This window comes from Variovorax sp. AC194 (assembly GCF_979257995.1).
Map to the genome: position 1 here is coordinate 3,648,660 of NZ_OZ409823.1, position 56,487 is coordinate 3,705,146.

49 protein-coding genes (2 of these 49 running past the window's edge) are annotated in these 56,487 nt (G+C 68.8%); 30 read left to right on the forward strand and 19 right to left on the reverse strand.

Annotated elements, in window-relative coordinates:
* On the reverse strand, positions 1-688 hold the 5' portion of the coding sequence (locus ACZYRS_RS17440) for an iron-containing alcohol dehydrogenase (protein ID WP_198783769.1). Its footprint begins 449 nt before the window's first position; the window shows 688 of its 1,137 coding nt (coding positions 1-688); it begins with the start codon at positions 686-688; its stop codon lies beyond the left edge, outside the window.
* Between the two features lie 104 nt (positions 689-792).
* On the opposite strand from ACZYRS_RS17440, the gene ACZYRS_RS17445 reads away from it, so the two are divergent.
* Positions 793-1,758: an alpha/beta hydrolase gene (locus ACZYRS_RS17445; protein ID WP_463420247.1), complete on the forward strand. Its 966-nt coding sequence runs from the start codon at positions 793-795 to the stop codon at positions 1,756-1,758.
* Positions 1,755-2,642, forward strand: a complete 888-nt coding sequence (locus ACZYRS_RS17450; protein WP_463420248.1) for a YbgC/FadM family acyl-CoA thioesterase — start codon at positions 1,755-1,757, stop codon at positions 2,640-2,642. Before ACZYRS_RS17445 ends, ACZYRS_RS17450 begins: the two co-directional genes overlap by 4 nt.
* Positions 2,643-2,652: 10 nt before the next feature.
* On the opposite strand, the gene ACZYRS_RS17455 is transcribed toward ACZYRS_RS17450, so the two are convergent.
* Both ACZYRS_RS17455 and ygfZ read right to left on the reverse strand, forming a co-directional pair.
* On the reverse strand, positions 2,653-3,570 hold the full coding sequence (locus ACZYRS_RS17455; protein ID WP_463420249.1) for a hypothetical protein: 918 nt from the start codon (positions 3,568-3,570) through the stop codon (positions 2,653-2,655).
* Positions 3,571-3,715: 145 nt separating this feature from the next.
* Entirely contained in the window at positions 3,716-4,645 is a 930-nt protein-coding gene (gene ygfZ, locus ACZYRS_RS17460) for a CAF17-like 4Fe-4S cluster assembly/insertion protein YgfZ (protein ID WP_463420250.1), read from the reverse strand.
* 94 nt (positions 4,646-4,739) lie between these two features.
* On the opposite strand from ygfZ, the gene mltG reads away from it, so the two are divergent.
* From mltG to ACZYRS_RS17500, 8 genes are all read left to right on the forward strand, one after another.
* Positions 4,740-5,762 carry an endolytic transglycosylase MltG gene (mltG, locus tag ACZYRS_RS17465; RefSeq protein WP_463420251.1) on the forward strand — a complete coding sequence of 341 codons (1,023 nt, stop codon included), beginning with the start codon at positions 4,740-4,742 and terminating at the stop codon, positions 5,760-5,762.
* The gene (tmk, locus tag ACZYRS_RS17470) at positions 5,759-6,418 is read left to right on the forward strand and encodes a dTMP kinase (protein WP_463420252.1); all 660 of its coding nucleotides are present in this window, start codon (positions 5,759-5,761) and stop codon (positions 6,416-6,418) included. Before mltG ends, tmk begins: the two co-directional genes overlap by 4 nt.
* Complete coding sequence (locus ACZYRS_RS17475; RefSeq protein WP_463420253.1) at positions 6,415-7,431, forward strand: DNA polymerase III subunit delta'; 1,017 nt, start codon at positions 6,415-6,417, stop codon at positions 7,429-7,431. Before tmk ends, ACZYRS_RS17475 begins: the two co-directional genes overlap by 4 nt.
* The gene (locus ACZYRS_RS17480; protein WP_463420254.1) at positions 7,428-7,817 is read left to right on the forward strand and encodes a PilZ domain-containing protein; all 390 of its coding nucleotides are present in this window, start codon (positions 7,428-7,430) and stop codon (positions 7,815-7,817) included. The genes ACZYRS_RS17475 and ACZYRS_RS17480 overlap by 4 nt, the downstream gene beginning before the upstream one ends.
* An 87-nt stretch (positions 7,818-7,904) precedes the next feature.
* The gene (locus tag ACZYRS_RS17485; RefSeq protein WP_463420255.1) at positions 7,905-8,711 is read left to right on the forward strand and encodes a TatD family hydrolase; all 807 of its coding nucleotides are present in this window, start codon (positions 7,905-7,907) and stop codon (positions 8,709-8,711) included.
* Entirely contained in the window at positions 8,708-9,385 is a 678-nt protein-coding gene (locus tag ACZYRS_RS17490; protein WP_463420256.1) for an ankyrin repeat domain-containing protein, read from the forward strand. Before ACZYRS_RS17485 ends, ACZYRS_RS17490 begins: the two co-directional genes overlap by 4 nt.
* The gene (locus tag ACZYRS_RS17495) at positions 9,379-9,591 is read left to right on the forward strand and encodes a DUF4124 domain-containing protein (RefSeq protein ID WP_463420257.1); all 213 of its coding nucleotides are present in this window, start codon (positions 9,379-9,381) and stop codon (positions 9,589-9,591) included. Before ACZYRS_RS17490 ends, ACZYRS_RS17495 begins: the two co-directional genes overlap by 7 nt.
* A 104-nt stretch (positions 9,592-9,695) precedes the next feature.
* Entirely contained in the window at positions 9,696-10,178 is a 483-nt protein-coding gene (locus ACZYRS_RS17500) for a DUF2726 domain-containing protein (RefSeq protein WP_198783781.1), read from the forward strand.
* 168 nt (positions 10,179-10,346) lie between these two features.
* Here the strand turns inward: ACZYRS_RS17500 and ACZYRS_RS17505 are convergent, their stop codons facing one another.
* Together ACZYRS_RS17505 and ACZYRS_RS17510 are read right to left on the reverse strand one after the other, a co-directional pair.
* Positions 10,347-11,138 (reverse strand): ABC transporter permease, encoded by a 792-nt coding sequence (locus tag ACZYRS_RS17505; protein ID WP_463420258.1) that lies wholly within the window; start codon positions 11,136-11,138, stop codon positions 10,347-10,349.
* A complete protein-coding gene (locus ACZYRS_RS17510; protein ID WP_463420259.1) occupies positions 11,135-11,761 on the reverse strand; it encodes an ABC transporter ATP-binding protein in 627 nt (208 codons plus the stop codon). Before ACZYRS_RS17510 ends, ACZYRS_RS17505 begins: the two co-directional genes overlap by 4 nt.
* A gap of 313 nt (positions 11,762-12,074) precedes the next feature.
* Between ACZYRS_RS17510 and ACZYRS_RS17515 the strand changes: the two genes are divergently transcribed.
* Genes ACZYRS_RS17515 through ACZYRS_RS17535 form a run of 5 tightly spaced genes read left to right on the forward strand, consistent with a single transcriptional unit; the run spans position 12,075 to position 16,807 of the window.
* Positions 12,075-12,464, forward strand: a complete 390-nt coding sequence (locus ACZYRS_RS17515) for a hypothetical protein (protein WP_463420260.1) — start codon at positions 12,075-12,077, stop codon at positions 12,462-12,464.
* A 39-nt stretch (positions 12,465-12,503) separates the two neighbouring features.
* Positions 12,504-13,241, forward strand: coding sequence for a phosphatase PAP2 family protein (locus tag ACZYRS_RS17520; protein ID WP_463420261.1), 738 nt, complete (start codon positions 12,504-12,506; stop codon positions 13,239-13,241).
* Complete coding sequence (locus ACZYRS_RS17525; RefSeq protein WP_463420262.1) at positions 13,238-14,353, forward strand: glycosyltransferase family 2 protein; 1,116 nt, start codon at positions 13,238-13,240, stop codon at positions 14,351-14,353. Before ACZYRS_RS17520 ends, ACZYRS_RS17525 begins: the two co-directional genes overlap by 4 nt.
* Positions 14,350-15,951: an ArnT family glycosyltransferase gene (locus tag ACZYRS_RS17530; protein WP_463420263.1), complete on the forward strand. Its 1,602-nt coding sequence runs from the start codon at positions 14,350-14,352 to the stop codon at positions 15,949-15,951. The genes ACZYRS_RS17525 and ACZYRS_RS17530 overlap by 4 nt, the downstream gene beginning before the upstream one ends.
* Positions 15,944-16,807, forward strand: a complete 864-nt coding sequence (locus ACZYRS_RS17535; protein ID WP_463420264.1) for a ChbG/HpnK family deacetylase — start codon at positions 15,944-15,946, stop codon at positions 16,805-16,807. The genes ACZYRS_RS17530 and ACZYRS_RS17535 overlap by 8 nt, the downstream gene beginning before the upstream one ends.
* Before the next feature lie 48 nt (positions 16,808-16,855).
* Here ACZYRS_RS17535 and ACZYRS_RS17540 read toward each other — a convergent pair whose 3' ends face one another.
* Positions 16,856-17,635 carry a metallophosphoesterase family protein gene (locus ACZYRS_RS17540; protein ID WP_463420265.1) on the reverse strand — a complete coding sequence of 260 codons (780 nt, stop codon included), beginning with the start codon at positions 17,633-17,635 and terminating at the stop codon, positions 16,856-16,858.
* Between the two features lie 135 nt (positions 17,636-17,770).
* Here ACZYRS_RS17540 and ACZYRS_RS17545 point away from each other — a divergent pair, with 135 nt between their 5' ends.
* Positions 17,771-18,676, forward strand: a complete 906-nt coding sequence (locus tag ACZYRS_RS17545; protein ID WP_463420266.1) for a nucleotidyltransferase — start codon at positions 17,771-17,773, stop codon at positions 18,674-18,676.
* Between the two features lie 338 nt (positions 18,677-19,014).
* Here the strand turns inward: ACZYRS_RS17545 and ligD are convergent, their stop codons facing one another.
* Together ligD and ACZYRS_RS17555 are read right to left on the reverse strand one after the other, a co-directional pair.
* Positions 19,015-21,579, reverse strand: coding sequence for a DNA ligase D (ligD, locus tag ACZYRS_RS17550; protein ID WP_463420267.1), 2,565 nt, complete (start codon positions 21,577-21,579; stop codon positions 19,015-19,017).
* Positions 21,580-21,688: 109 nt separating this feature from the next.
* Entirely contained in the window at positions 21,689-21,850 is a 162-nt protein-coding gene (locus ACZYRS_RS17555) for a DUF4142 domain-containing protein (RefSeq protein WP_463420268.1), read from the reverse strand.
* Between the two features lie 201 nt (positions 21,851-22,051).
* Here ACZYRS_RS17555 and ACZYRS_RS17560 point away from each other — a divergent pair, with 201 nt between their 5' ends.
* Positions 22,052-22,354 carry a DUF2934 domain-containing protein gene (locus ACZYRS_RS17560; protein ID WP_463420269.1) on the forward strand — a complete coding sequence of 101 codons (303 nt, stop codon included), beginning with the start codon at positions 22,052-22,054 and terminating at the stop codon, positions 22,352-22,354.
* A 30-nt stretch (positions 22,355-22,384) separates the two neighbouring features.
* Here ACZYRS_RS17560 and ACZYRS_RS17565 read toward each other — a convergent pair whose 3' ends face one another.
* The gene (locus tag ACZYRS_RS17565) at positions 22,385-22,561 is read right to left on the reverse strand and encodes a hypothetical protein (protein ID WP_463420270.1); all 177 of its coding nucleotides are present in this window, start codon (positions 22,559-22,561) and stop codon (positions 22,385-22,387) included.
* 205 nt (positions 22,562-22,766) lie between these two features.
* On the opposite strand from ACZYRS_RS17565, the gene ACZYRS_RS17570 reads away from it, so the two are divergent.
* Both ACZYRS_RS17570 and ACZYRS_RS17575 read left to right on the forward strand, forming a co-directional pair.
* Positions 22,767-23,084, forward strand: coding sequence for a hypothetical protein (locus tag ACZYRS_RS17570; RefSeq protein ID WP_463420271.1), 318 nt, complete (start codon positions 22,767-22,769; stop codon positions 23,082-23,084).
* On the forward strand, positions 23,081-23,356 hold the full coding sequence (locus ACZYRS_RS17575) for a hypothetical protein (protein WP_463420272.1): 276 nt from the start codon (positions 23,081-23,083) through the stop codon (positions 23,354-23,356). Before ACZYRS_RS17570 ends, ACZYRS_RS17575 begins: the two co-directional genes overlap by 4 nt.
* Positions 23,357-23,417: 61 nt before the next feature.
* On the opposite strand, the gene ACZYRS_RS17580 is transcribed toward ACZYRS_RS17575, so the two are convergent.
* Entirely contained in the window at positions 23,418-27,581 is a 4,164-nt protein-coding gene (locus ACZYRS_RS17580; protein ID WP_463420273.1) for a chemotaxis protein CheB, read from the reverse strand.
* A 278-nt stretch (positions 27,582-27,859) separates the two neighbouring features.
* Between ACZYRS_RS17580 and ACZYRS_RS17585 the strand changes: the two genes are divergently transcribed.
* Genes ACZYRS_RS17585 through ACZYRS_RS17595 form a run of 3 tightly spaced genes read left to right on the forward strand, consistent with a single transcriptional unit; the run spans position 27,860 to position 30,084 of the window.
* On the forward strand, positions 27,860-28,930 hold the full coding sequence (locus tag ACZYRS_RS17585; RefSeq protein ID WP_463420274.1) for an SDR family oxidoreductase: 1,071 nt from the start codon (positions 27,860-27,862) through the stop codon (positions 28,928-28,930).
* Complete coding sequence (locus tag ACZYRS_RS17590; RefSeq protein ID WP_463420275.1) at positions 28,927-29,172, forward strand: hypothetical protein; 246 nt, start codon at positions 28,927-28,929, stop codon at positions 29,170-29,172. The genes ACZYRS_RS17585 and ACZYRS_RS17590 overlap by 4 nt, the downstream gene beginning before the upstream one ends.
* Positions 29,173-29,211: 39 nt before the next feature.
* Positions 29,212-30,084 carry an SDR family oxidoreductase gene (locus ACZYRS_RS17595; RefSeq protein ID WP_463420276.1) on the forward strand — a complete coding sequence of 291 codons (873 nt, stop codon included), beginning with the start codon at positions 29,212-29,214 and terminating at the stop codon, positions 30,082-30,084.
* Between the two features lie 36 nt (positions 30,085-30,120).
* Here the strand turns inward: ACZYRS_RS17595 and ACZYRS_RS17600 are convergent, their stop codons facing one another.
* Positions 30,121-30,357 carry a hypothetical protein gene (locus tag ACZYRS_RS17600; protein WP_463420277.1) on the reverse strand — a complete coding sequence of 79 codons (237 nt, stop codon included), beginning with the start codon at positions 30,355-30,357 and terminating at the stop codon, positions 30,121-30,123.
* Positions 30,358-30,569: 212 nt separating this feature from the next.
* Here ACZYRS_RS17600 and ACZYRS_RS17605 point away from each other — a divergent pair, with 212 nt between their 5' ends.
* A complete protein-coding gene (locus ACZYRS_RS17605) occupies positions 30,570-31,100 on the forward strand; it encodes a response regulator transcription factor (RefSeq protein ID WP_463420278.1) in 531 nt (176 codons plus the stop codon).
* A gap of 44 nt (positions 31,101-31,144) precedes the next feature.
* On the opposite strand, the gene ACZYRS_RS17610 is transcribed toward ACZYRS_RS17605, so the two are convergent.
* The 4 genes from ACZYRS_RS17610 to ACZYRS_RS17625 form a co-directional block, all read right to left on the reverse strand.
* On the reverse strand, positions 31,145-32,230 hold the full coding sequence (locus ACZYRS_RS17610; protein WP_463420279.1) for a chemotaxis protein CheB: 1,086 nt from the start codon (positions 32,228-32,230) through the stop codon (positions 31,145-31,147).
* Positions 32,231-32,277: 47 nt separating this feature from the next.
* Positions 32,278-36,201, reverse strand: coding sequence for a CheR family methyltransferase (locus ACZYRS_RS17615; protein WP_463420280.1), 3,924 nt, complete (start codon positions 36,199-36,201; stop codon positions 32,278-32,280).
* A 40-nt stretch (positions 36,202-36,241) separates the two neighbouring features.
* A complete protein-coding gene (locus tag ACZYRS_RS17620) occupies positions 36,242-37,696 on the reverse strand; it encodes a sigma-54-dependent transcriptional regulator (RefSeq protein WP_463420281.1) in 1,455 nt (484 codons plus the stop codon).
* A gap of 102 nt (positions 37,697-37,798) precedes the next feature.
* Positions 37,799-38,182 (reverse strand): histidine kinase dimerization/phospho-acceptor domain-containing protein, encoded by a 384-nt coding sequence (locus ACZYRS_RS17625; RefSeq protein WP_463420282.1) that lies wholly within the window; start codon positions 38,180-38,182, stop codon positions 37,799-37,801.
* 174 nt (positions 38,183-38,356) lie between these two features.
* Here ACZYRS_RS17625 and rpoN point away from each other — a divergent pair, with 174 nt between their 5' ends.
* The 4 genes from rpoN (at position 38,357) to ACZYRS_RS17645 (ending at position 41,110) form a co-directional block, all read left to right on the forward strand.
* Positions 38,357-39,823, forward strand: coding sequence for an RNA polymerase factor sigma-54 (gene rpoN / locus ACZYRS_RS17630; RefSeq protein ID WP_463420283.1), 1,467 nt, complete (start codon positions 38,357-38,359; stop codon positions 39,821-39,823).
* Positions 39,824-39,849: 26 nt separating this feature from the next.
* Positions 39,850-40,092, forward strand: a complete 243-nt coding sequence (locus ACZYRS_RS17635; RefSeq protein ID WP_463420284.1) for a hypothetical protein — start codon at positions 39,850-39,852, stop codon at positions 40,090-40,092.
* A 350-nt stretch (positions 40,093-40,442) separates the two neighbouring features.
* A complete protein-coding gene (locus ACZYRS_RS17640; protein ID WP_463420285.1) occupies positions 40,443-40,718 on the forward strand; it encodes a hypothetical protein in 276 nt (91 codons plus the stop codon).
* Positions 40,719-40,909: 191 nt separating this feature from the next.
* Complete coding sequence (locus ACZYRS_RS17645; protein WP_198783792.1) at positions 40,910-41,110, forward strand: hypothetical protein; 201 nt, start codon at positions 40,910-40,912, stop codon at positions 41,108-41,110.
* Between the two features lie 70 nt (positions 41,111-41,180).
* Here the strand turns inward: ACZYRS_RS17645 and ACZYRS_RS17650 are convergent, their stop codons facing one another.
* A complete protein-coding gene (locus ACZYRS_RS17650) occupies positions 41,181-42,536 on the reverse strand; it encodes a PQQ-dependent sugar dehydrogenase (protein WP_463420286.1) in 1,356 nt (451 codons plus the stop codon).
* Positions 42,537-43,059: 523 nt separating this feature from the next.
* Here ACZYRS_RS17650 and ACZYRS_RS17655 point away from each other — a divergent pair.
* On the forward strand, positions 43,060-43,737 hold the full coding sequence (locus tag ACZYRS_RS17655) for a response regulator (protein ID WP_463420287.1): 678 nt from the start codon (positions 43,060-43,062) through the stop codon (positions 43,735-43,737).
* Complete coding sequence (locus ACZYRS_RS17660; protein WP_463420288.1) at positions 43,730-45,187, forward strand: ATP-binding protein; 1,458 nt, start codon at positions 43,730-43,732, stop codon at positions 45,185-45,187. Before ACZYRS_RS17655 ends, ACZYRS_RS17660 begins: the two co-directional genes overlap by 8 nt.
* Here ACZYRS_RS17660 and ACZYRS_RS17665 read toward each other — a convergent pair.
* The 3 genes from ACZYRS_RS17665 to ACZYRS_RS17675 form a co-directional block, all read right to left on the reverse strand.
* A complete protein-coding gene (locus tag ACZYRS_RS17665) occupies positions 45,150-46,523 on the reverse strand; it encodes an HlyD family type I secretion periplasmic adaptor subunit (RefSeq protein ID WP_463420289.1) in 1,374 nt (457 codons plus the stop codon). The genes ACZYRS_RS17660 and ACZYRS_RS17665 overlap by 38 nt on opposite strands.
* A gap of 37 nt (positions 46,524-46,560) precedes the next feature.
* Positions 46,561-48,243 carry a type I secretion system permease/ATPase gene (locus ACZYRS_RS17670; protein WP_463420290.1) on the reverse strand — a complete coding sequence of 561 codons (1,683 nt, stop codon included), beginning with the start codon at positions 48,241-48,243 and terminating at the stop codon, positions 46,561-46,563.
* 70 nt (positions 48,244-48,313) lie between these two features.
* Positions 48,314-55,285: a peroxidase family protein gene (locus tag ACZYRS_RS17675; protein ID WP_463420291.1), complete on the reverse strand. Its 6,972-nt coding sequence runs from the start codon at positions 55,283-55,285 to the stop codon at positions 48,314-48,316.
* Between the two features lie 238 nt (positions 55,286-55,523).
* Between ACZYRS_RS17675 and ACZYRS_RS17680 the strand changes: the two genes are divergently transcribed.
* Positions 55,524-56,487, forward strand: the 5' portion of a protein-coding gene (locus ACZYRS_RS17680; RefSeq protein ID WP_463420292.1) for a TolC family outer membrane protein. 404 nt of this gene lie beyond the right edge of the window; 964 of the gene's 1,368 nt are visible here — the first part of the coding sequence; the start codon lies at positions 55,524-55,526; the stop codon falls past the right edge of the window.

A 56,487-nucleotide genomic window follows, 5' to 3' on the forward strand; every position in this document is an offset into this window, starting at 1 on the left:
TGGCGCGTTCGATGTGCAGCCACGCGCGCTCCAGGCCGTCCAGGCCGATGCCGTCGGCCGGCGGATTGAACGCGGCGGACATGAAGGTCTCCATGCAGTGCGCGATCGCGTCCATGCCGGTCGCGGCCGTGAGCTTGGGCGGCAGGCCCAGCGTGAGTTCGGGGTCACAGATCGCGGCCTTGGGCATGAGGAACCAGCTGTGAAAGCCGAGCTTGCGGTGGTCGTCGACGATGACGATGGCGCCGCGCGCCACCTCGCTGCCGGTGCCGCTGGTGGTGGGCACCGCGATGAGGGGCACCACGCGATCGGTGATCTTGGGCGAGCCGCCTTCGATGGTGGCGTAGGTCTTGAGCGGGCCTTCGTGCGTGGCCGCGATGGCAACGCCCTTGGCGCAGTCGATGGCCGAGCCGCCGCCCACGGCGATGAGGCCGTCGCAGCGGCCGCTGCGGTAGAGCTCGACGGCCGCGCGCACGGCCGCTTCGGTGGGGTTGGAAGGGGTCTGGTCGAACACCGAGACCTCCAGGTCTGCGATGGCGTCGAGCGCCTTCTGCAGCACGCCGGCCGCGCGCACGCCCGCGTCGGTCACGATCAGCGGGCGGTTGATGCCGATGCGGGCGCACTCGCTTGAGAGGAGCTTGATGGCGCCGAATTCGAACTGGATCTGGGTGAGGTATTGGATGAGTGCCATGGGGCGTGTTCGCTGGGAGAAGTACGATTGCCGACCATCCGAATCTAACAACAGGGGAGCGTCTTGCCCATCCACAAAACCCTTGCAGCTGTCACGCCCGGAACATGACGAGCAACCCGCCGACGACATTTCCCCCGCACCCGCTGACCGCAAAGATGGCCAGCGTGGTCGAGCGCATGGCGCGTGCGGGCCATCCGACGCTCGACCAGCTGTCGCCCGACGAGGCGAAGGCGTCCTACGAAAAAGGCGCGGGCGTGCTCGAAGTGCCCAAGCCCGAGTTGGCGCGCATCGAGGACTTCACGATCGCGGCACGTGACGGCTTTGCGATTCCCGCGCGGCTCTACGCGCCTTCGCCGGACGTGCTGCCGGTGCTGGTGTACTTCCATGGCGGCGGCTTCACCGTCGGCAACGTCCGCACGCACGACACGCTGTGCCGCGTGTTGAGCGGCAAGAGCGGGTGCGCGGTGGTGTCGGTGGACTACCGCCTCGCGCCCGCGCACAAGTTTCCGACCGCATCGGACGACGCATGGGATGCCTTCCGATTCGTCGCGACGCAGGGCGCGAGCCTCGGGCTCGATGGCCGGCGCATCGCGGTCGGCGGCGACAGCGCCGGCGGCACGCTGGCCGCGGTGTGCGCGATCATGGCGCGCGATGCGGGGCTGCCGGTGGCGCTGCAGATGCTGATCTATCCCGGCATGACCGCGCACCAGGACACGGACTCGCACCGGCGCTTCGAGCACGGGCCGCTGCTCACGAAGGCGATGATCGATTTCTTTTTCGCGCAGTACGTTCGCACGCCGGCCGACCGCGACGACTGGCGCTTTGCGCCGCTGCTGGCCGACGACGTCGACGGCGTGGCGCCCGCGTGGATCGGCCTGGCGGAATGCGATCCGGTGGTGGACGAAGGCATCGCCTATGCCGACAAGCTGCGCGCGGCGGGCGTGGCGGTGGACCTGGAGATCTACCGCGGCGTGATCCACGAATTCATCAAGATGGGCCGCGCGTTGCCCGAAGCGCTGCAGGCGCAGGGCGACGCGGCCCGGGCACTCAAGGACGCATTGGCACCATGACAGAGACCCATAAAGAGACAGCGAACCGGCGCGAGGACTTCCGCTTTTTTCATCGCCTGCGCGTGCGCTGGGCCGAAGTGGACATGCAGAAGATCGTCTTCAACGCGCACTACCTGATGTACTTCGACACGGCCATCGCCGACTACTGGCGCGCGATGGCGCTGCCGTATGAAGAGGCGATGCATGCGCTGGGCGGCGACCTGTACGTACGCAAGGCGACGATCGATTTCCGCGCCTCGGCGCGCATGGACGACGTGATCGACGTGGGCATGAAGTGCGCGCGCATCGGTAATTCGTCGATCGTGTTCGAGGGCGCGCTGTTCCGGCAGGACCAGTACCTGGTGGGCTGCGAGCTGGTCTATGTGTTTGCCGATCCGGCCACGCAGACGTCGAAGCCCGTGCCTGCGGCGTTGCGCGAAGTGCTGCTGGGCTTCGAGGCCGGCGAGCCGATGCGCGCCGTGGAAACGGGCGGGTGGGATGCGCTCGGCGAAGGCGCGGCCGCCTTGCGGCGCGCGGTGTTCATCGAGGAGCAGAACATTCCGAAGGAGCTGGAGTGGGATGCGCACGATGCCGTCGTGCTGCACGCGGTGGCGCGCAACCGCATCGGGCAGGTCATCGCGACCGGGCGGCTGCTGGACGCGGAAGACGGCGTGTCCTACATCGGCCGCGTGGCGGTGCATCGCACGCTGCGCAGCGCCGGGCACGGCGCGGCCGTGCTGCAGGCGCTCGAAGATGTTGCCCGGGCGCGCGGCGATCGCGAAGTGGCACTCAATGCCCAGCGCAGCGCCGAGCGGTTCTATGCGCGGCTGGGCTATGCGGTGCATGGCGAGCCGTTCGACGAGGCAGGCATCCCGCACGTCGAGATGCGGCGGGCGCTGCGCTGATCGCTTTCGGTCAATAGCGCGCGGGCGGGTCCGGCACGTAGCCGGGATCTGAGCCGGGGAACGGCGACGGGCCGGCCGGACGGGGCCAGCGCGGTGTCGGTGGCACCGGAATCACGCCCGCGGCCACGAGGTTCTCGCGGCTGTCGTAGCGGATGCGGACCACTTCGTCGGGCGTCGATTGGGCGCGCTCGAAGTTCGTCTTGCCGACGTAGGAGGTCTCGCGGCGGCCATGGGCCGTGCCCAGGCTCGGGGCCGGTGCCTGGCGGCGCGCCATGCTGCCGGCAGGGGCCTGGGCCGACGCTTCGGCTTCGGCGGGCGCCGACTTGGCGCGGGCATCGCCCATCGCGGACGAGTCGCTCCGCAGTTCACGGTCGCGGGTGCTGTATTCGTCGCGGCTCTGATAGGGCGCAATCGGTGGCGGGGGCGGCACGGGCACGTTCTCGCGGAACAACGCGACACCGATCACGCCGACGTCATCGGGCCGGCCGGTGCGGCTTGCGTAGGAGTTGCCGGCAGAAGCGAACTCGAAGGCCGCGATCTGCGAATCGCTCTTGCGCCAGCCGGTGATGTCGCTGTTCTCGCGCGCGCCGAACACATAGCCGGTCTGCCCGATGCCCGCGGTTTCGCCGGAGACGACGTTGACGCCGTCCACCGACATCACGGCCATGATGCGTTCGCCCATCGCGTTGCGCGCCCGGATCGCATAGCGCGCGCCGGGGCGGCCGGCCACCCAGTATTCGCCGCGGTGGCGGTAGATCGGGAGCTCGGCGCCGGTCGTGCGATCGACGATGGCGATCTGCATCAGCGAGCCGATGCGGCTCGCGGAAGACGGCGGCGCGAACGGCCGGGCCGGGCTTTCGGCGCAGGCCGCCAGGCCGGTGGTGAGGGCGGTCAGGGCCAGGACGGTGGAAAAAAGTCTGCGCTTCATGGTGCTCTTCCTTGCCAGGAGTGGATCGATGCAGGCTTCTACGGCGCAGCATCGACGGCGGGGTTAAGCGACACACAAAAAAATGGCGCCATCTTTTTCGATGGCGCCAAACGCCCTTTTGGTCAGGGCGTTGGGGGAAGAAAAATCAGATGTCTTCGAGCAGGGGGTAGGGGAGCGGCTCGACCGAGAGGGCCGGGCCGTTGGCCGCGCCCGCATGCAGGGCGCCAGCTTCGAGCGCCGAGATCTGCATCGAGACCAGTGCGGACCAACCGCCGCCGGGTGCCTGCGCGGCCTGGGCCACGGTGCCGACCGGCTGGTCACCATCGGCCGCCGCGAACACTTCCTGCCCGACCGCCACGGCCGCATCGACCTGCATGAGGTAGGTGCGGCGCTTGAGCGTGCCGCGGAACTGGCTGCGCGCCACGATCTCCTGGCCGGGGTAGCAGCCTTTCTTGAAGTTCACGCCGCCCACCGATTCGTAATTGATCATCTGCGGCACGAAGGCTTCGATGATCGGCGTGGTCACGGTGACGATGCCGCTGCGGACTTCGCTCCATTGCCAGAGGTCGGTGTCGAGCTGCGGGCCGGCCGGCGCGGCATGGTCGGCGGGGGCGATCCAGAGTGCGCGGGGCACGCCATCGGCCGGATACAGGGAGACGGCGCTGATGCCATCGCCGATGGCCGTGCGCTGGCCGGGCGGCGTGGCTGCGTCCAGGCCGTTGGCGGTGAGCGCGGTGCCGGCCAGGCCGTAGAGCGCGAACTGGTCGGTGGCGTCGGTCAGCTTGACCTTGGCGCGCAGCACGTACATCGACAGGCGCTTGAGCGTCGCGGCGAGGATGTCGCGGCTGCACACAAGAAGGATCAGTTCGGGCTGCGGCCGGATGCCGATGAAGCTCGCGATCACGCGGCCCTTGGCGGTACAGAGCGCGGCCAGGCGGGCTTCGGTGGCGCCGAGCAGGGAGAAATCCTGGGTCAGTTGTCCGTGCAGGAAGCTGGCGGCATCGGGGCCTTCGGCGCGGATCACGCCGAGTGGGGACAGCGTGGCAGCCCCGTTGAGAACGACTGTGGTGGTCATCGCTGAATTATCATGGTCGGCCTGTCCCCCCCGGTGCGGCAGGGACTCCCCCTTTTTTTTCTTCCTGGTCGATCCAACGCTCTCCATCGGATTCGTGCGCAGCTTCTTTCTTACGCTCTTCCTGCTGGCCGCCCTGATCGCGCTCGCGCTCGGCGCCGGTGGACTCTGGTGGGTGCACCAGCCGCTCAAGATGTCGGCGCCCAGCGCCGATCTTTCGGTCGAGCCCGGCACCACGCCGCGCGGCATCGCGCAGGCCGTGGCCGATGCCGGCGTCGATGTGCAGCCGCAATTGCTCTACCTGTGGTTCCGCGTCTCGGGGCAAGACCGCCAGATGCGCGCCGGCAGCTACGAGCTGGAGCGCGGCGTCACGCCCAAGCTGCTGCTCAACATCCTGGTGCGCGGCGAAGAGGCCACCCGCAGCCTCGTGCTGGTCGAGGGCTGGAACATGCGCCAGGTGCGCGCGGCGCTGGGCAAGGCCGACCAGCTCAAGCCCGAGAGCGTGGGCCTGACCGACGACGCGCTCATGGCCAAGCTGGGCAAGCCGGGCGTGCACCCCGAAGGCCGCTTCTTCCCGGACACGTACACCTACTCGAAGGGCTCGACCGACATCGTGTTGCTGCAGCGTGCCATGCGCGCCATGGACAAGAAGCTCGAAGCCGCTTGGGCGGCTCGGGCGGCCGATTTGCCCCTCAAATCGGCCGATGAGGCGCTTATTCTGGCCAGCATTGTCGAAAAGGAGACGGGAAAGGCCAACGACCGCGCCGAAATCGCCGCCGTCTTCACCAACCGCCTGCGCATCGGCATGCCGCTGCAGACCGACCCGACGGTGATCTACGGCCTGGGCGCCACCTTCGATGGCAACCTGCGCAAGAAAGACCTGCAGACCGACAGCCCCTGGAACACCTACACCCGCGGCGGCCTGCCGCCCACGCCGATCGCGATGCCGGGCAAGGCCGCGCTGCTCGCGGCGGTGCAGCCGGCGCAAAGCAAATCGCTGTATTTCGTCTCGCGGGGCGATGGCACCAGTCAATTCAGCAGTTCGCTGGACGATCACAACCGTGCGGTCAATCGCTACCAACGGGGCGGCGGCGAACCCAAACCGAAGGCGACGCAATGAGCGAAGGTTTGTTTTTGACGCTGGAAGGCATCGATGGCGCGGGCAAATCGAGCCACCTCGATGCAATGGAAGCGCTCTTCAAGGCGCAGGGCCGCACGGTCGTGCGCACGCGCGAGCCCGGCGGCACGCCGCTGGCGGAAACGCTGCGCGGGCTGATCCTCGAACAGCCGATGGACCCGCTGACCGAATCGCTCTTGGTGTTCGCGGCACGGCGCGACCACATCGTGCAGGTCATCGAACCGGCGCTCGCGCGCGGTGACCTCGTGCTGTGCGACCGGTTCACCGACGCCACCTTCGCCTACCAGGGCGCGGGGCGCGGCTTCGATGCATCAGTGCTCTCGACGCTGGAGCAGTGGGTGCAAGGGGGCAGGGGAGAAGGGCTGCTGCAGCCGCACGTCACGCTGTGGTTCGACCTGGCGCCCGAGATCGCCGCGCAGCGGCTGGCCGGTGCGCGCGTGCCCGACAAATTCGAGGCCCAGCCGGTCGAGTTCTTCCGCCGCGTAGCCCAGGGCTATGCGGACCGCGCCGCCGCGGACGCGCAGCGCTTCGTTCGCATCGACGCCAGCCAGGCGCGCGACCAGGTCTGGCAGCAGATCGAAACCGCGCTGGTGGCGCGCGGCGTGCTGGCGTCGCACAACACAGGAATCCCACGATGAGCACGCCGGCCCTCACGCCCTGGCTGCGCCAGCCGCTCGCGGAACTGCTGCGCCAGCGCGGCCATGCCTGGCTGCTGCAGGGGCCGTCGGGCATCGGCCAATACGAACTCGCGCTGGCGCTCGCGGCCGCCTGGCTGTGCGAGCAGCCGGCGGAAGGGGGCGGTACGGCCTGCGGCCATTGCGCGAGTTGCCACGCCATCGAGGTTCGCACCCATGCCGACCTGTGCGTGCTGATGCCCGAAGTCGCGATGCAGGAATTGGGCTGGCCGCTCGACGAGAAGGCGCAGGCCGACATCGACGACAAGAAGCGCAAGGCAAGCCGCGAGATCCGCGTCGAGGCGATGCGCGATGCGGTCGGCTTTGCCCAGCGCACCAGCGCGCGCGGGCGCGGCAAGGTGGTGCTGGTGTATCCGGCCGAGCGCATGAACACCATCACCGCGAACGCGCTGCTCAAGACGCTGGAGGAGCCGGTCGGCGACGTGCGCTTCGTGTTGGCCAGCGAAGCCGCCTGGCAGCTGCTGCCGACCATTCGCAGCCGCTGCCTGGGCTTCACGCTGCCGTGGCCCGAAACCGCCGAAGCCGAAGCCTGGCTCATTGCGCAGGACGTTCCGGCCGCCGATGCGGCCGCCCTGTTGCGCGCTGCCGGCGGACGCCCCAGCGATGCCTTGCGTCTTGCGCGTTCCGGCCAATCGCCCAAGGCGTGGTCGCTGTTTCCCAAGGCCATCTCGCGCGGTGACGTGGGTGCGCTGTCGGACCACGCACCGGCGCAGGCCGTCGGCGCGCTGCAGAAGCTTTGCCACGACCTGATGGCTGTCGGCAACGGCGCCGAGCCACGTTTCTTCGAGGCGGCCGACCTGCCGGCGGCGCCGTCACGGCTCGCGCTGGCGCGCTGGTCGAAGTCGCTCGCGAACGCCGCGAGGACCGCCGAACATCCATTCAATGCAGGTCTCATGCTCGAAGCGCTTGTGAGCGAAGCGCGAAGCACCCTAAACTCAGCCGCTCGCCGCCCATGAACCAACCTGTCGCCCCCGCCCCCACTGCGTCCGCAGCCGCCACGCCTGCCAGGCCGAGCGTCATCCAGCTCGCCATCAAGGAGAAGGGCGCGCTCTATGCGGCGTACATCCCCCTCTTCGCCGAGGGTGGCATCTTCATTCCGACCACGCGCGAGTACCGGCTGGGCGACGATGTCTACGTGCTGCTGACGCTGCCTGAAGACCCGCAGCGTTATCCGGTGGCCGGCAAGGTCGCATGGATCACGCCAGCGCGCGCCGCCGGCAACCGGGCGCCCGGCGTGGGAATCCGGTTTCCGTCGGACGAGAAATCGCGGCAGCTGAAGGCGCGCATCGAGGCGGCCCTCGGCGGCTCGATGGCGTCGGACCGCCCCACCCAAACCATCTGAGTTTTCTGCCGTCCCGGTGACGCGGAACTCCGTGCTCGGCGCCATTTCACACTTGTGACAGGTGCGCCGGCTCTACCGTCATTTCCGATGTTCACAGACTCCCATTGCCACCTGACCTTCCCTGAGTTCGCGGACCAGATGCCGCAGATCCGCGCCGCCATGGCCGCGGCCAAGGTCGACCGGGCCCTCTGCATCTGCACCAAGCTCGAGGAGTTCGACGACGTGCAGGCCTTGGCCGCCAGCTACGACAACTTCTGGGCCAGCGTGGGCGTGCATCCCGACAACGAGGACATCGCCGAGCCCAGCGTCGAAGACCTGGTGCGCCTGTCGGCCCGGCCCCGCGTGGTGGCGATCGGCGAGACGGGCCTGGACTACTACCAGATGGAAGAGCGCAAGGGCGGCCGCAGCATCGCCGACATGGAATGGCAGCGCGATCGTTTCCGGGTGCACATCCGCGCCGCGCAACAGACCCGCAAGCCGCTCATCATCCACACCCGTGAAGCCTCAGCCGACACGATTGCGATCCTGAAGGAGGAGGGCGAAGACGGCTCTTCCGGTGCGGCCGGCGGCGTGTTCCATTGCTTCACCGAGACCGCCGAGGTGGCGCGCGCGGCGCTCGACCTGGGCTTCTACATTTCCTTCTCGGGCATCCTGACCTTCAAGAAGGCGCAGGACCTGCGCGACGTGGCCGCCTTCGTGCCGCTGGACCGCATGCTGATCGAGACCGACAGCCCGTACCTGGCGCCCGTGCCGTACCGCGGCAAGACCAACAACCCGTCGTACGTGCCCTATGTGGCACAACAGATCGCCGAACTGCGAAACCTGCCCATAGAGGCCATTGCAAAAGCGACGAGCGACAACTTCGAAACGCTGTTCAGGGACGTCAAATCATGAGAAATTACTTCAAGAGACCGCTTTATCTCCTTGTCATTGCTGCATCTTTTGCGGCGCATGCCGGATCGTTCGAGGACTTTTTCCGTGCCGTGCGCGGCGACAACGCGAGCGGCGTGCGCACCCTGCTGCAGCGCGGATTCGACCCCAACACGCGCGACGAACACGGCCAGACCGGCCTGCTCATCGCGCTGCGCGAACCGTCGCCGAAGGTGATCCAGGTGCTGCTCGAATCGCCGCAACTGAACGTCGACATCGCCAACGCCAAGGACGAAACCCCGCTGATGCTGGCCGCCATCAAGGGCCAGCAGGAGCTGGTCAACCAGCTGCTCAAGCGCGACGCCGCCGTCAACAAGACCGGCTGGACGCCGCTGCACTACGCCGCTACCAGCGGCCAGCTGACCATCATGAAAGTGCTGCTGGACAACTACGCCTTCATCGATGCGCAGTCGCCCAACGGCACCACGCCGCTGATGATGGCCGCCATGTACGGCTCGGGCGAAGCCGTGAAATTGCTCTTGGCCGAAGGCGCTGACACAGCGATGAAAAATCAGTTGGGTATGACTGCGGTCGACTTCGCGAACAAGGCGAACCGTGCGGAAGCGGCGCAGCTGATCACGGCGGCCATGAATGCGAAACCCGGCCCGAAGGCGCCACCGAAAGACGGTAAATGGTGAAGAGATTCAGCGGCGTCGTCGTCGCACTGGGCTTGGCGAATTTCGCGCTCGACGCAGACGCCCAGCACTCGATCTACAAATGTGTCGAGGGCAGCAAGATCACGTACTCGAACGTGCCGTGTCCGGACGCGAAAAAAATCGAGATCAAGCAGACCAAGGGAGTGAACTACGAAGGCAGAGGATCCGGGAGTTCGCCCAAGCGCTGAGGGGCGCTGAAGGCTGAATCCATCGCATTGCAGGCCCCGCCAGAACAGCTCCAAAAGGGCGCCTGTGCACTCGTGCGAGACTCTGTGGAGAAGGAGAAGCAGAGATGAATACGTTCCTATTCATGGTCGTTTTGTTGGCCGTCGGGGTGCTGGTGTTCCTGGTGGTGGCCAAGAAGCGGTCTGAGCAAAGCACCAGCGGCTTTGTCGACAAGCCCAAGGCACGGGCGCCGCTCAATGCGCGCGAACAGGCGATGTACAACCGCCTCGTGCAGACGCTGCCGGACCTCGTGGTGCTTCCGCAGGTCAGCTTCGGCGCATTGCTCACGGCCCGCACGCGCGCCGCGCGCAGCACGTTCAGCCGCAGGATCGCCGACTTCGTCGTGTGCGACCGCTCGTTCAAGGTCGTGGCCGTGGTCGAGCTCGGCGACAAGAACCAGAAAGACAAGGCCAGGCGCGATCCGGACCGCGATGCGATGCTGATCGAAGCCGGGTACCGGGTGCTGCGATACCAACGCGTGCCGGACATCGGGCGTGTGGAGGCGGATTTCGATCCTTCGCTGGCGTCCGTCAGTCCGCAGGGGTCTTGAGGGCGTTTCTTGCGTGATTCCGGGAGTAGATGGCTCGTTGGGCAGCGCATATAAAAATAACACAATGTGCATTATGTTAAATAAAGGGCGTCGCATCTGCCTCTTGATCCGCCACCTGTTCTGTCACGCACTCAGCCCTTTCCTGGGAAAACCCTGTTCCTCTTCCCCTCAAGACAACCGGTCATGCCGCAGCCGCTGGCGCTCGTCCGTCATGGAGTGCGCCGCCAGGTAGACCGCGCCCGCTGCGGCCAGCCCACCGGCCCCCGTCAGCAGGAAAAGCAGCAGGATCTGGTACTTGGCAGCTTCGATCGGGTCCATGCCCGCGAGCAGTTGACCCGTCATGATCCCGGGCAACGTGATGACGCCCGCGGCCGACATCTGGTTGATGATCGGGATCATCCCGCGCCGGATCGACGAGCGCGTGAGGTCCGCCAATGCCTCGTGGAACGTCGCGCCCAGCGACAGCCGGGCTTCGATGCCGGCGCGGCCTGCGGTCACGCCTTCGAAGAAGCTGTCCAGGCCCAGGCTGGCCGAATTGAGCACGCTGCCCAGCACGATGCCCATCAGCGGAATCGCATAGCGCGGGTCGTACCACGGGTGCGGGCGGATCGCCGTCATCAGCGCCAGCACCACCGTCGCCACGCTGGAGATGCCGACCGCCGCCGCGCCGATGCGGAAGTTGCCGCCGCGCCGCAGCCGCCAGGCGGGCCGCACCGCCACCTCGCGCGCGGCTGCCAGGATCATCAGGAGAACCAGCATGACCGTCGCGGTCGGCGACACGGCGGCAAAGACCAGCCGCAGCACCAGCCCGACCAGCAGCAGTTGCACCACCATGCGCGTGGCCGCCCACAGCACCTGGCGGTGCAGCCGCAGATGAAGCACGAGCGAGGCGCCGGCATTCAGCAGCACCAGCAGCGTGGCCAGCACCAGGTCGGTGGCGTCGAGATGGATCGTGTTCATGCGAGGTGCAGGTTGCCGTCGGTCATTTCGAAAAGGCGTTGGCCGATGCGCCCGGCCTGCTCGCGCGAGTGCGTCACCATCAGGATCGAAAGGCCCGCCGCTTGTTCGCGTTGCAACAGGCGTTCCACGACCAGCGTGGTGGCATGGTCCAGCGAGGCCGTCGGCTCGTCCAGCAGCAGCACCGCGGGCCTGCGCGCCAGGGAGCGCAGCAGCGCGAGGCGTTGGCGCTCGCCGGTGGAAAGGCGCGCGATGTCCGCATGCGCGATGTCCTGCGCCATGTCGATCTGCGGCAGCCAGGCCGACAGCCGCGCGAGGCCGTCGGCGGGAAAGTGCGCCGCCACCGTGGGCGCCCACCACGCGGGCTCGGCCGCCTGATAGACCACGCGCTGGCGCCACTCGGGCCCCGACCAGGCATTGCGCTCGGTGCCGTTAAGCGTGACGCTGCCCTCGCCCGGATCCAGATCGGCCACCAGCCGAAGGAACACGCTCTTTCCGGAGCCGGACTTGCCCAGGACGCAGATGCACTCGCCCCGGTTCACGTCCAGGTCGATCGATGCGCCGCCCAGGCTGCGCAGTCCGCGCAGGCCTCGAAGGGAGAAATATGTTCGCAGGTCGGTCGTCATCGGGTGTGGGTGTGGGTGTCGGGTGTCGGCGCGGCGCCGCGTTCCGGGCCCGTGGGGCCAAGCATAGATCGTGGGCATGAAGAGCGGCACGGGCGGCACGGGCGGCACGAGTGGCAATCGGACCGCCAGGCACGAGACGAACATGCGCCCCTGGTGCATGCGCCGGGGCACGAAAACCTGCGCATTTCCTGACGGGAGTCTGAATGCCTAGATCAGCTTGCGTTCACGATCGCATCCTACGATGGACCGCATGACGAGGTCGCGAATCAGGAAGTGCGTTGCGGCACACCACAGGCTGTGGTGCTGGGCCGGCATGGCGCTGGTCCTGCTGCTGCCCTTCATCGCGGTCCACTACCGCTGCGACGGCCTGGAGGACGAGCCGATGCTCAGACTGCATGCCGCGAGCGAAGCGGTGCAATTCGAGGCCGACGATCGTGCGGACCATCCTTCGGATCGCGAGACCACGGTGTTCGCCCAGACGCCGGCAAGCATCGACCACCCCGACGCATTCGACCTCGCGCTCGACGGCCTGATGGCTGTGGTGCTGGCGATGCTGCCGCTCATCCTGGCATTGGCGCAGCTGGTCGTGCCCATCGTGCGCGCCGTTCCCGAGCAGGTGCCGGCGCGCAGCGGCGCTCCGCCGTCGCCCGCCCTGCCCTGGCGGCGCCTTCCGCCCTCCGCCGCGCCACCCTTGACCGCCTGAGAAGCGAACGACGCCGCGCGCGTCGCGCCGCCTCGCTGCGTGGCGGGACAGCTGCTGTCCCGCCGCGTCCGCAGCGCAGCTTTCCTTTCTTGTCGCAAGGGCCTCGACCATGTCCAGCTTCTTCGGGTGCGCGTGCCGCACCGGGCGCTTTGCCGCGCCTGTCTTTTCGTCCGCTTCGCCCGGGGTGCCGTCGTGAACGCGCCGAACCTCGCTCTTTTCCAATGGCTTGCGGCCGGCGGCCATCCCACGCCGTGGGTGCTCGCGGTGGCCTCCGCCTTCGCTGTCTGGGGCAGCTGGTTGAGCGCTGCCATCCTCCTGGTGGCGCTGTGGCGGCACCGCGCCGACCGCGCATACCTGTGCGTGGTCGCCGCGGCCGCCGGGCTGACGTCGCTGCTCGCGCATGCCATCGCGATGTCGCTGGACGTGCCTCGCCCCTTCGTGCTTGGGCTGGCCCCGGCTTACATCGCGCATGCCGGCCGCGGCTCGTTGCCGAGCACGCACGCGGCCGTGATGTTCATGGTGGCGCTGGCCTTCCTGCTGCACGCCGGCCTGCGCCGGCTCGGCGTGCCGCTGCTGGCCTGCGCGGCCGCCACCGGCTGGGCGCGGGTCTACGTGGGCGTCCATTTCCCGCTCGACATCTTCGCGGGCCTGCTGCTCGGCGCGGCGATCGCCGGCGCCCTCGCCGGCGGCCGCTGGCTCGTTCACCTGCTCGTGCCGCGAGCGGACCGAAGCCCCGCCGCGACCCGGCCAACCGTTTCGCCATGGAGGCACCCATGACCTCGCCCCTTCACACCGCACGGTGGCGCGCCGAGGCCGGCAGCGGCAGCACCAGCCGCAACATCCGCGACCGCAGCGACCGCAGCAACAGCGAGCCGCCCGCCGACGCGCAGGCTTCGCCAGACGAGGCCGCGCCCTCGGGCGCACCGCTTGCGCCGAAATCGCGCGTGCTCGGCGTCTCCTGCGTCATCCCCTGCTACAACGAAGGCGCCAATCTGCGGCACCTCCTGCCTCTGCTCGAAGAGATCCTCTGGGCAACCAAGCTGCGCTGGGAAATCATCGTGGTTGACGACGGCAGCACCGACGACACCGCCGCCGTCGCCCGCGCCTGGTGCGAACTCTCGGGCTTTCGCTGCATCTCGCTGTCGCGCAACTTCGGCAAGGAGGCCGCGCTCACCGCGGGCCTGGCCGCGGCCGCCGGCGATGCCGTGGTGCTGCTGGACGGCGACCTGCAGCACTCGCCCCGGCTCATCCACGACATGATCGCCCTGTGGTCCGCGGGCGCCGAGGTGGTGTACGCCGTGCGCGAGGAGCGCCGCGACGAAAGCCGCTTCAAGCAACTGGGCAGCAGGCTCTTCTATCGCCTGCTCGACACCTCGGACCGCTTCTCGGTGCCCAGGGACGCGGGAGATTTCCGGTTGATGGACCGCAAGGTGGTGGACGCGCTCATGGCCCTTCCCGAGCGCAGCCGGTTCATGAAGGGCCTGTATGCCTGGGTGGGATTCCGCGCGGTGGCCATGCCCTACACGCCCGCGCCGCGCGCCGAGGGCACCAGCACCTTCAACACGCGGCGCCTGGTGCGCCTGGCCATTGACGGCCTCACCGCCTTCACCACCTGGCCGCTGCGCATGGTCAGCGTGGTCGGGCTGCTGTTCGCGCTGGTCGCATTCGGCTACGGGCTTTGGGTGAGCATCGAATACCTGGTGCTCGGCAATGCGGTCTCGGGCTGGACCACCATCGTCGCGAGCCTGATGTTCTTCATCGGCGTGCAGATGATCTCCACCGGCATCGTCGGCGAATACGTCGCGCGCATCTACGAGGAGGTCAAGGGCCGTCCGCTGTACGTGGTGAGCCGGGAACACGGGAGCGGCCTGGACGCCGGCGAGCCATGAGGCGCACCGACGCCGCAGGGCCGAGCGCCCCAAGCACGCCGAGCACGCCGAGCACGCCGTGGCTCGTCCTGGCGCTCCTGGCCTGGCTGCTGGCCACGGCATGGATACGCCCGCTCATGTCGCCCGACGAGGGGCGCTATGCCGGCGTCGCGCTGGCCATGCTGCACGCGGGCGACTGGCTGGTGCCGCGGCTGGACGGCCTGCCCTTCTTCCACAAGCCGCCGCTGTTCTACTGGATCGGCGCTGCGGCGATGTCGGTGACGGGCCCGGTGGAATGGGCGGCGCGCCTGCCCTCGGTGCTCGGCGCCGTCGCGGCCGCGACGGCCCTGTATCTTTTCCTGCGCCGGTGGTCGACGCAGCCCCTGGCGCTGCTGTCGGTCGTGGTGCTGGTGACCACGCCCTTTTTCTTTCTCGGCGCGCAGTTCGCCAACCTGGACATGCTGGTGGCCGGCTGCATCGCCTGCACCGTGTTGCTGGCGGCCGGCGCGGCATTGGCGAAGGAGCGAAACGAAGCGTGGCGCGCGCTGCTCGCGGGCGCCTACCTGTTCGCCGCGGCCGGTCTGCTGGCCAAGGGCCTCATCGGGCTGGTGCTGCCGACGTTGGTGATCGTGCTCTGGTGCGCAGCGACGCGCAGGCTCGCGGCGCTGCGCCTGGCGCTGTGGCTGCCGGGCTGGGCCGTGCTGCTCGCGGTGGCCGGCCCGTGGTTCGTGCGCATGCAGATGGCGTACCCGGAGTTCTTCGATTACTTCGTCGTCACGCAGCACTTTCGGCGCTTCGCATCCTCGGGCTTCAACAATGAGCATGCCTTCTGGTTCTACCTGCCGGTGCTTGCGGGGCTCACGCTGCCGTGGTTCGCCTGGGTGCTCGTTCCGCGCGGCAAAAACGGCACCGAGCGCCCCGGCCTATCCGACGTCGACTGGCTCATGGTGATCTGGCTCGCGGTGATCGTGGTGTTCTTCTCGCTGCCGCGCTCCAAGCTCGTGGGCTACGTGCTGCCCGCGCTGCCGCCGCTGGCCTACCTGATCGCGCGGCGCGTGTTCGCAGGCCGGTCCGTCCAGGCGCTGCGCATGCGGCTGCGCACGACCGCGCTGGCATCCGCCGCCGTCTGCGTGGCCTGCGTGGCGGCCGTCGCGGCCTGGTCGGTGCCGCCCGGCGCGCACCTGCGCCTTCCGGCCGGCCTGTCGATCGCGCCCGGCGAGCGGGTGCTGATGCTCGACAGCTACTTCTACGAGATCCCCTTCTACTGGAAGCTGCGGGAGCCGGTGCTGGTGTCGGACGACTGGCGCGCCGCGGCTCGCGATCCGCGCGACAACTGGCGCAAGGAAATGTCCGACGCAGCGCGCTTCGAGCCTGCACGCGCCGCCGCAACACTGCTGGAGCGGACCCGGCTCGCCCCCGCGCTCTGCGTGCCGCGCGCGACCTGGATCGTCGGGCCCAGCAACGCGCAGCTCTCCAACCCCTGGCTGGCCCGCGCGCAAGTGGTGGCGGTCAACCGCGCGGCCGCCGCATGGCGTTTCGCGGGCAGCGCCGCGAGCGACCCGCATTGCCTGGATGTCCCGCCCGCGGCATCGGCCTCTGGAGCGCCGGCCAATGACTGAGAGCGAAAGCCCCGGGCGCGCCCCCCTGCGCGAAATCTGCATCTGCGCCGACGACTTCGGCATGAGCAGCGGCATCAACGCGGCGATCCTCGAGCTGGCCGAGCGAGGCAAGCTCTCCGCCACCGGCGGCATGGTGCGGCGCGGGGCCTGGCCGGCCGGCGCACGCGCGCTGCGGCGCATCGCGCCGGAGCGGCTGGACGTCGGCCTGCACCTGGACCTCACCCGCCCCTCGAAGGCCGACGGCCCCGAGCCCGGCTTGGCGCGCCTGCTCGCGCGGACCTGGACGCGCACCGCGTTCGCGGCGGGACTGCAGGCCGACATCCGCGACCAGCTCACGCGCTTCGAAGACGCCATGGGTCGCGCGCCCGCCTTCATCGACGGCCACCGGCACGTGCACCAGTTTCCGGTGGTGCGCGAGCTGCTGCTCCAGGAGGTGTCCAGGCGCTATGCCGCATCGCCACCCTGGCTGCGCAACACGGCGCCTGGCGGCGCGCTGCGGCGGGAAGGCCTCAAGGCCCGCGTGGTCCACGCGCTCGGCGGCCCCGCCTTGCAACGACAGGCCCGAGCGCACGGCATTCCGGGCAGCCGCGGGCTCCTGGGCGTGTATGACTTCGGCGGCGATGCCGACGCCTACCGCGCACGGCTGCAGGGCTGGCTGGGCGCCGCGCGAACGGGGGACGTGTTGATGTGCCACCCCTCGGCGGCCGTCGGGCCGTCTGATCCGCACGCGGCGGCGCGAATGCAGGAGTACGAGGTGCTGCGCGCCATCGATTTTCCCTGGCGGGGCGGCGCCGGTCCCGTCGGCCCGGCGACCCTCACGGGGTTGCTGCGCCGCGGTCTGGTGGAGCCGCGATAACGCGGGCGTTCCGGGCACAGGATCGACCGATCCCGAGTTCCGCGCCAATCAACGGACGGCCGCCGACGCCTCTTCATCGGCCACGTCCCGCGATAACTCATACAGAAAGAACGGCGGCACATCGGGCCGGCTGCGTTGCAACAAGGGTTTGGCAACGTTGTAGACCGGCACGCCATTGATGGTCCGCGCCTCGAGCGTGCCCCGGTGCGCGTGGCCGTGGAACACCGCATCCATCGGATACCGCAACAGCGGTTCCTCCAGGCGGCTGCTGCCCAGAAAAGGAAAAATCTCCGTCGGCTCGCCTTCGACCGTGCCGACGACCGGCGCGTAGTGCAACAGCGCGATCCGGCGCCGGGTGCGCAGTTTGGCCAGCGCGGATTCCAGCTTCATCGCCTCGTTCAGCGCCTCCTGCACGAACAGCTTGATCGCCGGTTCGCCCCATGCGCCCAGCGAGCCGCGTCCGAAACCGCCGCCGAAGCCCTTGACGCCCGCGATGCCCACGCCTTCGATCTCGCAGACCGAACCATCGAGCACGCGAACGCCGGCCTGCGCCAGCAGTCCGACCACCACCTCGGAAGTGCCGGACTCGAAGTCATGGTTGCCCAGAACGGCGACGACAGGAATGTGAACTGCGCTCAGCTCTTCGACCAGGACGCGCGCCTCCTCCTCGGTGCCGTAGTCCGTCAGGTCACCGCACAGCAGCAGCGCATCGGCCTCTTCGTCGGCTTGGGCGAACAGGCTGCGCAACGTACCGGCGGAGTCTTTCTGGACGTGGAGATCGCCGACGGCGGCGAAGCGGATGTGAGAGGAAGATTTCGGATTGGGCATGGTGTCCACCAGCCTGTGCTTCGTCGCGCTTCGTCGTCATCGGCCCCCTCCCGCAGTGCCTGTAGGCGCTTGCCGACGCGGGTTGAGGTCGTTTGCTCCGGCGTTGCGTCTGCTGCTCACGCCACCTTTGCAGGCATGTCGTTCCCGCCCTTCCCCGCGCTGGCCCCTTCACTGGAAGAGGAAGTCGACCCCCGTGTGGCCGACTTCTATCGACAGGCCCTGCACGCCCTGAGCGATGCGGGCATTCCTTTCCTGGTCGGGGGCGCCTTCGCGCTGGCCTGCTACACGGGCATCCGCCGGTCGACCAAGGACCTGGACCTGTTCATCCTGCGCAAAGACTTCGAGCGCATTGCGCAGCAGATGCGGCAACACGGCTGGCGTGTCGAATTGACCTATCCGCACTGGCTGGCGAAGGTGTACGACGGCGAAGCGTTCATCGACCTGATCTTCAGTTCGGGCAACGGCGTGACACCGGTCGACCAGCGCTGGTTCAGCGGCAACTGCCGCGCGGACATCCTGGGCGTGTCGGCGCGCGTGGCCAATGTCGAGGACAGCCTGCTGTCCAAGGCCTTCATCATGGAGCGCGAGCGCTACGACGGCGGCGACATCGCCCACCTGCTGCTGGCCCGCGCCGAGCAGCTGGACTGGGCCAGCCTCATGGAGCGCTTCGGCTCGCACTGGCGCGTGCTGCTGGCGCACCTCACGCTCTTTGGCTACATCTATCCCGGCGAGCGCCACCGCATTCCCGGCTGGGTGATCGCCCACCTGATCGATCGCCTGGCCGGTGAAGTGGATGCGCCCGCGGCCTCGAACGCGAACGTGTGCGCGGGCACCCTGCTCTCGCGGGAGCAATACCTGCACGATGTGAAGCAACTGGGTTACGTGGACGGCCGCCTCACCCCCGCAAGCAGCATGACGGACCGGGACGTCGCGCAATGGACCCAGGACATCGCAGACCGGGTTTGCGGCCCGGCTACGGTTCCGACGAACCAAGGAGGCGCGCAACCAGACCCGGCCAGCAAGGAAAAGCCGCAAGGCTAGGCGCAGGCCCGGGGTTCGTGCCGGGCGCGCTGTCGTCGTCGACTGCACCCCACCGGCGGTGCGCTCCTACAGGTTCGTGGTCGCGCCCCTCGAATGCTGGCGCAAAGGAGATCGATCATGAATACCCATACCCATACCCCTCAGGAAACCCACGAGAAAACAGGCGACGACCGCGACAACCGCCGCGTGTTCACCTGGGCGCGAGTGCCGCGGTGATCGTGTTCCTCGGCGCGCTCGCGTACTTCTACGCGGTGGACAAGCGTGGCGAGGCGCCGCCGCAGGCACCGCCCGCGCAGAGCCAGCCAGCCCCGCAGCCCGCGAAGCCCTAGGCCTCGCGCCTATCGTTTGAAATCGAGCATCTTCATCGCGCCCGAGAGGCCGCGCGCCGACTTCGCGTAGCTCTCCCAAGGCGCATTGCCCTTGTCCAGCCGCGTGTGGATGTTCTGCAGCGTCCACTGCGCGCCGCCCTTGAGGCTTTGCACCTCGGCCCATTCCACCGGCACCGACACGCCCAGCCCCGGCCGCGCGCGCACCGACCAGGCGCACACCGTGGTCGCGCCGAAGCCGTTGCGCAGGTAATCGATGAAGATCTTGCCCACGCGGTTGCTCGGCCCGCTCTTGGCCACGAACAGCTGCGGCAGCGTGCGCGACATGTGCCGCACCACGGCCTGAGAAAAATCCTTCACCGTGTCCCAGTCGTGCAGCCGCTTGATCGGCACCACCACGTGCAGGCCCTTGCCGCCGCTGGTCTTGCAGAACGGCGCGAGGCCCAGCTCGGCGATCATCATCCGCACCAGCTCCACCGCCTGCAGCATGGCGGGCCAGTCCACGCCCTCCCCCGGGTCCAGGTCGAAGGTCATGCGGTCGGGCTTGCCGATGGCCGTCTTCACGCCGTTCCAGGTGTGGAACTCCACCACGTTCATCTGCGCGGCGGTGACCAGGCCCAGCGGCTGCGCCACCTCCAGCAGCGGCGCGTGCGCGGGCCAAAGTGCGGGGTCGAGCTGGCGCACGCCGTCCATCGTTCCCTTGTCCAGGTGCTTCTGGAAGAACAGCTGGCCCTTGATGCCCTGCGGCGCGCGCACGAGCGAGACGGGCCGGCCCTTCAGGTGCTCCATCATCAGCGGCGCCACCAGGCCGTAGAAGCGCACGAGCTCGACCTTCTTCACCCCGGTGCTCGGATCGATCACGCGGTCGGCGTGCGACACCTTGAGGTTGCCGGACAAGGTGGTGGGCGCGGGCACGCGCACGGGCACGCGCACGGGCACGCGCTCTTCCGCATCGACCGCGCTCGCATGCACGGGCTTCTCGCGCACGATGGCCTTGGCCGGCTTGTCCGAACGCAGCGCATGGAACACGCCGTGGCGGATGTGCCCGTCGGAGGTCCATTCGGAAAACGTCACCTCCGCCAGCAGCACCGGCTTGATCCAGTGCGCGCGGCGGTCGTTCTCGGTGCGGTTCTTGAAGGGTCGCTCGTCGATGGCCAGCTTCTGCATGCGCGCCAGCAGGTCGGCGAGCAAGCGGTCGTTGAAGCCCGAGCCCACGCCGCCCGCATAAATGAGGTCGCCCGCCTCGTCGTGCACCCCCATCAGCAGCGAGCCGAAACCAACCCGCGAGCCTTTCGGGTCGGTGTAGCCGCCGATCACGAACTCCTGCCGCTGGCTGCACTTGAGCTTGATCCAGTTGGGCGAGCGGCGCGAGGTGTAGCCGCTGTCCTTGCGTTTGCCGATGACGCCCTCCAGCCCGATCTTGCAGGCCGACAGCACGATGTCGCGCGCCGGCGCGTCGAAGGTCTCGCTGTAGTGCACCGCCGCCGGCGGCTTCTTCAGGAGCGAGGCGAGGAACGCGCGCCGCTCGGTCAGCGGCACGCCGGTGAGGTCGTGGCCGTCGTAGTACGGCACATCGAACGCGAAGAACACGATGCGCTCGGTGCGCGAGCGGTCGAACGCGTTCTGCAGCGCCTGGAAGTCGGTGGTGCCCGCGTCGTTGAGCACCACGATCTCGCCGTCGATCCAGCCCTGCTTGAGCTTCATGCGCCCGAGCGCCTGTGCAAGGTGTTCGAGCTTCGCGGTCCAGTCGTGGCCGTTGCGGGTGAACAGGCGCACGCCCTCGGCGTCGATGCGCGCGAGCATGCGGTAGCCGTCGAACTTGATCTCGTAGACCCAGTCCTCGGCATTGGGCGGCGGCGCGTCGACGAGCGTGGCCAGCTGCGGCGAGAGCTTGGCGGGCATGGCCGCTTTCACCGCGCCTTCGGGCATGCCGGAGGGCGAGGCACGCCCTGCCTTCTTCGCAGCCGCTTTCTTTGCAGGCACCTTTTTCGCGGGCGTTGCAGCCTGCGCCTCCGCAGGCATGTCCAGCGCGCTCACGCTGTCCGGAAACTGATCGACCACGCTGAACTCGTCGGCCGGCCGCGCGTATGCGTCGTGCTCCTTGATGAGCAGCCACGCATCCTGTTTGCTCTCGTCGCGGCTGCGGATGCGCACCAGCGTCCAGTGCCCGCGCAGCTTGTGGCCATGCAGCTCGAACTTGAGCTTGCCCTCGCGGTAGCCCTTCTTCGCATCGCCGATGGGCATCCAGGTGCCCTTGTCCCAGACGATCACCTTGCCCGCGCCGTACTGCTTCGCGGGGATCTGCCCCTCGAAGCTGTTGTACGACATGGGGTGGTCCTCCACGTGCACCGCCATGCGGCGGTCCTCGGGGTCGTAGCTCGGACCCTTGGGCACCGCCCAGCTCTTCATCGCGCCTTGCAGCTCGAGCCGGAAGTCGTAGTGCAGCCGCGTCGCCCAGTGCTTCTGCACGACGAACTGCAACGCGCCGGCCGTGGACTTGCCGCCGTCCGCGGGCTCGGGGGTGATGTCGAAGTTGCGCTTCGCTTTGTATTTCTTGAGCGTGTCGGAGCGGGCCATGGCGAACCGTATCGTCCGGCAGCGACGCGGCCCAGTGGCCATTGGCCGCGTTCCGCTGGACGGCGGCTCCTACAAGCGCCGCGGGCCGTGGGTCCCGCGCTGCTTCGTCCTACTTGCTCGCGACGCTGGTGCTCAGCTCGCGCGCGTGCTTCAGGTGCCCCTGCACGACCGGCAGCATCTTGCTGGCGAGCGCCTTGAGGTCCGCGTCCTTCGCCTCGGCCTGGCTGCTGCAGTGAGATGGCGAGGTGATCGTTCCATTTGCGCACTCCAAGGTGGATGAGCGCCGCAGGCTCGCATGCGCTCGATCGCGTTCGCTGTAGGAAAAAGATCAAAACCGCGTGCCATAAATTCTCTCGCGCGACCCCCACCGGTTTTCGCATTCATCGATTGAAAACGAGCGCTTGTCCGACGACGGCGGCACGGCAACGGCGTAGGTTGGCCGCGTGTTCAACGGCGCAACGGAGATGACCCCATGCCGAAAACCAGCAGCAGCAATCCACAGAACCAGCAACCCCTGGGAACCAGCGGGAACAATGCCAACGGGCAGGAACAGCCGCCCTCCTCTTCCCCCTCTTCAGGGGCCATCGGGCAGGAGCAGCAACAGCAGCAACAACAGCAGGACGCGGCGCAGGACCAGTCGCTGGACCCGGCGGCCCGGGAAGAGCGCATCCGCAACGCCGCCTATGACGCCTACGTGCGCCGCGACGGCGCCGCCGGCGACGATGTGCAGGACTGGCTCGATGCCGAATCGCAGGTCGACGGCCGCAAGGGCTGACATGCAGCCGCAAGGAACGCGCGCTTCGCGCTAGTCCTTCGGCGTGAGCTGGCCGGCGGCACCGCCGGCCGTGGAGTTGCCGGCCTTGCCGACGGACGCGCCCTCGCGCGTGGTGCGCGTGGCGGTCGGCCCTTCTTTCTTCGAGGGCGCCTGTCGCGGTGCGACGGGCGCTGTGGCCGGCGGCGCGGCCTTCCTTGGCTGAGTCATCGGGTGCTCCTTTCCGCCGGAACGACGGGTTGCGTCCAAGGCTGGACGCACACCGCGCGCCGGGTGTCGGACGCCATCCACTCGCCGCGGAAGTTGCAGTCGCACGTCTTGCACGCCGTGCAGGGCGGTGGCCGGGCACGCCGATTGCCGGGACAGAGGTCGACGTGTTTTCGTTCCATCGACCCCTCTTCACCCAGGTACTTGCATGAGAAAAAAGGTAACGCCGCGCGACCTTCGCGTGGCCGAGTATTTCCAGCTGCTCGAGCTCTTGTCGCGCCGGCAGTTGCCGGTTGTGTGCTCCGCGCCGGAGGACATCCACCGCATCCTCGCGCTGCGCAGCGCCTCGCTGCTCGAAGCACTGACCGAGCCGCCCGAGCTGCTGCGCACCGGCGAGCGGCGCATCGCGCGCGCCGTGGTCACCGCCATCACCGCGGAGGGCCGCAATGCGCTCGCCCGCAGCGCGCGGGCGGTGCCGCCCATGCCTTCTTCCTCGCGGATTCCGCCGTCCGCGCAGCGCGCATGAGCCGCAAGGACGAAGAAGCCGCGGCCGCGGCCGACGAGGCCGACTGGCATGCGCGCGTCGAGCGGCTGACGCACACGCTCGCGCACCAGTGCGCCGAAGAGGCGGTTGCGCGCGAGCAGGTCGATGTGTGGCTTGAAGCCGTGCGGGTGGCCGTGCGCGATGGCGGTCCGCTGCCCGCCCCGGGCGCCCGCAACCACTGGCGCGCCTGCGCGGACAAGCTCGATGCGGCGCTGATCGCGCTGGAGTCGCTGACGCGGCGGCGCACCGGCTGACCGCCCGACGTCTGACCGCCCTAACGCCCCTACCGCCCTCCTTCGCTTGCCGCCGCCGGCCTCAGAGCCGGCCGATCGCCGCCTTGAGCTCGTCGATCGACGCGGGCTTGGGCAGGTGGGCATCGAAGCCTGCTTCGAGCGCGCGCCGCGCGTCCACCCGCCGCCCGTAGCCGGACATCGCGATGGAAGGCAGGTCGCGCGCGGCTTCCATGCGCCGCACTTCGCGGATCAGCTCGAAACCGTCCATCTCGGGCATGCCCAGGTCCGACACCAGGAGGTCGTAGCGCCGGGCCTGCAGCAGCGCGAGCGCTTCCTTGCCGCTGCCTGCCGTGTCGACGATGGCGCCCTCCAGGCGCAGCACTTCGGCAAAGGGCACCAGGGAATCGGCATAGTCGTCCACCGCCAGCACGCGCCAGCCCTTCAGGTCCACCTCGGCGGGCGCCGCTTCGGGCGCGGCGGCCACGTCGGTGCCCACCTGCGGCAGCCACACGTCGAACGTCGCGCCCCGGCCCACGCCCTCGGAGTGCGCCTCCACGCGGCCGCCGTGGGCCACGGCCAGTTCGTACACCAGCGCCAGGCCGATGCCCAGGCCGCCGTTGGGCGGCGCGGCGTCCTGCGTGGCCTGGTTGAACATGCCGAACACATGCGGCAGGAATTCGGGCGCAATGCCGCAGCCGGTGTCGGTGACCGTCAGGCGCGCGAACCCGTCCTCGGCCACCACGCGCGCCGAAATGTGCCCGCCGTCGGGCGTGAACTTGGCGGCGTTGCTCAAGAGGTTCCAGGCGATCTGCTCCACGCGCACGCGGTCGCCGTTGCAGACCACGCCGGCGTCGCACTGCACGTCCAGCGCGATCTTCTTGCCCGCCGCATTGGCCACCGCGGCGGTCGCCGCCGTCTGCACCAGCTCGCCCAGGTCCACGGCCACCCGGTTCAACCGGAGCTTGCCCGTGCGGATGCGCGAGAGGTCCAGCAGGTCGTTGATGATGCGCGACTGGCTGCTCACCGCGTGGCGGATCGCGTCGCCCAGGCGCCGCACCGACGGGTTGTCGGCGGCCACCGGCAGGCGCATCAGGAGCTCGGCGTTCATCTGGATCAGGTTGAGCGGCTGCTTCAGCTCGTGCGACATCACCGCGAGGAAACGGTCCTTCAGCTCGTTGGCCAACTGGGCGTTGAGGCTGGCCTTCTTCTCCTTCACGAGCCGGTGCTCCTGCGCGAGCTCCTGCTGCTTGGTGCCGGTCATGTCGCGCGCGATCTTGGCGAAGCCGCCGCCGGCGGCCTGCTCCAGCGGCGTCATCACGCCGCTGCAATAAAAGCGGCTGCCGTCCTTGCGCAGGTGCCAGCGCTCGTCCTCGGCACGGCCGCTCTCGGTGGCGCGGCGCATCTCGCGCTCGGGAATGCCGTGCGCCTGGTCTTCGGGCGTGAAGATCGTCGCGATCGGCTGCTGCATCATTTCTTCCTCGGCATAGCCGAAGATGCGTTGCGCGCCGCGGTTCCAGCTGGTGATGAGCCCGGCCGCATCCGTCGTGATGATCGCGAAATCGCGCGTGGTCGCCGCCACCAGGCGCAGGCGCTCCTCGCCGGCGCGCACGCGCTCCTGGGCCGCGCGCAGCTCGGTGATGTCGAAGAAATTGAGGATCGCGCCCTCGATCTTGTCGTCCGCCGTGCGGTACGGAAGGATGCGCGCGATGTAGTGGCGCCCGTCGGTGCTGGTCACCTGCCGCTCGATGGCGCGCAGGTCCTTGAAGGCCGAGGCCGTGTCGTCCGAAAGCTCGGGGTAGTCCAGCCGGCTGGTGATGTCGAAGAGCGAGCGCCCCAGGTCGGTGGGGATCAGGTTGAAGAGCCCGGCCGCCTGCGGCGTGTAGCGCTTGACGTGCATGCCGCGGTTCACGAACACCGTGGCGATCTCCGAGGACGAGATCAGGTTCTGCAGGTCGTCGTTGATGTTGCCGCGCTCCTCGACCTTCACCTTGAGCTCGTAGTTCACCGTCACGAGCTCCTCGTTCATCGACTGGAGCTCTTCCTTGCTGGTCTCCAGCTCCTCGGTGGCCGAGCGCAGTTCCTCGTTGATCGCCTGCAGCTCCTCGTTGGAGGCTTTCAGCTCCTCGGTGGAGGTCTCCGAATGCTCGATGGTGTCCTGCAGGTGCATCTTGAGCTGGCGGATCTCTTCTTCCAGCTGGCCGATGAGCAGCATGCGCGCCGAATCGTCCGATTCGCCGGTGCGCAGCGGCATGCTCTCCTCCACCTCGTCGAACACCACCAGGACGAGGCCGCTCTTGCCGTCCTTTCCGTCCTTGCTGTCCTGGTTCGGCGGCAGCGGGCGCACCGTGATGTTCAGGAACACCTGCTTGCCGTCTTCCTGGCGCTGCACGATGCGCGTCTCCACGCTGCGCGCGGACTGCGCCGCCTTGAACAGCGCCGTGCGCAGCTCGATGCGGATGTCCGGCCGCACGTTGTTCAGGAGGTTGTTCGAGGGCTCGCCGCTTGCGCGCTCCAGGAACCGGCCCACCCCGTTGGACAGGTGCAGCACCTCGTGCTCGCTGTTGATCAGCACGCTCGGCGGGGAGAACTGCTCGATCGCGCGCTGGTGCATCTCGGCCGTGGCGGGGGCGTCGCCCGCGCGGCGCGTGCTTCGCTGCGGCTCGGGCAATGCACCGGGCGTGGCGATCAGCGGCGACTCGCTGATGAGCGGCATGTGCCGCCCGCCCGAGAGCCCCGGGTTCACGCGAAAGATGCGGTGCTTCTTGTCGATGGCATCGAACAGGCTGCCCACCGCATCGGTCGATTCGGAGGTGCCCATGAAAAGGTAGCCGCCCGCGCGCAGCGCGATGCGGAACATCTCCAGCACATGCGCCTGCGCCGAGCGGTCCAGGTAGATCAGGAGGTTGCGGCAGCAGATCAGGTCCAGCCGCGAGAACGGCGGATCGCGCAAGAGGTTGTGCAGCGCGAAGAGCACCGGCTCGCGCACCACGGTGGCCACGCGGTACTGGCCCTGCTCCTTCACGAAGAACTGGCGCAGGCGCGAGGGCGTCACGTCCTCGGCGATGCCCTGCGCGTAGAGGCCCTTTCGCGCGGTGGCGATGGCGCGCTCGTCGATGTCGGTGGCGAACACCTGGATCTCCAGCGGCTTGGACTGCAGGTCGGCCTGTTCCCGCAGCAGCATGCTCAGCGAATAGGCCTCCTCGCCGGTGGCGCAGCCGGCCACCCACACGCGCACCTGCTCGCCGGGCTGCTTGGCCTGGACGATGCGGCGGATCGCCTCGCGCTCCAGCGCCTCGAAGGCCTCGCGGTCGCGAAAGAAGTTGGTCACGCTGATCAGCATGTCCTGCAGCAGCAGCGGCGCCTCCTCGGCGTGCTCGCGCAGGAAGTCGCGGTACGACGGCAGGTCGGTGAGCCGGTTGACCTGCAGCCGGCGCTCGATGCGGCGCAGCACCGTCGCGCGCTTGTAGTGGCGAAAGTCGTGGCGCGTGTAGCCGCGCAGGTACGACATGATGTCCTGCAGCGCCTTCTCGGCCTCCTGCGATTCCAGCGGCGCCGCCGGGTCGGCCGCGAAGGCGCCGTCCTCCGCCTGCGCCTCGGGCATGCGGATGTTGCGCGCGGTGCGCCAGATGTCCGCCAGCCGCTCGGGCATGTCGGCCGCGGGCAGCACGAAGTCGACCGCGCCCGTGGCGATGGCCGCGCGCGGCATGCCGTCGTGCGCCGCGTCCTCGGGCGTCTGGGCGATGGCAATGCCGCCGTACTCCTTCACGCTGGTGAGCCCCACCGCGCCGTCGCTGCCCGTGCCCGACATCACGATGCACACCGCGCGCGCCTGGTGCACCTCGGCCAACGTGCGAAAGAACACATCGATGGCCATGTGGCGCCCGGCGATCTGCTCGTTCGGCGTCACGCGCAGGTGGCCGTCGTTCATCGTGAGCGTGACGCCCGGCGGAATCACGTACACATGGTTCGCCTCCACCGGCATCGACTGGTTGACCTGGCGCACCGGCATCGCGGTGGCGCGCTGCAGGATCTCGGCCGCGCTGCTCTTGTGCTTGGGCGACAGGTGCAGGATCACCACGAAGGCCATGCCTCCGGCCGTGGGCATCTGCTCGAAGAACCGGATCACCGACTCCAGTCCGCCGGCCGAGCCGCCGATGCCGACCACCGGAAACTTCAGGTGGCTGGGGGTCAGGTGGGACGGCGTGGAACCGGAGGAAGGCGCTGCGGCGGGTCCTTGAGGGGGCATGAGATCTCGCTGGCGGAGGGAGGCAAAGCGCCGCTGGGCGGCCCTCGGCGGAACAGGACGAAGTTTGGGATTCTGCACCCTTCCGTACGGCTTGACGCCCCTGCCGCCCCCCTGCTCGGCCCTCGGCCGCAGCGCGCGCACAGCGAGCGGGAAAACCCGTGTACGACCAAAGACAACCCGTGGGTTTTGTCCGACGCCCGGATGCGCAAGCCGCGCGCGCACGCGGCCGCGCGCTCGCCAAAGGGTGGAGGCTTGATCGACCCCGCAGGAGCCGCCCCGTGTCCCCAATCGCCGCCGCCAAATCGCCCGCTGAATCCGCGACCGAAGCGCCGCTTTCCTTCACGCGCGCCAGCCGTTCCGGCCCCGCCGATGCGGCGCCCCGCGCGCTGCGCCGCGTGGTGGTGCTCACCGGGGCCTCCAGCGGCATCGGCCGCGCCACCGCGCTCGCCTTTGCCGCTGAGGGCGCCTCGCTCGTGCTGGCCGCGCGCAACCGCGAGGCGCTCCAATCGCTGGCCGCCGAGTGCGAACAGGCCGGCGCACGCGCGCTCGCGGTGCCCACCGACGTGACCGACTTCGCGGCCATGTCCGCGCTCGCACAAGCGGCCATCTCCCACTACGGCCATGTGGACATGTGGATCAACAACGTGGGCGTCGGTGCCGTGGGGCGCTTCGAGGACACGCCCATCGCCTCGCACCGCCGCGTGATCGAGGCCAACCTCGTGGGTCACATGCATGGCGCGTACGCCATCGTTCCGCACTTTCGCGAGCGCGGGCGCGGCACGCTGGTCAACATGATCTCGCTGGGCGGCTGGGTCGCCACACCCTATGCGACGGCCTACACCGCGAGCAAGTTCGGCATCCGCGGGTTCTCCGAATCGCTGCGCGCGGAGTTCTCGGCATCTCCGGGCATCCACGTCTGCGAGGTGTTCCCCACCTTCGTCGATTCGCCGGGCATGTCGCACGGCGCGAACTACAGCGGCCACCGCGTCGCGCCGCCGCCGCCGGTGGTCGATCCGCGCCGCGTGGCCTCGGCGCTGGTCGGCTTGGCCACGCGGCCGCGCGCGCGCACCTACATCGGCGCGCCGGCGCTGCCGGGCATCTGGATGCACGCGCTCGCGCCGAACCTCATGGCGCGCGTGCTCGGCTGGGTCGGCGGCGCCGCCATGCGCCGCGCCGCGCCCGCCGCGCGCAGCGACGGCAACCTGTTCGAGCCCTCGCGCGGCTGCGCCATCGACGGGGGCTTTCGCAAGAACACCCGGGCCAACGATGCGCTGTGGCTCGGCCTCGGCGCGCTTGCGGCCGTGACCGCCGTCGCCTGTCTTTCTAGAAACGCAAGGAGCACACGATGAAGAAACCTCAGACCACCACCACCACCACACCCGGCCCCGCCTCGGGCGGCCAGCGCGTGAAGGCGCCGGATGCGGTGAACGGAGAAGAGCCCGCCATCGGCGGCGCCGACCCCGAACGCCTGAAGCGCGGCATGAAAAAAGCCGCCGAGCGCGACACCGCCGCGCCCGATGCCGACAGCCAGGACCGCTTGAAGCGCAATGCCGCGCGCGACACGCCGCGCGAGAACGACGCCGGCGCCTGAGCCGCCCTTCCTTCTTTCCATCTTTCCGCAGGACCCGCCATGACAGACCCTCGCCAAGCCGGCGCGCAGCCGCCCTTTTCAACCCCGGCCCAGCAACCGCCCGGCCTCGAATCGCAAATGTCCCCGCCGCCCGATTTCGGCGAGCAAAGCTACGTGGGCAGCGGCAAGCTCGAAGGCAAGGCCGCGCTCATCACCGGCGGCGACAGCGGCATCGGCCGCGCGGTGGCCATCGCCTTCGCGCGCGAAGGCGCGGACGTGCTCATCTCCTACCTCCCCGAGGAAGAAGAAGACGCCAAGGTCACCCGCGAATGGATCGAGCGCGCGGGCCGCCGCTGCATCACGGTGCCCGGCGACATCTGCGAGGAAGCGCATTGCCGCAAGCTCGTGGACCAGGCCTTCGATGCGTTCGGCCGGCTCGATGTGCTCGTGAACAACGCGGCCTTCCAGATGACGCACAAGTCGCTCGACGAGATCTCCGAGGACGAGTTCGACCGCACCTTCCGCACCAACGTCTACGCCAACTTCTTTCTCTGCAAGGCGGCCGCCGCGCGCATGAAGCCGGGCGCATCGATCATCAGCACCGCCTCGGTCAACGCCGACAAGCCCAACGCCACGCTCGTGGCCTATGCCGCGACCAAGGGCGCGATCCAGAACATGTCCGGCGGCATGGCGCAGCTGCTCGCCGAGAAAGGCATCCGCGTGAACTGCGTGGCGCCGGGCCCGTTCTGGACGCCGCTCATCCCCTCGACCATGCCGCCTGAGAAGGTCAAGGAGTTCGGCACGCAGACGCCGATGAAGCGGCCCGGCCAGCCGGCGGAGTTGCAGGCGGTGTATGTGCTGCTCGCCTCCGACCAGGCAAGCTACATCTCGGGCGCGACGATCCCGGTGACGGGCGGCGTGCCTTTCATCTGAGCGCGAGCCGCACCACCCGCACGGTCGGTCGTTCGATCAGTCGCCGTCGTCCTCGGGGCACGCCGCGCTGGCCATGTAGGCACGGGCGCGGTCCGTCAATTGCTCCAGCGCGTCTTGCGACGCCGCGACATTCAGCGCCACCAGCACGCAGCGCCGCGCGCCGTTGCACAAGACCTCCGCACGGCCGTCGTACGAGCCGTTTTTTCGGTACTGCACCTCGATGTGGCAGGCCCAGCCGTTGTCGAGATGCACCTGCGCGGGCATGTGGTTCATGGGCCGGTTCACGAGCAATCGACGTGCCCGCGCACCGCTGGGCGGGCCGGCAAGAGTTGCCGCAAATCGTGCAGGTGTGCCGACGTTCCCCTGCTGCTCTGGCGGCAGCATCGGCAGGCACACCGCGTGCTGGTGCTTCGCGCATGCCAGCCATTTCTCTTGCCATGAATCCGCCCTCGCCCCTTCATGCTCTCGGCCGACTCGATCAATGCGTGCACGACGCGCGCAACGCGCTTGCCGCAATCTCCGCCGCCGCGGAGGTGCTCGGCCGTGACGACTCGCCACCCGCCGTGCTGCACAAAGCCGGCGCGGTGGTCGCGCGGCAGGCGCGCGAGCTCGCCGTGCGAATCGACGAACTCATGTCCCACGCGCAGCGCGCAGCCGCGCAGGGCGAGCGGGCCCTCGTGGTCTCCGACGACGTGCACCTGCTGGCGCGGCTGGCGGGATTGCTCTCGCACGCCGGCTACCGGGTCGACCTCGCGGCGAGCACCCTTGCCGGCCACCAGCTGCTGCTGCGGGAGCGCCCCGATTTCGCGGTGATCGATCTGCGCACTTCGGCCGGCGAAGCCCGCTCGCTGGCCAGGCTGGCGCGCGGCGCCGGCTTCGATGGACGGCTCATCGCCATCGAAGACGCAGTGGCCACGCGCGGCCTTCCGGCCACCAGCAGCGCCGCGGGCTTCGACGCGGTGCTGGCACGCTCGTTCGAGTTGAATCTGCTGCGCGCGGCGATCCCCTACGACTGAAGACCGCATCGCCGTCCGCCATGTCGGGGCGGGCAGGCCGTCTTCTACGTCTCGAAGCCCGACGGGCTCGGCGCCTTCACCGTCAGGTTGCGCATCGCGGCGGCCACCATCGCCAGCTCGTCGGCTTCGGCGTCGCAGCCGGCCGCCGCTTCGGGATCGTCCGCACGCTGCACCTGGGCGAGCCGCCGCAGGATGCCTTCCTTCTCCTGCAACGCGCGCAGGCCCGTCCACAGCGCGGCATCGGTCACCTGCTCCTGCGTGGCCGCCAGGCTGCGCAGGCTGAAGGCATGGCCGGTGTGGCAGCGGTAGCGCAGCGGGCGCTTGTCGTCCAGCTCGAACAGCACGCCGCCGCAGTCGGGGCAACTGAACGTCGAAGGGCTCGCGATCTCCTTCAGCCTTTCCATCGCATGGCCCCCCGCGCCTGCGGCGTACTCGCGTCGCAGCGCGGCCGATGACTCGCAGCTGCCGTGGAAGCGATGGACGCGATCGTCGGGCGGCGCGCTGGCCAATGCCAGCAGCACACCCGCCATCTTCGACAGCGGCACCACATGGTCCGCCGGCACCACCGAGAGGGCGGCGCGCGGCATGCTGGGCTCCAAGGCATCGGCCGGGTCCTGCACGACGACCGTGCCGCCGCAGTCCTTGATGGCGCGAAGGCCTGCACTGCCGTCGTCCAGCATGCCCGTGAGCACCACGCCGATGGCCCCCGCGCCCAACTCCAGCGCGGCGGAACGAAACAGAGGATCGATCGCGGGGCGCGCATGGTGTTCCTTCGGGCCGCGGGTCACGCGGATCACGCCGCCTTCCAGCAGCATGTGGTGGTCGGGCGGCGCGATGTGGATGGTGCCGGCGGCCGGCACATCACCGTCGCGCGCCTCCACGGCAAGGTTCGGGCCCCGGGCGTCCAGCAGCTGCGCAAGCTGGCTGCGGTGCGCGCCGATGTGCTGCACCAGCAGCACAGGCACCGGAAAGTTCGCGGGCAGCGCCGCCGCCAGTTCGAGCATCGCGTACACGCCGCCCGAGGAAGCGCCGATGAAGATGGCGCGCCGCACGGCGGGCGCCGGGGACTGGCGCTCCTCCTGGGCAGTCCGTGTGTGCTGGGTGTTCTGAGATTCCTGCAAGCTGGTCATGTCCGGAGACGCGAAGTGAGGGAAAAGGGTCCGCGCGCAGGCGGACTTCAGGCTTCCGGCAAACGGCGTGCCTGCCGGTCGGCCCCGTGCGCGCGCAGCAGGCGCTGCAGGTCGGCCGCCGTCACCGGTTTGGCGACGTGCGCGTCGAAGCCCGCGGCGAGCGCCGCGGCCCGGTCGGCCGGCTGGCCCCAGCCGGTGACCGCGATCAGCACCATGTCGCGGCCCCAAGGCTCGGCGCGGATGCGGCGCGCGACCTCGTGGCCGTCCAGGCCTGGCATGCCGATGTCGAGCACCGCCGCATCGGGGCGCAGTTCCTCTGCCAAGCGCAGTGCATCGATGCCGTTGTGCACGGTCTCCACGCCGAAGCCCGCCGCCGAGAGCATCTGCCCCATGCCCCAGAGCGCATCGACGTTGTCGTCCGCGAGCAGCAGACGCTGCGGCCGCACCGGGCCTTCGCCGCCCGCGGCGGGGGCGAGCGGCGGCACCGCTGCCTGTGCATGCGGCGAGTGAACGCGCGCCGAGGGAATGCGCACCGTGAAGCGGCATCCCCGCCCGAGGCCCTCGCTCTGGCCGGTGACGGTGCCGCCATGCAATTCGACGATATTGCGCACCAGCGCCAGCCCGATGCCCAGGCCGCCCGCGGCGCGCTCGTGCGCATGCTCGCTCTGCGCGAACATCTCGAACATCGTCTCGATGGTGTCGGGCGCCATGCCGATGCCGTCGTCGGACACCTCGAACACCGCGTCGCGCGCGTCGGCATGCACCGACAGCAGGATGTGGCCCTGCGCGGGTGTGTACTTGGCGGCGTTCGACAGCAGGTTCGAGAGCACCTGGCCGAGCCGCGTCGGGTCGGCGTCGAGGGCGATCTCCTCCTCGGCGATGCGCAGTTCGAGCACGTGGCGCCCGCTCTCGATCAGCGGGCGCACGGTTTCCAGCGCCGCATCCGCAACGGCTTGCGCGGTGATGCGCTCCGGCTTCAGCGCGAGGCGGCCCTGCCGCAGGCTCGACAGATCGAGCAGCTCCCCCAGCATGACGCCCATGGCGGAGGCCTGCCGGCGGACAACGCGGGCGGCGCGCGCCTGGTCCTGTGTAGCGAGCGACTCGGGCGCCAGCAGTTCGGCCGCACCGCTGATGGAGGCGAGCGGGTTGCGCAACTCGTGCGACAGCACGGCCAGAAAGCGGTCCTTGGCCGCGTCGGCCGCCTCCAGCGCGCGGCGCGCCACTTCGTTGCCACGCAATGCCGCAAGCAATTCGGCGCGGCCTTGCTCCAGCTCCTGCTGCGCGGCCTTGCGCTCGGTGATGTCCACCAGGGTCAGCACGACGCCGGCGATCACGTCCTCCACGGTGCGGTAGGGCCGCGCGCGCGCAAGGTACCAGTTGCCGCGCGCGTCGCCCACTTCACGCTCGGAGGGCAGCAGCGAGCGCAGCACGCCGCGCGCATCGTGCGCCAGTTGCGGGTAGTCCAGCCCCGTGACCAGGTCCGACAGCGGGCGCCCCGTGTCGCCCGCGATCAGCTTGAAGATCGTTGCCGCGCTCGGGGTGAAGCGCATCACGCGCAACTCGCGGTCCAGGAACACGGTGGCGATGGCGGTCGCGTCCATGAGGTTCAGGATGTCGCTGTTGGCGTGGCCCAGGTCGTCGACCTTGGTCTTGAGCTCCTGGTTGACGGTGGTGAGCTCTTCGTTGATCGACTGCAGTTCCTCGCGGCTGGTATCGAGCTCCTCGGCGGCCGCATGCAGTTCCTCGTTCATGGCGTGCAGTTCTTCGTTGCTCGCCTTGAGCTCCTCGGTGGACACCTCGTACTGCTCCACCGTCTGGCGCAGCCGCGCCTTCAGTCGGTCCGCCTCGCGCTCCAGATGCTGGGCGACCGGCTCGGGCTGCACGCGCGCCAGGGCCGCGAAGCCATCGCCGGCCGGCACGGCGCTTTCGTCCGCATCGGCCGCCGCCACGTTCTGCCGCACATCTTCACGGCGCAGCAGCACCAGGTAGCCGCCGCCGAAGGCCTCGACCGGCCGCACCCCGATCGCCACCGCCAGCTCGCTGCCGGCCACGCGCATCCGCACCGGCGCGACCTCCACCGGCCCGTGCCTCTCGTGCGCGTGGAAGAGCGCGGTCTGCAGTTCGGCTCGCAGCTCGGGCACGATCGCGCGCAGCACGTTGCGCGAGGGCTCGCCGCCGCCGAAATAGAGAAATGCTGTGGCCGCGGGCGAGATGTGCAGCATCTCGTGCTCCGCATCCACCAGGATCGAGGGCGGCGCCAGTTGGTCGATGAGCTGCAGGTGCATCTCGGCCCAGGTCATCGTGCGCCCGCCGCGCAGCGTGGGCAGCAGCGTGGCCGGCGACGCGGGCGACGCGGGTGGCACGATCGCGGCGCGCGGAATCACCGGCTGCGAACGCCGCGACTCGGCAAGCCTCGGCGCGCCGACGGGCCTGGGCGGCAGTGGCGCGCCCGCCTGCATCTGGCGCCGCACGTAGATGCGATGCGCCTTGTCGGCCACCGCGAACAGATCGCCGTTTCCGTCCGCCACCTCCGAGACACCGAGAAAAAGCGGCGCCCCCGCGTGCATCGCGAAGTGCAGCGTCTCGAGCACGCGCGCCTGCGCGTCGCGGTTCAGGTAGATGAGCAGGTTGCGGCAGGTCGCCAGGTCGATGCGCGAGAACGGCGAATCGCGCAGCACATCGTGCACCGCGAACAGCACCATCTCGCGCAGATCGCGGCGCACCCGCCAGCCGCGCGGCTCGCGCACGAAGAAATGCCGCATGCGCTCTTCGCCCAGGTCGGCCTCGGCCGCGAGCGGATAGAGGCCCTCGCGCGCGGCGCGCACCGCGTCTTCGTCCAGGTCGGTCGCAAAGATCTGGATCGCCGGCGGATTCTCCAGCCTGCGCGCGTGCTCGGTCAGCAGCATCGCGACCGAATAGGCCTCCTCGCCCGTCGCGCAGGCCACCACCCACACGCGCAGCGTGTCGTCCGGGCCCTTGTGGCGAAACAGCTCGGGCACCCGCGCGGCCAGCGCGGCGAAGCTGTCGGCATCGCGAAAGAAGTTGGTCACGCTGATGAGCATGTCGTGCAGCAGCGCACCGGCCTCGCCGGGCCGCGTGCGCAGGCAGTCCAGGTAGGTCGCCAGGTCGCGCACGCCGTTCACCTGCATGCGCCGGCCGATGCGCCGCAGCACCGTGGCGCGCTTGTAGTCGTCGAAGTCGCGGCCGGTGCGGTTGCGCACGAAGGCCAGCACCTCGCGGAACAGCGCTTCGCCGGGCTCCGCCGCCGGCGTGGCCGGCACCGAGGGGTCGTGCGCGGGAGATTGCTCGGGCGGCAGGCGAAGCTGCGTCTCCAGGCGGTAGTAGGCGCCGATGCGCGCGCCCATCTCCCGCGCCGGCAGCACCCAGTCGACCATGCCGGTCGCCATGGCGGCATGCGCCATGCCGTCGTCGGCCGATTCGCGCGGCTCCTGCACGACGGTGAGCCCGCCGCGCTCCTTCACGCGCTTGATGCCGATCGCGCCGTCGCCATCGGCGCCCGAGAGCACCACGGCCGTCGCGTGCGGCCCGTGCGAATCCGCGAGCGTGCGAAAGAAAAGGTCCGCGGTCAGGTGGCGCCCGCGCTCCGGCGGCAGCCTGACCATCTCGATGAAATTGCCGCGCAGGTGCGCCGACATGCAGGGCGGCAGCACGTGCACCGTGTCGGGCGCCAGGCGCATCCGCCCCTGGACCGCCACCACGGGCAGCGCGGTGGCCGCGCGCAACTCTCGAACCAGCGCCGCCTGGTCGACGTCGGGCAGCTGCAGCACGACGACGAACGCCATGCCCGACGGCTCGGCCAGCCCTTCGAGAAAGGCCAGCAGCGCCTGCACGCCGCCCGCCCCGCCGCCCAGGCCCACCACGGGCACGAGACCGTAGCCGAACGACGGCACCGCGTCGTCCAGTTGTGCGGCGGCTTCTTCTTCGGCCCTGTCGGGCGAGGCATCGTTCAATGCAATCCCTTGTTCGGTTGCCGGCTCGGCGCCGCGGCAGCTACTGCTGGTACTCCTTGAGCCGGTTGTAGAGCGTCTTCATGCTGATGCCCAGCAGCGCGGCCGTGCGCTCCCTGTGGCCTCCGCAGTGCGCGTAGGTGGCCAGGATGAGCTGGCGCTCCACGTCGGCCAGCTGCGCGCCGACATCCACGATCAGTTGCTGGCCGCCGGGCGCGAGCGATGCGCTCGCGCCGTGGGCGCCGAAGGACGGCACGATCGGCGCCGCCGCGGCGGTGGACGTCTCGGCGCGCGCCTTCGGGGATGGCTGCGCCGCTTCCCTCGTCTGCCCCGTCGGCGTGTCCTGCGCGGGCAGCCATTCGCCATCGATTTCCGCGCCGTTCGCCATCACCCACGCGCGCTGCAGCACGTTGCGCAGCTCCCGCACATTGCCGGGCCATCGCCAGGCCACGATCCGCGCGCGCGCATCGGCGCCCAGGTGCTTGGCGCCGCCTTCCTGGCGCGATATCTCCTTGAGGAAATCGGTGGCGATGAGCATCACGTCGTCGTCGCGCTCGCGCAGCGGCGGCAGCGCGATCGGGAGCACATTGAGCCGGTAGAGCAGGTCTTCGCGCATGCGCCCGCTCGCCACCGCGGCTGCCGCGTCGCGGTTGGTCGCCGCGATCACGCGCACGTCGGTCTGCTGCACCTGCGCGGAGCCCACGCGCATGAAGGTGCCGGTCTCCAGCACGCGCAAGAGCTTCACCTGCAATTCCGGCGGCATCTCGGTCACTTCGTCCAGGAACAGCGTGCCGCCGTGCGCGCGCTCGAAAAAACCCTGGTGCTGGCGCTCGGCGCCGGTGAAGCTGCCGCGCTCGTGGCCGAAGATCTCGCTCTCGATGAGGTTGGGCGACAGCGCGCCGCAGTTCACGGCCAGGAAGGGCTGGTCGCGCCGGCGGCTCAGGTCGTGCACCGCGCGCGCCACCAACTCCTTGCCGGTGCCGCTCTCGCCATGGATGAACACCGTCACCGCGCTGCGCGCCACGCGCGTGATCTGCCGGTACACGCGCTGCATCGCCTCGGAGCGCCCGACCAGCGGGCCGAAACGGCCGGTCTCGCGCCAGAGTTCCTCGACCTCGTCGAACTCGGCGCGCAGCTGCGACGGGGCGATGAGCCGCGAGAGCAGCCCCTTCAGGTGCCGCGGGTTGATGGGCTTGACCAGGTAATCCGCCGCGCCCAGCCGCATCGCCCGTATCGAGGTGTCCAGGCTCGCCTGGCCGGTCATGAGCACCAGCACCGTGTCGTTCAGGACTTCGTTCTTCTCGTCGAACAGCGCGAAGCCCTCGCCATCGGGCAGGTGCAGGTCGAGCAGCAGCAGGTCGGGCCGCTGCATCGCCATCAGGCGGCGCGCGTCGGCAATCGAATGCGCGCACATCACCGAGTGGCCCTCGCGTGCGACGAGGGCCGCCATCATCAATGCGGAATCGTCATCGTCCTCAACGATCAATGCATGTGCCAAACCTGCTCCAGACCCTGTTGCGCCAATCGCACTTCTACGGCGGCGCTTCTGCGTTTTCCCCTGTGCCGATGGTTGCTCCATCCCGAGCCCGCGGCCGACGGTTCATCCGTTGAAGCCGCGTGAGAAATCGTGCACTTGCTGTGTCAGCGTATTCATACGTGCGACCTGGCGCGCGAGCACCTGCAGCGCCTCCTGCCTGAGAGCGTCGTCGTCGGTGGTGTTCAGCAGTTCCAGCGCCACGGCCATCGCGCCGACAGGCGCGCGCAGGTCGTGGTCCAGTTGCCTCGCCGCCTGCGCCTGGCGCGCCACTTGCTTGAGCAGGAGGGCCAATTGCTGTTCGGTGGAGGGGGCGCCGCGCGCCCTGCCCTCGCGCCGCAGACGCGTGCCGATGAAGGCCCCCACGATCCCCGCCGACACGCCCGCCAACATGCCCGCCACCCAGAAACCTGCAGGCCCCCGCCCGCGTTCTTGTCGAATCTTCGTCATGCCGCCCAGTGTCGGCCAATGAACCGGGCCTGTCTGCCCCGGCGGCGCTGCAAGTTTTGCGGCAAGGCATGCAGGTTGCGGTGCCGCATGCGGCCGATTGCCGGTCTGCAGGCTCTTGGGGACCGGTTTTTACCGCTTTTGGGTTGGCACAACCGTTGCGCATCAGCACACACCATGAACCCATCCATCGCCATGCAGGCGCGCCAGACGCAAGCCACCATCTTCTCGCCGCGGCTGCAGCACGCCGTGCGGCTGCTGCAGCTTTCTTCGCTCGACTATGCGCAGGCGCTGCGCGAGGCGGCCGAGCTGAATCCGTTTCTCGAAGTCGATGAGCCCAGCGTGGCTGCGTTGCACGAAAGCGCGGCAGCGGAGATGCCCGCCGCACCCGACACATTGAACACGCTCAACGCGCCGACCGATGCGGCTGCGGAGACCGACGCCCCGCTCGCATTGGAGCGCATCACCGCCGCGCCTTCGACGCAGGCGCAGCACCTCTCGCACGACGAAAGCGCCGACCTGATGCAGCGCGTGGCGCTGCCGCCATCGCTGTCGGCGCACCTCCATGCGCAGGTGGGCGTGCTGCGCCTGACCGAACGCGAGAGCGCGCTCGCGCACGCGGTGGTCGAGGCGCTGGACGACGACGGGTACCTGCGCATAACGCTCGCCGACATCGCGCTCGCGCTGGGGGAAAACCCTGAAGGCGCCGAAGACGAACTGCACACCGCGCTCTGCCGCGTGCAGGCGCTCGACCCGGCGGGCGTGGGCGCGCGCAGCGTGCCCGAGTGCCTCTGCCTGCAGCTCGATGCGATTGCGCCGATGCCGCTGCGCGCGATCGCGCGGCGCATTCTGGAGACGCACATCGACCGGCTGGCCGTGCAGGATTTCGGCGGCATCGCGCGCGCACTCGGCGTGCCGCTTGCGCAGGTGCAGTGCGCGGTCGCCGGCATCCGGCGGCTCAACCCGCGACCGGGCTGGGCCCATGGCGAGACGGGCGCGCGCCTCGTGGTGGCCGATGTCACCGTGAAGAAGGTGCGCGGCGCCTGGCGCACCTCGCTCAATGCCCATGCAGTGCCGCGCGTGCGGCTGAACACCGCCTGCGCCGCGCTGCTCGACACGCGCCGCGGTGCCCGCACCGGCGCGCTGAAGGCCTACCTCGAGCAGGCCCGCTGGATGGTGGGCGCGGTGACGCAGCGCACCGCCACCATCCTGGACGTGGCGCGCGCCATCGTGGCGCGGCAGCAGTTGTTTCTGGAGCACGGCCCGCTGGCGATGAAGCCGCTCGGGCTCCAGGAGATCGCCGACGAAGTGGGCGTGCATGCCTCGACCGTCTCGCGCACCGTGCACAACAAGTACATCGCCACGCCCGCCGGCGTGTTCGAGCTGCAGTACTTCTTCTCGCGCGGGCTGCAGCACGCGGCCGGCGGCGCGAGTGCGCCGGTGGCGGTGCGGCAGCTCATTCGCGAGCTCATCGCGGTGGAACCGCCAACCGCGCCGCTGAGCGACGCCGCGCTCGCGCGGCAGTTGGCGCAGCAGGGCTTTCGCATCGCGCGCCGCACCATCACCAAGTACCGCCAGGCGCTGGACATCGACCCCGTGGACGAGCGCCGTGCGCGCGGCACCCGGCTTGCGGCCGCTGCCTGAATCCCTGCAGCCCCAAGACCATGTGCATGGAATTTCTCGACCATCTGAGCCGGAGCAAGGCGCCGCTCACGCTCACGGACCCCGACGAGATCAACAACCTGGTGGTGCTGCGCGCGGCGGGCTTCGTCGCCGCTTTCACGCTGCGGCCCCTTCGGGATGGCGACGGCAGCGAGGACCGCAAGGATCGCCAGGGCCGCGAGCGGGGCCGCTTCCTCGCGCTGACGCCCGAGGGCCGCGCGGCACTGGCCAGCGGCATCGACGGGGCCTGAGCCGGCCGGCGCGCGCCTTCGCCAGGCGCTGCCCCGCTGCGTGCACGCGGCGTCGCCGAAGCTGCATTTGTTGGCGCGAATCGCGACTTCGTGATGCGCGAAGCGGCCACATCGCCGCGCTCTTGCCTACAGTGAATGCCCCTGTCACTCACAGCCCCGCCAAGGGGACACGGAAGGCGTCACACACAAAGCACCGAATGAATGAATGAAGGCCGCTTGCCTCGCGGCGGGTTGTCGATGCGAAAGCACCGATGCAGATGCGAGGTATCAAAAGGCGACGGCCGGGGCGTAGTAAGCACCCCAGCCGTCTAACCAAAGACGTGCAACAACCTCTAAAGGACCGCACAAAAATGGCTACCAAGACTATAGCCCGGCCTCGCACGCCGGTAACTTCTCCCGACGGCAACGCGCAAGACGCGACCGATTGCCTGGAGAACACGCTCGCGCAACTCGATGCGCTCATGTGGACCTGCAATGGCGCAGACATCGACTGGTGCACCGGCGACGGACCCAGGCATCTGGCCAACCTGCACTGGCTCGCAGCCGATCTGACGCAAAAGGCCGGGGAGCTGTTTCAGTCGAGCGAGAAGGCGCGACGCGTTGCGCCTGAGACCGACGGCGCCTAGCGGCCGGTCTGGCGGGCTGCAATTCAGTTCGCAGCCCGTCTTTCAGCGCAGCCACGGCGGGAACGCCGATTGCCATGGATCGCCACGGATCGCCACGAAGAGCGATCTCGAAAACCTTTCCCGAGGAGCCCTCTCATGGCCAGCTCAACAAGCCTCTCCACAATTCGCGCGACGCACAGTGACGCAAAGACATGAACCAGAAACAACGACACAGCCAAGGCGACATCGGCCGCCGCCTGATGTGGACCCTGCTCGCCGCCATCGCGGTCATCGTCGTGGTGGTGCTGTTCTTCTACGGCATCAAGGACCCCGAGAAGGGCCCAGGCAACCTGCCGCCGGGCGGCGGCCCCGCGCCGACGCAGGAGAACGGGCTTCCGCCGCCGGCGAAATGAAATGGCAGGCGCGTGAAATGACAGCCGCGCTGTCCGCGGCCAGAGCGCGCCGAAGCACCGCGATTCGAACTCAGTGCGCCGTGCCCATCGCGCGCCAGATCACATTGCCCACATCGTCCGCCACCAGCAGCGCGCCCTTCGCATCGATGGCCACGCCCACGGGCCGCCCGTAGGCCTCGCCCTTTTCATTGACGAAGCCCGTGAGCACATCCACGGGTTGGCCGGACGGCTTGCCATCCGCGAAGGGCACGAACACCACCTTGTAGCCCGCGGGCGGGCTGCGGTTCCACGAGCCGTGCTCGCCGATGAACATGCCGTTGGCGAACGGTGCCGGCAAGCCTGTCTTGCCGGCCGCCACGAGGCCGAGCGCGGCCACGTGCGCGCCGAGCGCGTAGTCCGGGGCAATGGCCTTGGCGACCATCTCGGGGCGCTTGGGCTTGACGCGTTCGTCCACGTGCTGGCCGTAGTAGCTGTAGGGCCAGCCGTAGAACGCGCCCTCCTTCACCGAGGTCAGGTAGTCGGGCACGAGGTCGTTGCCCAGTTCGTCGCGCTCGTTGGCGACGGTCCACAGCGCAGTGCCGCCCGGTGCCCACGCCATGCCGTTGGGGTTGCGAAGGCCGGTGGCGAACAGGCGCTTCTGGCCCGTGGCGCGATCGACCTCCCAGATGGCGGCGCGCCCCTCTTCCGCGGCGATGCCGTTCTCGGCCGCGTTGCTGTTGGAGCCCACGGTGGCGTAGAGCTTGGCGCCATCGGGCGTCGCGATGATGTTCTTGGTCCAGTGGTGGTTGATCGTTCCCGCGGGCAGGTCGGTCAGCTTCTCGGGGCTGGCGGTGATGGTCGTCTCGCCCGCGGTGTACGGAAAGCGCAGGATCGCGTCGCTGGCGGCCACGTAGAAATCGGTGCCCACCAGGGCCATGCCGAACGGGGAGTTGAGCTTGTCGATGAACACGGTCTTTGTCTCGGCGATGCCGTCGCCGTCGGCATCGCGCAGCAGCACGATGCGGTTGGCCGTGGGCGCGCCGGCGCCCGCGCGCGCCTGGACCTTCTTCATGACCTTGCCCTTCACGCCCTTGCTGTCGTCGGGCTTGGGCGGCGCATTGGTCTCGGCGACCAGCACATCGCCGTTGGGCAGCACGTAGACCCAGCGCGGATGGTTGAGACCCGACGCGAAAGGCGTGACCGCGACACCCGAGGCCGCCGTGGGCTTGCTGCCCGCGGGCCAGCCCTTGGCCGGCGCGATCTGCACCGTGGTGATCAGTTGCTTTTCGACGGGTGCGATCTTCGGGTTGGGGCCGACCGTGTCCGCGGGCGATGCGACAGGGCCCTTGCCCGCATCGCCGGGCAAGGCGACGGCCGATGTGGCAAGCGAAGCGACGGCCGTCGCGATGGCCGTGGCAACGATTGTGTTTTTGATGCGGGTGGGCATGAGCGACTCCTGGGCATGTTGACGCCCGCATGCTGCGAGTTGCCACCAGCGTTTTCGTAGGCCAACTCCCGGACCCGCTGCCGGATAAGCCCCCCACGGTTTCGCTCCTGGCCCGCGACGCGCTGAACTAGTGCTTTGAGCCTATGGCGACAACCCACAAATGCTGGATTGCCATTTGAATTAACTTTCTCTACATTAATACGCCGGTTGTACATCCGCGGCACCATTGATGCGGGTCGATACCGTTGAACGATCTGGCTACGACCCAACCGGCCCACCGGTTAAACAGTGCGCCGAGGAGACAAGATGAAGACTTCGAAAGTCCTTTCCCGTCCATCGTTCGGCGGGCTCTCCCCGGCCCGATCGCCGCGCCTGGATGACGCGCTGCGGTCTTCATGCACGACACGGCACGGCCGTCGCAATGGGGTACCCAGCCGCCTCGCAACCCTCCTCTTCCACGCGCCCAGTACCTCCTGCGTGCGCCCTGCCGCGCCGGCTGGACGACGTTGATCGGGCATGTGCCATGCGGCTTCTCCTGGTCGAAGACAACGAACTGCTCGGCAGCGCCGTGCACAAGGGCCTCATGCGCGCGGGCTATGCGGTCGACTGGAGCCGGGGCGGCAAGGAGGTTCTCTCTTCGCTGGCGTCCTGCAACTACGACTGCGTGCTGCTCGACCTCGGTCTGCCGGACGTCGCCGGCGATTCGCTGCTCAAGAGCATCCGCAGCCGGGGCATTCCCGTTTCGGTGATCGTGATCACGGCCCGCTGCGGCATCCAGGACCGCGTGCGGCTGCTGGACATGGGCGCCGACGACTACATGGTCAAGCCGCTGGACCTGGAAGAACTCGCCTCGCGCGTGAGGGCCGTGCTGCGCCGGGTCAACGGCAAGGCGCCCTCCTCGATCGAACCGGAGCATGGTCCGCTCAAGCTCTATCCGTCGCACCGAACGGCCACCTGGCATGGCGACATCGTCGCGCTGACCAACAAGGAATTCTGGCTGCTGGAGATTCTTGTGCGCCGCAAGACCCAGGTCTTGTCGCGCGGCCAGCTCGAGGAGGCGCTGTACACCTTCGACGTGGAGGTGGAGAGCAACGCGGTCGAGGTTCACATCCACTACCTGCGGCGCAAGTTCTCGCCCAACCTCATCCTCACGGTGCGCGGCGTCGGCTATCAGCTCGGTCCCGAGAAGCTGCATGCATAGCCTTGTGTCTTCGTGGTCGTTGCGTCACCGGGTTGCGGCGATCGCGTTTTTCGTCTGCACCGCAACGCTGCTGGCAGGCGGCGTCGCCATGCACCGGGCCGACCAGATCTCCGACCGCAACGTGCTGGACGCGCGGCTGGTCACGCTCGCGCGCACGGTGCTCGCCTTCGCGGAACACGAGATCGAGGAAGAAGGTTTCATCGAAGGGCTGAGCGACGTCGTCAGGCAGACCGAAAGCTCGCTGGACGCGCGCTATCACTACAAGATCTGGTCCGTCGAAGGGCGGCTGCTGCACCAGAGCCACAAGGCGCGGCAGGACGGCCCGCTGCAGCCGATAGCGCAGCGCGGCTTCGGCGAAGCCGTGGTCGACGGCGAAGAGGTGCGAACCTACACGCACGCGGCCGAGAGAACGGGCATGGTCATCCAGATCGCCGAGCGCCAGCGCGACCGCGAGGCGGCGGCCGGCATCACGACCGGCTACTTTCTCTCGTTCCTGGCGATTCCGCTGCTGCTGATTTTCGTGAGCACCTGGTGGTTCGTGAATCAGGCGCTGCGCTCGGTCGAGGGCTACGCTTCGCAGCTTCGCGAGCGCCATGCGCTGGACCTGTCGGAGTTGAAGGTTGCGAATCCGCCGGTCGAGCTCAAGCCGATGGTCGATTCGGTCAATGGGCTGTTCGCCCGCTTCAGGTCGGCGTTGTCCAGCGAGCGGGAGTTCACGGCCATTGCCGCGCACGAAATGCGAACGCCGCTGGCCGGGCTTCGCGCGCACGCGCAGCTGGCCACCGCGGTCGCCTCATCGCCGCAGGAGTTGTCGGCGTGCCTGCGCGGGTTGATGTCGGGCATCGACCAGGCCAGCTACCTTCTGGATCAGCTGCTCGATCTCGCCCGCGTCGACAGCCTGGCGGTCGCGGGGCATGTGGCGGTCGACGTGGACCTGCACAAGGTGTTCCAGGACGTGATGTCCGAGCTGGGCCCGGTGGCCGCCGACAGCCGGGTGACGGTCGTCACGCGCTTCGACGCGGCGCGGTTGCCGGCCGTCGAACTCGGCCTGCACATGCTGATGCACAACCTGCTGGACAACGCCATCCGCTTCACGCCCGCCGGCGGGCGCATCGAGGTCGGCAGTGCCCGCATCGATGAGGGCGTTGTGCTGACCTTCGACGATTCCGGCCCGGGCATTCCCGCGAGCCAGCATGCCGCCGCGTTCCAGCGCTTCAACCGCCTGGGGCGTGTCGATCCGCATGGCGTCGGGCTGGGCCTGTCGATCGTGCAGGCGGTGGCGCTGGCGCACCACGCGGTCGTGCGGCTGCGTCAATCGCCGTTGGGAGGGCTCCGCGCGGAAATCACGTTTCCGGTGCCATGCGGTAATGCACCCGAAAATGATGGGAAGAAGCCGACGAAAAGTCCGGTTCTCACATTTGCCGAGCGGCCCGGCGCAATGTGGAAGTAATGGGCTCCAGCAAGTACTGAAGCGCGGTCTGGAAACCGCCTTCGATGTACACCTCGGCCGGCATGCCTGCCTGCATCTTCAGGTCGCCCACGGCCTCGACCGATTCGGCGTCGGCCAGGATGGAAACGGCGTAATACGGCATCTGCGTCGTCTTGTCGGTGAACCGGTCACCCGACACATAGGTCACCTTGCCCTTCACCATCGTGGCGTTGCGGTACTTGAAGGCGGTGAACTTGATGCGGGCGCTCTGCCCCACCAGCACGTTGTTGACTTCTTCCGGACGGATCTGCGCCTCGATCATCAGCGCGGTGTTGCTCGGCACGATCTCCGCGATGGCCTCGCCCGGCCGCACGACCGCGCCCGGTGAGGTGAACTTCAGGTCGATGATCTCGCCCGCCGCCGGCGCCAGCACGACCTGGCGCGTGGTGGCGTCGTCGGACTTGCGCAGCTCCTGCTCGATCTCGCTCACGCGGGTGACCGCGCTCTTGAGCTGGTCGCTGGCCGAGCGCAGGTACTCGTTGACGATCGAGTTGCTCTTGATGTCGGCATCGACCAGGCGCCCGTGTCCGCGCGCGAGTTCCGAGCGGCGCTCTTCGAGCTTGGCGGTGTAGTCGGCCACCGAGGCTTCCATCTGGTTGATGCGCGCGTTGGAGACGAAGCCCTCGCTCACCAGGTCGCGATTGGCCTGCAGGTCGCGGTGTTGCAGCGCGAGCGATTCCTGCGCCTTCACGCCCTGCGCCTCCAGCGAGCCGATTTCCTGCTGCACCTTCTGGCGCAGCATGCGCATGAGCGCCAGCTCGCTTTGCAGCGAATGCCGGCGCGCCGCGAAGAGAGACGACTCCTTGGCCATCGCATCCTGCAGGCGCGCATCCCTGAGGGCCTCGGTCTGGAGCGCCTCGGAAAACACCAGCTTCTCGGCGCGGCGCTGCTCGGCTTCCAGGCGCTCCAGGGCGGTGCGCTCCACCGCGAGGCGGTAGGTCAGGCGGTTGCGGTCGGCGTCCATGCCCACGTCGGCAAAGACCACCAGCGCCTGCCCTTCCTTGACCTGCTGCCCGTCGCGCACCAGCACCTGGCGCACGATGCCGCCTTCGAGATGCTGCACCGGCCGGCGGTTCAGATCGACCTTCACGTGCGCCGGCGCCACCACGGCCATGGCCAGCGGCGCGAGCCCGACCCACATGCCGACCGGGATGACGATGGCGAACACGGTCGCGAGACCCAGCCGCACCAGTCCCTTGATCTGCTGCTTGGTGGTCTTGCGTTTGGGCTTCGTGCTGCCGAACGGGGGGGCGTGTGAGGGGGCCTGTGGGAGTGCCTGTGCGTGTGCGTGCGTCATGGCTTGTGGGCCTCCTGGCTGGCTGCGGTCTCTGGCCTCATGCGGCGCGCTCGGTGAGCGCTGCCTGCGCCTGCTTCTGCATCGACTTCATCACCTCGCTGGCCGGGCCGAACTGCTTCACCTGCCCGGCTTCGAGGATGAGGATCTTGTCCACGTGCGCGACCAGCGAGGGGCGATGCGTCACCACGATCGAGGTCACCCCCTCGGCGCGCAGGCCGCTGAGCGCGCGCGCCAAGGCGATTTCGCCCTCGGCATCGAGGCTCGCATTCGGCTCGTCGAGCACCAGCAGGCGCACGTCGCCGTACATGGCGCGGGCCAACGCGATCCGCTGACGCTGGCCCGGCGAAAGGCGCGCGCCGTTGTCACCGATCTGCGTGTCGTAGCCCATCGGCAGCTGCACGATCATGTCGTGGGCATTGGCGCGCTTGGCCGCGGCGATGACGGCTTCGCCGTCCGGCTCGCCCAGCCGGCAGATGTTGTCGGCGATCGTGCCGTCGAAAAGCTCCACGTCCTGCGGTACATAGCCGATCCAGGGGCCGAGCTCGCGCCGCGACCAGGTCGAGAGTTCGGTGCCGTCCAGCCGGATCGTTCCCATGGTCGGTTGCCAGATGCCGGTCATCAGGCGCGCGAGCGTCGACTTGCCTGCCGCGCTCGGCCCGATGATGGCCAGCGCCTCGCCGGCCACGAGGTTCAGCGACACGCCCGACAGCGCCAGCTTCTCCGAGCCGGGCGGGCGAAACGAAATGCCGTGCACCCGGATATGGCCGACCGGCCGGGGCAGCGACATGCGCGGCACGTCCTTGCCGAAGTGCTCGCACAGATCGCGCAGGCGCCGGTAGGCCGAGCGCGCCTCGTTCAGCACGCGCCAGCTGCCCACGATCTGCTCCACCGGCTGCAGGGCGCGGCCGAGCAGCACGGTGGTGGCGATCATCACGCCGGCCGAAGCCGCCTGCGTGAGCACCAGGTAGGCGCCGATCGACATCATCATCACCTGCACGCCCTGGCGCAAAAAGCGCGAGGCCGCGCTGAACGACACGCTCGCGTGGCTGGTGCTGGCCTGCAGCGCCAGCGCCTCGTCCTGTTGCTTGCGCCAGCGGCCCAGGAGGCGCTCGGTCATGCCCATGGCCTGCAGCACTTCGGCGTTGCGCAGCGACCCTTCGACGTAGCGCGACGCCTGGCGCGTTTCGCGCTGCACCGCGTCCAGCGCCTTCTGGTTCACGCGGTCGTTGAGCCAGGCCAGGCCGATCATCACGGCGGCCGCCCCCGCGGCCCCCAGGCCGAGCGCCGGATGAAAGAAGGCGATGACGGCCACGTAGACGACGATCCACGGCGCGTCCATCAGCGCGGTCAATCCGTTGGCCGAGAACAGGCCCCGCAGCGTGGCGATGTCGCGCATCGCATCGGGCCGCGCATTGAGCGTGGAACGCGCGGCGGCGGTCACCACCGCATGCACCACCGGCGGCGAGAGCCGCTCGTCGACGATGTGCCCCGTGAGGTGCTGCAGGCGCAGCCGCACGTAGTCGAGAACGAACAGGATGAACAGCGCCGTGCCCACGCCGCCCAGCAGCACCCACAGCGTCTCGCGGCTGTTGGTCGGAATCACGCGGTCGAACACCTGCAGCATGAACAGCGCAGGCACCAGGTACAGCAGGTTGATGACGAACGAGAAGAGCGCCATGCTGAACAGCAGCGGCTTCAGCTCGGCCCAGATCGGCTTCATGTTGGATCTCCTCCGGTATTCGGCGCGGGGCGCTTGCACGCCCCGCGCCGTACCTTGCTTTTTTTGCCGATCAGACGAAGTCGAAGTTCGCCGCCACCACCGCCGCATTGGCACTGAAGGTGCCGATCAGCGTGAGCTCCGCCGCCGACGTTTCCCCGCCGCCGGCCTGCACCCACTGCCACAGCGAGAAGCTGTTGCCGTTGGTGTCGTTGATGACCAGCAGCGCGTCCTCGCCGTTGGCCGCGGTGATCGCGAATTCGCTGTTGAACGCCGCCGCAACCGCCGCCGCATTGCCCAGGTTGGCCGTGGTCACGCCCTCCCCGCCCGCGCCGGTCAGGAGCAGCGCCTCGATGTCGCCGTTGCCCTGCCCCACAGTGACATTCACCGTGCCGCCCGCGCCGTTGCCGGTGCCGAAGAGGAAGTTGTCGTTGTTGTTGCCGTCGTCCCAGGCCGTGTTGAGCGCGCCGCCGAACTCGATGCGGTCGTCGCCCGCCGCGGTCGGGCCGTTGGCGTCGAAGTTGCTCACCACGTCGCCGAACTCGTTGGTCGCGCTGAACCGGAAGATGTCCTGCACGTTGTCGTTCGCCGCGCCCGAGTTGAGGATGTCCGCGCCGATACCGCCGATGAGGATGTCGCCGCCCGCCCCGCCGTTGATGGTGTCGTTGCCCGCACCGCCGATGAGCGTGTTGGCGCCGGCACTGCCCGTGAGCGTGTCGTTGCCCGCGCCGCCCGTCGCGTTCAGGATGCTCGCGATCGAGGTGAAGCCCGAGGCCGTGCCCGCCAGCAGGTTGACGTTGACGGCCGTGGTGGAGTCGCCGTACGAGAGCGTGTCCGCGTTGCCCCCCAGGTTCGCGTTGATCGACTCGACGCCCGTCACCGTGCCGCCCTCGAACCCCGTGATGGCGCCGTTGTAGACCACGTCCAGCACATCGTTGTTCGCCGCGCCCGTGATGTTGAGCACGTCGTTGCCGCCGCCGCCGACGATGGTGTCGGCACCGCCGCCGATCGTGTAGTTGAAGGTGTCAGCCCCAAGGCCCCCGTTCAGCACGTTCGCGCCGGCGCTGCCGGTGATGGTGTCGTTGCCGCTGCCTCCGGTGAAGTTCTCCATGCCCACGATCACGTCGGAGTTGGCTGCGTTGCTGCCCGAGCCCGTGACGACGATCGGCGCCGCGCCGCCCAGGTTCACCGTCAGCGCCGCCGTGTAGGCCGAGTAGTTGGCCGTGTCCAGGTCGGCGCCGCCGTCCAGCGTATCGCGCACGTTGTCGACCGTGGCCGAGAGCGTGTCGTTGCCCGCGCCGCCGCTCAGCAGGTTGACGACGCCCGTGCCCGCGGTGCCGCTCGCCGTGAGCGTGTCGCCGAACGCGCTGCCCACGAGGTTCTCGATGCTCGAGAGCGTGTCGCTGCCCGCCCCGCCGGTGGCCTGCGCCGCCGCGATCGCCAGGGACACCGTCACCGCCGCCGCCGCTGTGGCGTAGTTCGCGGTGTCGCTGCCGCCACCACCGGTCAACACGTTGTTGCCCGCGTTGCCGGTCAGCACGTTGTTGCCGGCATTGCCCGTGCCGTTGATGTTGCCGGTGCCCAGCAGAGTGAGGTTCTCCACGTCCGCGTCGGTGATGGTGTAGGTGAGGGTCGACTGCACGGTGTCCGTGCCGGCGCCCGCGCCCTCGGCCACGGTGTCCGTGGCGCTGTCCACCAGGTAGGTGTCGTCGCCCGCGCCGCCGGCCATCGCGTCGTTGCCGGTGCCGCCGTCCAGCGTGTCGTTGCCGTCGCCTCCGTTGAGGGTGTCGTTGCCGATGCCGCCCAGCAGCGTGTCGTTGTCGTCACCGCCGTTGAGGGTGTCGTTGCCCTCGCCGCCGTCCAGTGCGTCGGCACCGATTCCGCCATTGAGCGTGTCGTTGCCGCCGAGGCCTGCGAGCGTGTCGGCCAGGTCGCCGCCGCTGATGACGTTGTTGAGCGCGTTGCCGGTGCCCACGAACTGGTCGGCGTCGATGCCGGTGTAGGTGAGGTTCTCCACGTTGGCGATGAGCTCCAGCGAGAAGGCGGCCAGCTCGGTCTGGACCTGGTCGGTGCCGGTGTTGGCGCCCGCCGCTTCGACGATCACGTCCAGCACGTCGTCCACGACGTAGGTGTCGCTGCCGTTCAGGCCCACCATGGTGTCGGCGCCCAGCCCGCCGTCGAGCAGGTCGTCGTCGCCGTTGCCAGCGCCGCCCACCAGCAGGTCATCGCCGTCGCCGCCGTGCAGTTCGTTGTCGCCAGTGCCGCCGAAGATCAGGTCGTTGCCCAGGCCCCCGGTGATCAGGTCATTGGTGCCGTTCTCCCCGGCGATGAAGTTGTTGGCCGTCGAGGCGGACAAGTCGATGGTGCGCGAGCCGCCCGCGGAGTCCAGCCGGCTGATGAGGTAGTCGTCCACGCCGAGCAGGTAGCCCGCATAGCTGCTGTCGGTGAAGTTGATGCGCTCCACGCCGGTCTGTGCGTTGGTCCCGGTGTAGTGGCCGTTGACGGTCACCGTCTGTCCGTTGAAGTTGAGGATCAAGTTGCCGGTGTTGGTGCCCGTGTTGCTATCCGCGGCGTTCAGGCCGACAAGCGGGTTGGCCAGCAGCGTGACCGGGTCGATGCCCGCCTGGATCACGATGCGGTCGGCCGTGCCGCCGCTGGTCGCGCTGACCGGTTCGTTGATCGTGTCGTTGCCGTCCGCCAGGCCGAACACATAGGTGTCGTTGCCCAGGCCGCCGTTGAGCGTGTCGGTGCCCGCGCCGCCGACCAGCACGTCGTCCCCGGCCAGCCCGTTGAGCGTGTCGTTGCCCGCGAGGCCCAGCAGCAGGTCGTTGCCCGCCGTGCCGTTGAGGGTGTCGTTGCCGGCGGTGCCCGTCACGATGCCCAGCGTGGCGTCGGTGAACTGCAGCCGCTCGATGTTGCTCAGCGTGTCGGTGCCCTCGATCGGATCGGCGCTCACGTCGGTGACCGTGAGCCGCCCGTTGGCGTCGGTGCCGAACGCGTAGTTGGCGATCGGCCCGAGGTACGCGACGGTGTCGATGTCGCCCGCCGTCTCGTCGGTCCGGATGGTGCGCACGATGGCCAGTTGCCCGGGGTTGATCTGCCCCGCGAACATGCTGTTGACCAGCGTCTTCATGCTGTTGTGCAGCGCGATCGGCGTGCCGGTGTGCGCGGTGTCGCCGGCCGCGAAGACGCCGATCTGCACATCGAGCCATTTGTCGCCGTCGATGATGTCGTCGCCGCCGCGGCCCATGATGAGGTCGCCCCCGTCGCCGCCCAGGATGATGTCGCCCGCCGAGTAGTTCACCACGCCCGCGCCCAGCACGGCCTGCAGGCCGTTGATGCGTGCGATGCCCGCCGCATCGAGCAGGTTGCCCGCGTAGCCCTCGGTGCCGCCCTGCGCGAACGGCAGCCGCTCTTCGGCCAGCGTGTCGGCGCCGATCAGCACGTCGGCAAAGCGCGTGCCCGAGAGGCCCTCGACCGATTCGTACCCGTCCAGCGTTCCGTTCTGCGGCGGCGCCGGATTCTCGTCGAACACGATGGCGCGCGTGAGGTCGGCATTGATGCCGGCGGTGTTGTCCTTGTAGGTCACCCAGTCCCAGCCCGACATGCCGGCCAGTTTGCCGCGGCCGGGGCTGCCCACCATGATGTCGTCGCCGCCCTCGGCGATGAACTCGTCGAAGCCGCCGTCGCCCAGGAACACGTCGTGGCCCACGATGCTGTCGCGCGCGAAGATCTCGTCGAAGCTGTCGCCGGGCGCGCCGTCGAAGGTGCCGGTCTCGATCCAGTCGTCGCCCTCGTTGCCCAGGATGCGCTCGGCGTTCTTGCTGCCCAGGATGAAGTCGTTGCCCTCGCCGGCGAACACCTCGGAGCCCGCATCGGTGCCCAGCACGATGAAGTCCTGCCCCTTGCCGCCCATGATGAGGTCCAGCCCCGGGCCGCCGTGCACCACGTCGTTGCCGTCGCCGGCCTTGATGTTGTCGTCGCCGCCCAGGTCGCGCACGATGTCGTCGCCCGCCCCGGCATTGATGATGTCGTTGCCGGCGCCGCCTTCCAGGTTGTCGTTGCCGCCGTCGCCGTGGATCGTGTCGTCGCCCTCGCTGGCGATGATGATGTCGTTGCCCTCGGTGCCGCCCAGCACCACGTGCTCGTCGCCCGTGTAGCGCAGGTAGTTGCTGTCGGGCCCGGCCGTGCCCGGGTTGTTGCGCACCACCAGCGGCGTCAGGATGCCGCCGCCTACCGGGTCGGTGCTCTCCAGCGTGCCGTTGCCGTCCAGGTCATTGAACTGGCGGGTGATGTCCACCTCCAGCGCCAGCCCCGGCGTGGAGAACACGTCCGACGGCAGGTGCGTGGCGTTCGTGTTGGTCATGATCATTTCGGCGAACGAGTTGTTCTCCATTTCGCCGAACAGGTGCAGGCCGTCCAGGCGCTGCAGGTAGTAGAAGCGGTCGCCGTTCTGCAGGCTTTCCATCTGCTGCTCGAACACGAAATTGAAGGTCGAGCCGAGCATGCCGCCGAAGGGAAGAATCTTTTCCGCGAGGCCGCCGATCCAGAGGTCCACGTTGTCCAGGCCCGTGGTGGTGACGCCGTTCGCGCCGCTCGCCCATGCGCCGCTGCCATTGAGAAAGTCCACTGCATCGGCCGGCACCAGCAGCCCGCCGACCGCCGCGCCGGTGATGATCGTCAGCGCAGCATCGCGCTTGCCTTCGATCGTCGTCTGGCCGGTGATCAACGAATGCGTGCCGTAGGCGGCGACGAAATTGATGATCGACGCCTCGTGCTTGAGGTTGCCGGCGAAGTCCACCCAGCTGTCGTACGGCCGCAGTTCCGCCGCGTTGTTGGTCGCGTCGAAGAACTCGCGCCGCGCGGCGTTGAGCGACGGCACGCCCGTGTCGCGGCCTCGTGCCAGGTTGATGGTCGCGAGGTCCAGTGGCAGGCCCAAGAGGTTGTTGCGCAGCGCGCCGGTCACGAACTCGTCGATTTCGTTGCCGACCTGCCGCGTCATGCCGCGGATGATCGTGCCGGCGGCGATGTCGTCGGTGATGGCATGCCCGGAATCGAACGCGACAGGATTCAGAAAGCCCTGGATCAACCCGATGTCGTCCGCGTTGAAGTTCGGATCGAACCGGTCGATCGACTCGGTGAGCATCGAGTGGCCGAAGCGATACACCACGTGCGCGAATTCGGCAACGATCGACGGATTGATGGTCACGTCGAAACCGTCGGGCACCACGAACGGGTTGATCTGCGGCTGGATCTTGCGCGCGAATTCTTCGAACACCAGATGCTGGTACTGCATCTCGGTGGTGAACTTGGCGGACTGGAACAGGCGCTCGCCGTCCCACACGAGCGTGCTGAGGTCCGCCGGCAGCGCCGTCACGTCCTCGATGAGCCACTCGTTCAGGAAGGCGAAGTCGCCGCCGGCCGCGGTGGACAGAATGACTTCCTGGTTGTGCTCGACCATGCGGTTGTGCTCTGCATGGAACACGTGGTGCACGGCGGTGAGGCCGATGTTTTCGTTCACGCGGCCGTCGCCGGCGATGAAGTGGGCGTCGAGCAGTTCGTTGTCGTACTCCGTGTCGCCGTTGCCCGGGTTTCCGAGGCCGATGGTGATGTCGCCGTCGGCGATCTTGCCGATCGGGACCGCCTCGTGCGCGATGTCCGCAAGAAACGCGTGGCCCGTGCGCAGTGCCGCCGCCGTCGTCGGATTGACCGGGCTGCCCGGCGTACCGGAGACCACGATATCGTCTGCCGTGTTCGGAATGCCGTCGGCGCCGATGCCCACGATGACCTGCGCCATGCCGGTCGCGGCATTGGGAATGAAGTTGCCGTACTGGTCCGTTCTGAGCAGCGGCACGCTGCCCACGTCGAAGTCGGTCAGCTCGATGCCCAGCATCAGGGCCTGTGCCTTGACCTCGCCCCACGTCGCCATGCCGCCGTTGCCGCCCTCGATCAGCTTGCCGGTCGCCACCGGCTGGCCGTCGCCGTTCAGCGTGTACTGGCGCAGGAACACCTGGTGAGAGGAATGCGAGGTGTAGGTCTGGTTCTGGTCGACGAAGGCCGTGGTGGTGTTCACCGGCCGCACGTCGTCGGCGGTGCCCATGATGCCGTCCGCGCCGGGGGACACCGAGGCGCGGGTCAGCACCATGAAGTTGGTCGGGCTGCCTTCCACGTACAGCGGATCGTCCGGCTGCAGCGGAATGAACACCGTGCCGCTGCCGCCCTTGTTGACCAGGTCCAGGCCGTGGTCGAAGAACTGGCCGAAGAGGGTGAACCACGAGTTGAACGATGCCGACAGGCCCACGTCCGGCGAGATGTTGGGCAGGCTGACGTTGTCGCCATCCATCGTGATGCCGAAGGGCTCGATGGCGGCGTCGCGCACCACGCGGGCCTCCTGCAATGCCGTGACGGTCAACGCATGCGCGGCATCCGCGGCGTCGGCCGCATCGAGGGCGGCCTGCTCCGCGGGCGTGGGCGGCGTGGCGGGATCGCCGTCACCGAGTTCTTCGGCATCCGCACGGGCGTTCTGCGCCACGACACGGGCCTGGTACTCGGCATCGGACGCGGGCTTGAAGGCCTGGTAGATGACCGTGATGGCGGCCAGATCGGCCATGGGGTTGGCCGCGCCCGCGCGGTCCAGCGCGGTCAGTATGGCGGCCGGATTGCCCAGGGTCTGGTCGACCAGCAGGTTGGAGATGGTGCGCAGGCTTGAATCGAAGACGAGCGAGTTCGGGTTGTTGCTCGGGTTGTAGTTCGCCGCCGTCGGCATGGCGGGCGCGGGACCGGGACCGTCGGGATCGAACAGCGTGCCGTCCGCCGGCCGATATGCCGGGTCTAGCAGCGTCGGGAACGGCTGGTCCGCGGCGCCCCATGTTTCGTGAAGCAGGTTGTTGTACGTGCCATCCACCGTTCGCAAACCCCAGCTGACGTTGTACGCCGGGACCAGCCCGCCCGGTCCGAACAACGGCTGGCCGGCGGCGTGGGCCTCCGAGATCTTGATTTGCGCAAGGATGAACTCGAGGTCTGCTTGATTGACTGTGACGGACATGGCATGGCTCCTCAGTGCTTGTGGTGGTGGGGTGTTTCGGAACGCTACTTCCGTCATCACAGTCTTTAGTCCCACCCTTAAGAAGTCCTTAAGCAATAGGTAGTAATTTTGAAGACAGGGAGGTTGGAGGCCACGGAGGAGACAAGACATGGAGACAAGCGCACAAGGCGTTCATCGCGCCCTGCCCGGCGCGTGCGGGCACGGCCGCAGAGCATCGGCAAGCGGTCCATCCGCCCGCATGCTTTCGCTCTTGCTGGCGCTCGGGGCCGCACCGGCGTGGGGGCAAAGTCTGGTGGAGCTCTATCGATCGGCGCGCGACTACGACGCCGTCTACCAGGGCGCGCGAGCGCAGTACGCCGCCACCGTGGCACGTGCGGCGCAGGCCCGCGCTGGCGTGCTGCCGGCGATCAACCTGACGGCAGGCGCATCGCTCACGGAGCAGGACCTTTCCACCGGCAATACGTCGACGACACGCGGCGTGAATTCGCGCAACGTGGGCATCAACCTGACCCAGCCCCTGTACCGCCCCGCCAACTGGGCCACCTACGCGCAGAGCGGGCTGCAGGAAGAGATCGCGCAGTCGCAACTGGTGCTTGCCGAACAGGACCTCGTGGTGCGCGTGAGCCAGGCCTACTTCGACGTGCTCGCGAGCTACGACAGCCTCGTGCTGGTGCGGGCGCAGAAACTGGGCGTGGTGGAGCAGCTTGCGTCCGCCAAGCGCAATTTCGATGTCGGCACCTCGACCATCACCGACACGCGCGAAGCGCAGGCGCGCTTCGACCTCGTCGTGGCACAGGAAATCGCTGCAGCCAACGACCTGGAGGTCAAGAAGATCATCCTCGACCAGCTCGTCGGACAAGCCGGCAGCAGCCCCACGCCGCTCGCGGCACCCGTGCTGCTGCCGCCGCTCACGCCGAACAGCGTGGACGCGTGGCTCGCGCAAGGCGAAGCCATGCATCCGGCCATCCTGCAGGCCAGCCGCGGCGTGGAGGTGGCGACGCTGGAGATCCGCAAGGCCCAGGCCGGCCACCTGCCGACGATCGACGCCCAGCTGGGCTACAACATCACGACCAATCCGCAGAACACGACCTCCAGCACCGCATCGGCCGGCAAGACGCGCGTGGGCGCGGCCAGCGTCGGCGTGGTGTTCAACATGCCGCTGTTCGCAGGGTTCGCGACCGAGAACCGGGTGCGCGAAACCC

Bases quoted from the DNA above. Each gene is read 5' to 3' on its own strand.
- ACZYRS_RS17590 (WP_463420275.1), top strand. From the start codon at position 28,927: ATGAAGAAACCTCAGACCACCACCACCACCACACCCGGCCCCGCCTCG.
- ACZYRS_RS17565 (WP_463420270.1), bottom strand. From the start codon at position 22,561: ATGACTCAGCCAAGGAAGGCCGCGCCGCCGGCCACAGCGCCCGTCGCA.
- ACZYRS_RS17580 (WP_463420273.1), bottom strand. From the start codon at position 27,581: ATGCCCCCTCAAGGACCCGCCGCAGCGCCTTCCTCCGGTTCCACGCCG.
- ACZYRS_RS17625 (WP_463420282.1), bottom strand. From the start codon at position 38,182: ATGACGAAGATTCGACAAGAACGCGGGCGGGGGCCTGCAGGTTTCTGG.
- ACZYRS_RS17665 (WP_463420289.1), bottom strand. From the start codon at position 46,523: ATGACGCACGCACACGCACAGGCACTCCCACAGGCCCCCTCACACGCC.
- ACZYRS_RS17655 (WP_463420287.1), top strand. From the start codon at position 43,060: ATGCGGCTTCTCCTGGTCGAAGACAACGAACTGCTCGGCAGCGCCGTG.
- ACZYRS_RS17595 (WP_463420276.1), top strand. From the start codon at position 29,212: ATGACAGACCCTCGCCAAGCCGGCGCGCAGCCGCCCTTTTCAACCCCG.
- ACZYRS_RS17510 (WP_463420259.1), bottom strand. From the start codon at position 11,761: ATGACGACCGACCTGCGAACATATTTCTCCCTTCGAGGCCTGCGCGGA.
- ACZYRS_RS17505 (WP_463420258.1), bottom strand. From the start codon at position 11,138: ATGAACACGATCCATCTCGACGCCACCGACCTGGTGCTGGCCACGCTG.
- ligD (WP_463420267.1), bottom strand. From the start codon at position 21,579: ATGGCCCGCTCCGACACGCTCAAGAAATACAAAGCGAAGCGCAACTTC.
- rpoN (WP_463420283.1), top strand. From the start codon at position 38,357: ATGAACCCATCCATCGCCATGCAGGCGCGCCAGACGCAAGCCACCATC.
- ACZYRS_RS17525 (WP_463420262.1), top strand. From the start codon at position 13,238: ATGACCTCGCCCCTTCACACCGCACGGTGGCGCGCCGAGGCCGGCAGC.
- ACZYRS_RS17575 (WP_463420272.1), top strand. From the start codon at position 23,081: ATGAGCCGCAAGGACGAAGAAGCCGCGGCCGCGGCCGACGAGGCCGAC.
- ACZYRS_RS17515 (WP_463420260.1), top strand. From the start codon at position 12,075: ATGGCGCTGGTCCTGCTGCTGCCCTTCATCGCGGTCCACTACCGCTGC.
- ACZYRS_RS17650 (WP_463420286.1), bottom strand. From the start codon at position 42,536: ATGCCCACCCGCATCAAAAACACAATCGTTGCCACGGCCATCGCGACG.
- ACZYRS_RS17530 (WP_463420263.1), top strand. From the start codon at position 14,350: ATGAGGCGCACCGACGCCGCAGGGCCGAGCGCCCCAAGCACGCCGAGC.
- ACZYRS_RS17560 (WP_463420269.1), top strand. From the start codon at position 22,052: ATGCCGAAAACCAGCAGCAGCAATCCACAGAACCAGCAACCCCTGGGA.
- ACZYRS_RS17675 (WP_463420291.1), bottom strand. From the start codon at position 55,285: ATGTCCGTCACAGTCAATCAAGCAGACCTCGAGTTCATCCTTGCGCAA.
- ACZYRS_RS17635 (WP_463420284.1), top strand. From the start codon at position 39,850: ATGGAATTTCTCGACCATCTGAGCCGGAGCAAGGCGCCGCTCACGCTC.
- ACZYRS_RS17540 (WP_463420265.1), bottom strand. From the start codon at position 17,635: ATGCCCAATCCGAAATCTTCCTCTCACATCCGCTTCGCCGCCGTCGGC.
- ACZYRS_RS17450 (WP_463420248.1), top strand. From the start codon at position 1,755: ATGACAGAGACCCATAAAGAGACAGCGAACCGGCGCGAGGACTTCCGC.
- ACZYRS_RS17545 (WP_463420266.1), top strand. From the start codon at position 17,771: ATGTCGTTCCCGCCCTTCCCCGCGCTGGCCCCTTCACTGGAAGAGGAA.
- ACZYRS_RS17600 (WP_463420277.1), bottom strand. From the start codon at position 30,357: ATGAACCACATGCCCGCGCAGGTGCATCTCGACAACGGCTGGGCCTGC.
- ACZYRS_RS17445 (WP_463420247.1), top strand. From the start codon at position 793: ATGACGAGCAACCCGCCGACGACATTTCCCCCGCACCCGCTGACCGCA.
- ygfZ (WP_463420250.1), bottom strand. From the start codon at position 4,645: ATGACCACCACAGTCGTTCTCAACGGGGCTGCCACGCTGTCCCCACTC.
- ACZYRS_RS17455 (WP_463420249.1), bottom strand. From the start codon at position 3,570: ATGAAGCGCAGACTTTTTTCCACCGTCCTGGCCCTGACCGCCCTCACC.
- tmk (WP_463420252.1), top strand. From the start codon at position 5,759: ATGAGCGAAGGTTTGTTTTTGACGCTGGAAGGCATCGATGGCGCGGGC.
- ACZYRS_RS17495 (WP_463420257.1), top strand. From the start codon at position 9,379: ATGGTGAAGAGATTCAGCGGCGTCGTCGTCGCACTGGGCTTGGCGAAT.
- ACZYRS_RS17490 (WP_463420256.1), top strand. From the start codon at position 8,708: ATGAGAAATTACTTCAAGAGACCGCTTTATCTCCTTGTCATTGCTGCA.
- ACZYRS_RS17535 (WP_463420264.1), top strand. From the start codon at position 15,944: ATGACTGAGAGCGAAAGCCCCGGGCGCGCCCCCCTGCGCGAAATCTGC.
- ACZYRS_RS17640 (WP_463420285.1), top strand. From the start codon at position 40,443: ATGGCTACCAAGACTATAGCCCGGCCTCGCACGCCGGTAACTTCTCCC.
- ACZYRS_RS17475 (WP_463420253.1), top strand. From the start codon at position 6,415: ATGAGCACGCCGGCCCTCACGCCCTGGCTGCGCCAGCCGCTCGCGGAA.
- ACZYRS_RS17485 (WP_463420255.1), top strand. From the start codon at position 7,905: ATGTTCACAGACTCCCATTGCCACCTGACCTTCCCTGAGTTCGCGGAC.
- ACZYRS_RS17570 (WP_463420271.1), top strand. From the start codon at position 22,767: ATGAGAAAAAAGGTAACGCCGCGCGACCTTCGCGTGGCCGAGTATTTC.
- ACZYRS_RS17670 (WP_463420290.1), bottom strand. From the start codon at position 48,243: ATGAAGCCGATCTGGGCCGAGCTGAAGCCGCTGCTGTTCAGCATGGCG.
- ACZYRS_RS17645 (WP_198783792.1), top strand. From the start codon at position 40,910: ATGAACCAGAAACAACGACACAGCCAAGGCGACATCGGCCGCCGCCTG.
- ACZYRS_RS17480 (WP_463420254.1), top strand. From the start codon at position 7,428: ATGAACCAACCTGTCGCCCCCGCCCCCACTGCGTCCGCAGCCGCCACG.
- ACZYRS_RS17660 (WP_463420288.1), top strand. From the start codon at position 43,730: ATGCATAGCCTTGTGTCTTCGTGGTCGTTGCGTCACCGGGTTGCGGCG.
- ACZYRS_RS17610 (WP_463420279.1), bottom strand. From the start codon at position 32,230: ATGACCAGCTTGCAGGAATCTCAGAACACCCAGCACACACGGACTGCC.
- ACZYRS_RS17500 (WP_198783781.1), top strand. From the start codon at position 9,696: ATGAATACGTTCCTATTCATGGTCGTTTTGTTGGCCGTCGGGGTGCTG.